Consider the following 57671-nt stretch of genomic DNA (forward strand, 5'->3'; position numbering starts at 1 on the left):
TTATGGGTTGAATTAAATCTGGCGTTGATTCTTTTATAGTAAGAAATATCACTCATTACAATACCTGTCTGATCAAAATACCCAAACGAAGTATAGTAGGTTGATTTTTCATTACCTCCGGTAATACTTACTTCATGAGAAGATTTTTCGCCGGTTCCGAAGATGGCATCCTGCCAGTTTGTTCCTTTTCCAAAAGATGAAGGGTTGGCGTATCTTGGTGCTTGTCCGTCATTGATAAAACCTTCATTGATGATGTTCGCATACTGAGTAGCATCTAAAAGATCTAGTTTTTTGGAAGTGTTTGAAAATCCATAAAACCCATTATAGGAAAGACTGAGTTTTCCTTTTTTTCCTTTTTTTGTTGTCACCAGAATTACCCCTTTTGCGGCAGAAACCCCATAGATAGCTGATGATGCTCCATCCTTCAGTACTTCCATACTTTCTATATCCGACTGGTTCAGCCATCCGATGTTATCTACCACAATACCATCCACTACCCATAAAGGGCTGTTACTCCCTGCTCCAAAACTTGTAATCCCACGCACCCTTACTGTAGCAGCAGCACCGGGCTGCCCGGAATTTGTCACAACGGAAACACCTGCAGCTCTACCCTGCAACACCTGCTCAGGCTTCCCTGCCGGAATGTTTTCGATATCGCTTGCTTTAATACTTGCAATAGCTCCGGTCACATTACTCTTTTTCTGGGTTCCGTAACCGATCACGATAACTTCTTCTATCTTATTCTCTTTCGGAACAGTGTCCTTCACGCTGGTCTGTGCATTAAAATTGGCTGTAAAATACAGCACGGCAACCAATCCCAGACTTCTTGATATTCTTCGATTCATATACAGTTAGTTTTTTAATTCTCAAATTGAGACAATAAAAATATATTTTTTTTTAAATAATTAACATTGTATTCACAATTATTTTAATTTTTCGTTTATTTTTGGGAGCTGAACGCATCATTTTATCTTCATAATTCATAAAAAAATCATAAAAAAACAATAAAAAAATCCCCAAAATGACAGCCAAGCTTTCCAAGATCTCCCTTCCTTTAAAACTTACCTTCCTTATTTTTTCAATGGTCTTGAACTGCATGGGCATTGTCATTCTTCAACTTTCGGAAGCCAATATCACTTATGAAAAGCTGGGTTTTTTAGAATCGTTCAAGGATCTTCCAATTGCATTTATTTCCCTTTTTGCGGTGAATTTTATAAGCAAAACCGGAACTAAAAAGGCATTGATTTCAGCTTTGGTCATTGTGGGAATCTCATCATGCTTCCTCCCGTTTATAGAAGATTTTTGGTTTTATAAGGTATGGTTTGCCATTATCGGGACTTGTTTTGCCGTAGGAAAGATTTGTGTTTTCGGGATCATCCGTAATAATATTTCAGATGAAAAGTCTCTTGCCAAAATGATGAACAGTGTAGAGGCTTCTTTCATGGTTGGTATTTTTGTAGTGAATACCGGTTTCGGATGGCTGATCTCCAGCCGCTATTCAGAATACTGGAAATTTGGATTCCTGTCTATATCCGTACTTTGTGCAGTAACGATATTTTTATTTTCAAAGCTGAATATTTCTGAAACCCAAAAAACAGACAGTAAAAGTCTTATTTCCGAGCTGTCAGTATTTGCAAAGCCAGCAACGGTTATATTTCTCTTTGTCATCTTTTTCATTGTATTTGTGGAACAGGGGTTTAATTCGTGGCTGCCTTCATTTTACAAAAATCATCTGAACGTCAATTCATTTTTTGCTTTGCAGGCTACTTCATTTCTTGCCCTTTTTTCTTACGCGGGAAGAACGCTTACGGCCAACATCATTCAGAGGTTTTCTTTGTCAAGGTATTATATTTTGTGTCTCTTTTTAATTATTGCGGTTCTGATGATCATTTTAGGAATTCAGTATTTTGATTCTGTGAATTCCAGAATTATTTTGTTTTTATTTCCTGTCATCGGGCTTTTTCTGGCACCGCTCTACCCTGTTGTCAATTCAAAAATGATTGCACAGATTGATAAAGAAAAAATCAACCTGTTTACTTCACTTATTGTTATTTTTTCATCATTGGGAAGTTCTGTAAGCTCTATTATCATGGCAGTCCTGTTTGAGAAACGGCTGTTGAATTACTATCCCATGTACATTTTAATGGCTGTTTGTGTGCTTTTTACAGTGAGTTTGATATATTTTAGGTTGACAGCAAAGAAATTATAGAAAATAATTTTATTTTTATGCCATGAAAATCAAAGAAACCAAAAACAAAGAAACCCTTCAGCAACTTATTGATACAAAAGACTTTGTAGCACATGTATCTGTTGACTGTACGATATTTGGTTTTCACAATAATATTTTGAAGGTCCTTCTTTTGAAATATCATGATCTGGATTTGTGGTCTCTTCCCGGAGGTTTTGTTTTCAATGATGAAGATCTTCGTGAAGCAGCAGCTAGGGTTTTATACGAAAGAACACACCTTAAAGACCTTTTTCTGAAACAGTTTCATACGTTCGGGAGAATAGACCGTACAGAGAATAATGTACACCAGATTCTCCTCAACAACAAAGGAATTGAAGTTCCTAAAGACCACTGGATCTTCCAGAGATTCATTACGGTAGGTTACTGCAGCCTTATTGATTTTTCTATTGCCAACACTTTTCCGGATGCCTTTAACGAAAGCTGTGAATGGTTTGAAGTAAACAATCTTCCCAAAATGGCGTTTGACCACGACAGGATTATAGAAACCGGCCTGGAATACCTGCGTATGAATATCAATACCGAGGTGGCAGCCAGCAATCTTCTTCCTGAAAAATTCACCATGAAAGACCTGCAGTCTTTGTATGAGACTATTTTGGGGGAAAAATTCAGGAGAAACAATTTCCAGCGCAAAATTTTGAGCTTAAATATCCTGGACAGACTGGAAAAACTATACGATGGATCTGCAAACAAAGCTCCGTATCTGTATAAGTTCAAAAGTAAAATACACAATGCTGCCAACCAGTATCCTATCTCCAATGATGAGGAGGCCTAAAAATCCCTGTTTTTACTTAAAACCTGACTGTTTTCATTTATCTTACTGAAAATCAAAGGTAATAAAGATTTGCAAAAAAATTTTTCAAACCGGCGAAAAGTATTACTTTTAGGCAAATCAAAAAATCATGTCATATTATCCTCTTACAAGCATTCCAGACTATTACGGAATTGATGCTTTACTTACTGAAGAACACAAACTGATCCGTCAATCGGTAAGAGATTGGGTGGAAAGTTTTGTAATGCCGCAGATTGATCAGGCCGCACAAAATCATACAGATATTCCGGGCCTAATGAAAGAATTGGGAAAGATTGGGGCTTTAGGTCCATATATTCCTGTTGAATACGGTGGTTCAGGGTTAGATCAGATTTCTTACGGTTTGATTATGCAGGAACTGGAAAGAGGAGATTCGGCAGTACGCTCTGCTGCTTCGGTACAGAGTTCGCTGGTGATGTTCCCGATCAATGAATTCGGTTCTGAGGAGCAGAAGAGAAAATACCTTCCTCATCTTGCCGCAGGAGAAATGATTGGTTCTTTTGGACTGACTGAACCTAATCACGGTTCTGATCCGGGTTCTATGGAAACCTATTTTAAAGATATGGGTGACCACTACCTTCTGAACGGAGCCAAAATGTGGATCACCAATTCACCGCTTTGCGATATTGCTGTTGTTTGGGCAAAAAATGAAGAAGGAAAGGTACAGGGACTGATCGTTGAAAGAGGTATGGAAGGTTTTACTACCCCTGAAACGCATAATAAATGGAGTTTAAGAGCCTCCAAAACAGGAGAGCTGGTATTTAATGACGTAAAAGTTCCCAAAGAAAATTTACTTCCGGGAGTTACAGGATTGAAAGGACCATTATCCTGTTTAAATTCGGCGAGATATGGAATATCATGGGGTGTAATCGGTGCTGCAATCGACTGCTACTGTACAGCGGTTCAGTATTCCAAAGAAAGAAAGCAGTTCGGGAAACCAATCGGTTCTTACCAGCTTCAGCAAAAGAAACTGGCAGAATTCTTAACTGAAATTACAAAGGCGCAATTGCTTTGCCTGCAGTTAGGAAATCTTAAAAATGCCCATAAAGCAAGTCCTGCACAAATCTCAATGGCTAAGCGCAACAATGTGAAAATGGCTATTGATATTGCAAGAGAATCCAGACAGATCCTCGGCGGTATGGGAATCATGGGTGAATTCCCAATGATGAGACATGCTGCGAACCTTGAATCTGTAATCACCTATGAAGGTACTCATGATGTACATTTACTGATTACCGGTTTATATATCACAGGTATCAACGCTTTTTAAGTAAAAGCTTACAATATATTAAAGAGGAGTCCGGCCGAATGGCCGGACTCCTTATTTTACTCACTTTGCAGGGAACTTATATTCAGTGAATAATTATTGATGTATTAAAATTAATGACATTTTATTAAAAACATTTAATTTAAAGTCATTAAAAAATATTGATATGAAAAAACTATCCGTTCTTTTATTAAGTTGTACAGCTCCATTCTTTTTTGCCCAGCAGGCAGGAGATGTTGCCAGCTTTGAACAGAAATTAGATCTCACTCCGCAAGGGGTAGCCAATTTTATCTCCAATAATCTTGGTGACCAGAACGCCCCGGATTTCGTCAGTTATCTCAACGGATTCAATGTGGGACTTAAGGGATATAAAATTACCTATTATACTAAAAATGAAAAGAATGTTTTAGTAAAAGCCACCGGGCTTCTGATGTATCCTAATGTCAATTTTAAACTGTCTACAGTAGTATCTGATCACGGAACCACTGACAGCAGAGATAATGTTCCCTCTAACTTTAAAGGAACTTTAACGGCCGGATTTGTAGTGGAACTCTCCTATGTCCTCAACGGATACATTCTGATGGCTCCAGATTATGTAGGAATGGGAAGTGGAGACGGAGTTCATCCCTATGTAGATGCAGCTACGGAAGCAGGAGCAACAATAGATTTTGTAACGGCAGCTAATAAAGTCCTGGGGCAGTTAGGTATAAAAAGATATGATGAATATTTTCTGGCAGGCTACTCCCAGGGCGCCCATGCAGCCATGTCTACTTTAAAGTCCCTGAATAGCTTCAACCCTACCAATCTGAAATTCAAATATGCATATATGGGTGACGGCCCTTATGACTTTTCAGGAGTCACGTTGAATAAAGGGGTTCTGGAAAAGGATTTTTATCCGTTTACTTCTTTCCTTGCCAATGTTCTCCATACCTGCAACAATACGGGGTATAAAACCTATAACACCAGCATTTCAGAAGTAATTTCACCTGAATATCTGGATAAATATAATTATCATGTGGTCCAGGATAACGGAGGTCTTCTTTGGGGCCCAGTCATCTGGAGGAATCTTTTCACCCAGAATTTCGTGAATGATGTGACCAATAATCCGAACAACAACCTCAGAAGATGCTTGAAACCTAAAGATGTATACGACTGGTACAACAAAACACCGATGACCTTGGGGCATTCGACTGTAGATCTGGCTATTCCGCCGGAAAACACCTCCAAAACCATTGATGTACAGCGCGGATATTATTCGTGGTGGGACCTGAACAAGTACAAGCTTGAAGCTTTCTATTGGGGACCTTTGGGCCATGTAGGAGGAATCGTGCCGTTTGTTCTTGCATCCAATGCAAAATTTAATACACTTAGAAGCGGTGGACTTCTGAACCAATGGGCTGTACTGACTTCAAAACAGCAGGATAACGGCCAGCCAAAAGCTCATTCACTTTATTCCTCCCAGCTAAAACCGGATCTTGGCAATATGGAGCTTGTGGGAATCACAGATTTCAATCAGGAAAAAGCAACAGGCAGATCAGCTACGGAAAGCAGCTTATCTACCTTAAAAGATGGAGTTTACCTTTTAAAAGTACAGGAAAACAATGATCAAAAATTAATCCCTTATGTTAAGAATACCCCAATAGAAGTTCCTGAAAATGAGATCATACAGTCTGAAAACAATCATATCTTAAAACTGAAAATTCCTCAGGAAGAACTTCTGACCGTTAATATTTTTGATGAAAATAAAAACCTTCTTAAAGCAGTTTCCAACGAACAATACAGCAAAGACGGCGGAATTGATATAAAAGATATTGCCAGTCAAAACAATACCTTTGAAGTAGTCACTCAATTTTATAACCTGCAGTTCAAAAAGGCATTGACTGACGGACCATCAGCCAATAAAACTGAAGTATTTACCCAAAACCGCCAGATTATTGCAAAAGCAGATAACGGCATCAAAAATATCAGCATTTATAGTATTTCCGGTGCCCTGATCCTTCAGCAGGACATCAACAAACCGGAATTCAGATCAAATAATTTAGAATCAGGAGTGTATGTTGTTCAAATGGTTACCTCCGATGGAAAAATAGTCAATAAGAAAGTCAAATTATAACAAATCATCATAATATATTCTTCATTTCAAATTGATGGAATGCACTTCAGCAATGGAGTGCATTTTTAATTGGAATAAGGCTTTACGTTCTCAATAAAACTAAGATCCGGATTTAAAATTTCCAGGATAAGATTCTTCACAGACTGCATGGCATCATCAATATTCCCTTTTTCGAACTGCAGGGAAACCACTCCTTTTTTAGCTTCTGCAAAACTCCAGATGCCTGTTTCTATAGGAAGCCCCCAGAATTCCGGAAGGTTCTGAACCACATAATGATAAATACACAACTGGAGAGCCTGTTTCCTTTCACTGTTATGGAAATATTCGGCAACATTGTTTTCGTCTATTTTTACCGTGAGATTTTTAATCTTTGCGGTTTTATAATCGATAATTCTCAATGTTCCGTTGAGGCGGTCTATTCTGTCAATAAACCCAAAGAAGGAAATTTTATCATTGCCATCAAGATAGAAATCTACATTCTCAAATCTTTTTTCAATATCCAGGATTTCTAAAGTATTCCCTTTTTTGATCAGTTCAAGATCATGATTCAGGACATTTTCAATTACTTTTTTAGCAATAGCCCGGTGGATATAATTCATGCCTTTTTCGTAGAATTCAGGCTGGTGCTTTAGCTTTTCAATAGCAACGTTTATATATTGATCTATTCCTTTAATTGAATTTTGTAAATTATTTTCTTTTAAAACCTTACCTTTCAGTACTTCATATACTTCTTGAAGTGAATAATGAACTAAATTTCCGTAATTTTTTACCGATAATTCTTCTTCTATTTCATCTGTTTCTGAGGTCTTTAATATCTTCGAAAGGTAAAAATCAATAGGATTATAAAGGTAGCTGGTAAGATGTGAAGCCGATACTTTTTCTTTCCATTTCTGAAGCCTTTCCAGCACGATTGGAGTCTTAAGAATTTCTATCGGCTGAGAAACAATAGGCTCGGAAGAATTCTCAATAATAAGATGTTCTATCTGATGAGAACTCTCCATTTCGATCTGGGTAATGAACCTGCTTTTTTCCCCGGTATTCACTCCTGAACTGAGGGCATTGTACAAAAGATGGACATTTTTGGAATCCTGGATCAGCCTGTAAAAGTGATAGGCATAGATACTGTCGTTTTCCAGGAAAGTATGAAGGTCAAAATATCTTCTGATATCAAACGGAATGTACGTATTCTGAGAATTTCCCAAAGGAAGTTTCCCTTCATTCACAGAAAGCATAATGACATTTTCGAAGTTCAGAAGACGGGTTTCCAGAAGTCCCATAATCTGGAGCCCACGGAGCGGTTCTCCCTGAAAATCTATACTTTCCGAATTAACGTGCTGGTTGATCAGGATTTCCAGCGTCTCCATTTTGATCTCAAAATCATACGGACTGAGCTGGTTTTTAATGATCCTGAAAGCATTCTCAAAATGGGAAACATTTTCGTACTGGATATCGTCTATCTCCAGCCATTTAATCTGCCGGCAGAACTCAATAAGCATATCGAGATAAACACCTGTATGATCAGCTTTTTTAAGGAGTCCGTAATACGAAAGCCCGCTCAGAAGCTCTTCTAAAAGCTTTTTTGATATATAAACTATATTTCTTTCCTCTACTTTCGTCCTGAAATTACTGATAATCAGCTCATCTTCAGCAGATTTCGGAAGCTCTTCAAGGATCGGGAAAATATCTCTGTAATAATAGGAAGATTTATTTTTCTCCAGCTGTTTCTGAAGATAGAACAGCTGTTTTACCGCATTGGAAAAAGAAAGATTCTTCAGCGGAAAACCCATGGTAATATTCAGGTTTTCAACCCCATACATTACATCTAAGCTTGCAGGAAGAAGGTTTTCGTCCAATAAAACCACAGCGGTATTGGAATAGGTTTTATTTTCAATTTCCTTGAATATTTCAGGCAGCACCTTGGTCTGCGTCACATTACCGGAGACTTCATAGACTTTGATATTTTTAGGCTGGTTAAAGTCATCTTCTATCCACTGAAATGCCCTGTTATCATCAAATTCCTTCCACATTTTATGGTTCCTGAGGAATTTTCCTGCCTCCTGTCTTTCATCATCAAAATAATAATGATCCGCCTGAAAGAAACACTGCGCTTTATTCCACCGCAGCAGATTTCTTACCAGCTTCTCTTCTACCGGCGTAAAGGCATTGAAGCCACAGAATACAAAATGCTCGGAAGTAGCTTCAGCGAAACCAGCAATCTTCGCTTTAGCCGTTTCATGGATCATCCCGGAAGTCGCCCAGTTTTTCTCCTGCAGTTTTTTCTTTAAAGCTGGGAGAAAAATATTCATGTTCTGCCAGAAATTAAGGAATTTTTTGCGGGGAACGTCATCGTCTTCGCCTAAGTCCTGAGCCCATTCTTTGATCCTTTCTTCATCAAACATGTACTGCAGTACGGCCTCATCGCTTTCAGAGAACTTCAGGATGTCGTCCCAGTCTTTCTGCAGGGTCGGAAACCACTTTAAAAAGTCCGAAAAGTCATCTTTAGGGATAAGCCCAAGGCTCCGGTAAACATCAAAGGCAAAAAGCCACAAAGAAATTCCCTGGACAGGTTGTTTTTCCGCAATCCTGTCGATCAGTTCTTCTATGGTAAAAAAATTGGGAAGAAACCCTGAGTAATGGTTTTCTTCAAGGATCTGCCTGATGAACACGATAGGACGTTTTCCGGGCAGAACAATATTGAACTCCGAAAGATCCTGGTTTTGGGCCAGAAGTTCCTGGATGATTTTATTGAGAAATTTCAAGAGGCTTTATAGCTTTTTAATTGATCCAGTTCTTCAGCAATGAGGGCATTGTATTCTGCCTGTTTTTCTTTATTCATGCCATGTTCTGTGATTTTATCATAGGACATCTGAAATTTTTTGTAATCATTGGATATCCTGCTGTAAACTGCATTGAAGTTTTTGTTGTAATCAGCGGAAGTTTTGATCTTTTCCGCTATTTCTTTCCTGAATTTTCTGACGAACAGTTCTGCAATATCAAAATGCTTCTGCTCATGAAGGAGGATATAATCATTAATCCTTTTCGCATCTTTCCAGGACATATCTTCATTGAAGATAGCGGCAATTTCAATTTTAACCGGAGATTTAGGGTTTGTAGATTTTACAACAGAATACTCCCACCCGCAATGGGTATAGGCAATTACATCCGTATTGTTTTTTCTGCTTACTGCACTTTTAAAATTATCCCAGACCAGTTTACGATCTTCCTTCCAGATAATTTTTTGTCCGAAAAGTATATTCGTAAAGAGAAATAGGCCAAGCGAAATCCATTTCATTATTATTTGACTACAATTGTTTTGGTGATCCAGCTGTTGCTGCCGTTCCAGAATCTGAAGGTATAGGTTCCTGTCTGGCGCGGATTGAATTTGATCTGGCTGCTTCCTACATGGGTTTCCTGTGTACAAGGTCCTTCTGTAATATATTTATAAGCGGTAACAGATCTTTGCAAACTGCTGTCGTGAATATAATCATATCCGTAAAACCCCTCACATTGGGACGAATATGTAGAATACGTCTTAATGCTCTGTATTGAATACACATCCATCGTATCCTTCATGATCTTTACACTGTCGATCCTGATTCGTCCTATGGACTGCACGGTCTGGTAGTCATCATCTTCACAGGAGATAAAAGCCAGCCCTAAAAACAATACAGAAAATCCAATATTTAAAAGTTTTTTCATAACCTTAAATTTACTGATTATCAATAATAATTCAGCAAAAATTACAACTTAATTTTAAAAAATCAAGAGTTAAAATTGCCTTTTGATACATAAATCACTTTTTTAGTATCAAAAAATTCTTCATCAAAATAGTTTTTAAGGTTGAAGATTTCACATTTAATTCCGGCCAGCTCTTCAGCAAGGTCGCCGCCTTTTAAATATAAAACTCCGTTATGTTTGGGATTAATTTGTTCTTTTTCAAATTTTCCTTTCAGCCATTTCAGGAATTCAGGCATTTGGGTTACTGCCCTGCTGACTACAAAATGGAATTTTTCTTTCACTTTTTCAGCTCTTCCATGAATAGCCGTTAAATTCGTCAGCCCGATGCCTTCTGCCACTGCTTTCACTACAGTAATTTTCTTTCCGATAGAATCAACTAAAGTAAATTCTGTTTCCGGAAATAAAATGGCAAGTGGAATTCCCGGGAAACCTCCTCCGGTTCCAATATCCAGAACTTTTGTACCCGGCGCAAATTCCATTATTTTCGCAATTCCCAAAGAATGCAGAACATGTTTCTCATACAGCGAATCCATATCTTTTCTTGAGATCACATTGATTTTTTCATTCCATTCATTATACAGTTTCTCCAGTTGGGAAAACTGCTCGATCTGCTTCTCTGTAAGATCAGGAAAATATTTTAATAGTAACGATGCTGCCATATGAATTATTATAATCTGCAAAAATAAGTTTTATTTCCGTTGTATTCAAATGAAGTTGCTTCGGGGAAACTTTAACAATAAAGTGACATTATCTTGCAATAGCCGGAATAACAGGAACGCTTAAGTTTCCACTTTGGTTAACGGCCTGTACTGCAAAAATATAATTATCCTTTGAAAGCGGAATTTTAATGGTGAGTTCTTTAGTAAAGAGCTTTTTCTGCCACAAGGGACTATCCGTTTCTCTTACCAGGACATAATATCCAATCGGGAAACCGGATTTCGGCCTTTCCCATTGCAGTACAGTAGAATTGGTAAGTTCTTTCACGTTTACTTCTACCTGTTCAGGTTTAGAGGGAGCTTTTGCGAGACTGGCCAGAACTGCAATATTCGCAGCCACATTCCTTTTCAGGTAATTGTAATCTATATACTGGGGAAGGTCTCCGTATTGTTTGTTATGCTCCGTTCTGATATCCTGATGCTGACGGTCATAATTCTCATAATATTCCGTGAGCCTTACCGAAGGAAATCCCTGGGTGACGAAACTTGAATGATCGCCTCCGCGCAGAAACCTGTCGTTTCTGTAAATCAGTTTTACCTCAAGCCCTTTCACATATTCTTCTGCAATTTCCTTAATATACCGGGCGAGCTGCCTGGAATCTCCATCGTTTTCAAGCCCCAGGTTTCTTATATTCATTGCTTTTTTATCCAGGTCCACATACGGCATCCCTTCACTGAAAACCCTCAGCGTACGGTTATTGATCTTCCCGGTTTCTCCTTCTTCAGCGTTTCCGATCATATCGTTATTAAGGACTGCTTCTATCTGTAGATTTTCTTTTTTTGCCTTGTCTGCAAGTAGTTTAGACCCTAGCAATGACTGTTCTTCACCGGAAAAAGTAACGAAAATAACAGATGCGGGAAAAGAAGACCTGCTCAGAATTCTCGCCGATTCTATCACAGCACTTACCCCACTCCCGTCATCATTAGCACCGGGAGCAAACGAGGTTCTGTTCATAACATCTGTGACCCGTGAATCCAGGTGCGCGGAAATCAGGAAAATCCTTTTATCATTTGGATCTGTTCCTTTCAGAAAAGCAATGGGATTTCCCAGACTGGTAATCTTGTCTACTCTTTTTCCATCAGGCTGAATATCCTCTTGCTGCAGGTACACCTCCATTCTTCCTCCTGAATTTTTGGCATAGTCTTTAAACTTTCCCAACACCCAGCTTCTTGCTGCTCCTATTCCCTGGTTTTTATCATCCACTGAGCTTAAAGTATGCCTGGTATGGAAGCCTACAAGGCTATTAATATAAGATTTTAAAGAATCTGAGCTCACTTCGGAAACGTATTTCTTTATTTCTTCATCTTTTGTTTTTATTTGGGAAAAACTTACAAAAGGAACCAACAATAAAAGGAGAGAATATTTCATACCCACTGAATATTTAGATAGCTAAATATACAAAAACATAATATTGGCTACAGCTTTTCATTTCCATGTTTTTAAGAACTGAGTATTTTGGAAGAAAAGTATAAAAGACTATACTTTAATGATTAAAATTTTAAAAAACCTGATAAAAATCTTTTTTCCTGTACCACTTTTATTTCCCGGAAATAACGTTTTTATTATATATTTGTTTAAATTCAAAAACATCATATGGATAAACTTTCAGATAGAGTAAAAAGATTAGGTTACTCACAGACTTTCGTAATGTCGAACAAAGCAAGAGAAATGAAAGCCGCCGGCATTGACGTGATTAGTCTTACTCTTGGCGAACCGGATTTTGATGTTCCGGATAATATCAAACAGGCCGCTTTTGATGCGATCAACCAGAATTACAGCCACTACTCTCCTGTTCCCGGGTTTCTTGAGCTTCGTGAAGCGGTAGCCTACAAATTAAAAAGAGACAACCACCTTGAATATAAACCTTCCCAGATCTGTGTTTCCAACGGAGCTAAACAAGCTATTTTAAATGTACTTGCCTCTGTGATCAATGATGGTGATGAAGTACTTCTTCCTGCACCTTACTGGGTAAGCTACGATGAGATGGTAAAAATGATGGGCGGAAATTCGGTAATGCTTCCAACCTCTTATGTTACAGATTTTAAAATTACAGCTGAACAGCTTGAAGAAGCTATAACAGATAAAACAAAAGCAATTCTTTTCAGCTCGCCGTGTAACCCGTCCGGTGGATATTACACCTATGATGAACTGAAATCCATGGCGAAAGTTATTGCCAAATATCCTCATGTGACGATCATTTCGGATGAAATCTATGAGTATATCAATTACGAAACGAAAACAACATCCATTGCCCAGTTTCCTGAAGTTTATGAACAGACTGCTGTAATCAACGGGATGTCTAAAGCATTTGCCATGACCGGATGGAGAATCGGTTATTCCGCCTGTCCTGAATGGCTGGCAAAAGCCTGTGAAAAAATTCAGGGACAGATGACCAGCGGAGCCAATACAATGGCGCAGAGAGCTTCTATTACCGCTTTAAAAACAGACCCTTCAGAATACAGATACATGATTGATGCGTTTCAGAAAAGAAGAGATCTGGTGTATGATCTGATGAAGGAAATCCCAGGATTTAAAGTACTGCTTCCAAAAGCCGCCTTTTATTTCTTCCCGGATATCTCCTATTATATCGGAAAAACACTGAACGGTACGGAAATCAAAGATTCCGATGACTTCGCGATGTTCTTATTGGAAAATGCCCATGTAGGATGTGTAGGCGGAGTTTCTTTCGGAAGCCCTGAATGCATCAGATTTTCCTATGCAGCTTCTGAGGAAGACCTGAGAGAAGCGATGAAACGAATCAAGGATGCACTGGCACCATTCAATTCATAAATTAGACTGCATAAAACCAGTATAAAGTAAACAAAAAGCTCTGATTTCAGGGCTTTTTTCCTATAATTTGATTAAAAACAATTATAGATTTTATTTATCAATATTGATTTGTTCGATAGATGAAATATTTATATCTTTGCACAAGAAAATTTAATATAAAAACAGAAAATTATGTCTTTAGTAGGAAAAAAATTCCCAAATGTAACCATTGATGCCATGTCTGAAATGGGTGATGATCTTAGAATCAACATTCTTGAAGAAGCAACTTCCAACCAGCAAAAAGTACTCTTATTCTGGTATCCTAAAGATTTCACTTTCGTATGTCCTACAGAGCTTCACGCTTTCCAGGATGCTTTAGGTGAATTCGAAAAAAGAAACACAAAAGTAATCGGTGCTTCTTGCGATACTAATGAAGTACACTTTGCATGGCTGAACACTGCAAAAGATAATGGTGGTATCGAAGGGGTAACTTACCCGCTTTTAGCTGATACTCACAGACAGCTGGCTAACATTTTAGGAATTGTAGATCAGGATTTTGAATACAATGAAGAAGGTGAAGAAACTTTCACAGGTTCTAACGTAACTTACAGAGCAACTTATCTTATTGACGAAACGGGAAAAATCTTCCATGAGTCTGTAAACGATATGCCGTTAGGAAGAAACGTAAAAGAATATTTAAGACTAATCGACGCTTACACCCACGTTCAGAAGCACGGTGAAGTATGTCCTGCGAACTGGGAAGAAGGAAAAGATGCAATGAAAGCAGACAGAAATTCTACAGCAGAATATTTAGCAAAGAACTAAAATAATGTGTTAATTTGAAAATGAGATAATTTGAAAATTGATCTCAGGATTATATAAAATTATCTCATTTTCTATTTATTTTTCACACAAAATTGCAAGGAAACAATTTGTGCCTTTGCCAATTAACACATTTTTAAATTAATAATTTTTCAAATTATCATTATGTACACAGAATTAACAGAAGATACCTTACAGAATATCGTAAACGACAATGAAAAAGTAGTTGTTCAGTACGGGGCAACATGGTGCGGAAACTGCAGAATCATGAAGCCGAAATTTAAAAAACTAGCATCAGAAAACGAGGATATCCCTTTTTTATATGTAGATGCTGAAAAACTTCCTGAAAGCAGAAAACTGGCAACCGTTGACAACCTTCCTACCTTTGCAGTTTTTAAAAACGGTGAATTGGTAAACCAGGTACAGAGCAACCAGGCCGAAAGTTTAATTAATCTTTTTAAAGAAATACAGTAATGAAATTACCAGTAATCAGACAGTTTTACCAGAACCAGACTCCGGAAAACCTTGAAAAAACACTGGAGGTTTTAGAAAGTTTCTGCGAATTCAGAGGAACCAGTGAAGAGGACCTGAATGTAGCAGGAGAACTGATCACCAATATCTGCGGCGCTTTGGAAGTACACGCCAGCGTTCAGAACGGTATGAGCGAAAAAGATGCTCTGAATTCTTTTGCACAGAAGGTCTTAGGATCTATTGATAAGTAATTTTTATTGAATCATAGATTTAATCATTAAAGATTACTAACCACAATACTACTGAGGTTTTCCTCGACACTATATTTTCTCAATTCTTTAATTTTATTTTAAACATTTGTACAAAGCTTCTGTAATATGCCATTGCTGATGCTGTTGACGTTGTTTCTATAATTAAAGAATCCAATTAAAATCCCGGTAAATATTACCAGGATTTTTTTTGTTTAATAACTTAATTAAAACACTAATAGCACGAATCCTTTCACTAATCACACAAATAATTTGTGGCATTTGTGTTTAAAGAAAATAAAAAATCCCGATGAATTATCACCGGGATTAATTATTATTGATAGATCAGAATTACAACTCTTCACTTTTTATTTAAATCTAACTTCTTCTGCTCATTAAGATTCTCAGGATATACCAGAACAACAGCATAATGGATGCAAAAAGCTGTAAGGAAGCCCCTACATACTGCCCGGTAGTATATACATTTTTAAGCTTGCTTGTTTCGTAAAGAATGCTTGCAGAAGCCAAAAGAACCATTCCCACAGAAAACCAAAGCCCTAAATTGAATCCGAAAATAGCCCCGGCTACAATGAGTCCTATCGAAAGAAAGCCTCCGATAATAATGATATTTCTTAAGAATGAAAAATCTCTTTTAGAAGTAAATGCCACTGCAGAAAGTCCCGCAAACATAGCAATCGTAAGCATGGCAGCCTGGAAAATAATATTTCCGCCACCCTGCATATTGGCCGCAATATAAATCATCGGCATAAAGATTACAGCTTCCAGAACGATATAAAATCCTAATCCGAAATATTGCGTAGTTCTGCTCTGTGAAAGCGACCATTTGGAAGCCAGCATAGAAGCCAGCCAGAAAACCCCGATAATCAGCAGCCAAGTATATTTCTGCCCGAACATCATCGCAATAACCTCTACAGGAACCGTTTTCAGTAAAACAGTTTCAACCCCGATAAATGCAAGGATAGATAAAGCAACATGTAAGTAAGTTTTTCTGTAAAAAGCTGCTTTTTCCACTTCTGAGGAATGAGCAACCAGGACATCTGTCATCATAGTTAGTATTTTTTAATTTTTGTTTGAATATTCATTATTTTGTTTTTTTGGCCGGCATCACGCCAAGGATCTTTCCATCCTCTTCAAATACAGCCATAATCACTTCTTTTGACTCCCCTGCATATTTGTAATGAATGCTTGGAAGATTGGAACCGTCCATGAGCTTATGATATCCTGTGCTTAAGATTTCCAGCTTTTTATTGACATCAAAGCCTTCTCTTACTTTTTGCAGAACATCATCTGTAACGATTGCCTTCACTTTATCCGATAAAAGCGCGTCTACTGCTGTACGGTCCGGAGATTTAAGCGCCTCAACGAACTTCAGGAAATTCTCATTATATAAGGCCACTTTTTCCTTGTCCAGCTGTGCCGGAACCTCTTTCTGAACTCTTTCAACCTTTACTCCCGTCACTTTCTGAGCAAACATCAGCTGCGCGGCAAGCACTGTAAGTCCTAAAAATATTTTTTTCATAATCTTTTTGGTATTTGGTAAAATAAAGTGAGTTAAGATACGAAAATCAGACCACTTCCAAAAATCTCATCGTATCTACATTATCCGCATACGTATCCAAAGCAGGATGCTGTGCTTCTCCAAAAGGAATAGAGTTCAGGCCAAGCTCATCTTTAGCCACAATACACTGAATATTTTCTTCGTTTTCAGCAATGAATTTCTTTACATCATCCAATGATGAGTATCTGCTGAAATTGATTACCGATAGCGGACTGAAAAGCTTCTCATCCTCTTTCAGCATTACAAAATTATTATCCCAGAATTTATCCTGGTTCAGAAGGTAAACCGCCCTGTTGTAATCATAATTATTAGCATATTTATTATGATTGATAATATCCTGGAAGCCTATGAAGCTTTCAAAAAGTCTGTCGATCACAAAATTTTCCGGAATAAAAATCCTGGTCACATTTCTGCATCCAAGACCGAAATACCTGAAAATATCTTCGGCAAGAAGCTGAAGTTCTTCGGGAGTCTCATTACCCTCCAGTACGGCAACAGAAGTTCTGTTTTTACGGATAATATTCAAATGGTCTTTGAAATAATATTCTAGGTAACGTGCTGTATTATTGCTTCCTGTGGCAATTACAGCATCAAAATTCTCCAGTCTTTCAACAAATTCGAATCGAACAACTCCGCCAGAAAACTCATTCCATTTTTTAAGCAGAAAAGGAACCATCTGCTTATCCTTTGAAGATAGCTTGATCAACGGAATGTGGCCGCTTAAAACAACCGATATCACATCGTGAAGTCCGACAAGAGGAATATTTCCGGCAAGAATCAGTCCTACCCTTTTAGGGGTCCTGGAAACAGAATAGTTTCTGATCCAGTTGTTTATATTTTCCTGCGTAAGCAGATTCGTCCACTCTGTCAGAGCAAATTTCTGATTCTCAATGGTAAACCAAGGATTCTCTATTTCAGATCTTTTAAGCAAAAACTCAAATTCATGATCTGCATCATTATACTCCTTCTGATCCTTTGCCAAAAACTCTTTTATATACTCACTTAACTTAATAAGTCCTAAAACTTGATTTTCGATATTCATAATTACTTTTAAATTGGGGAATATTTTGTAATTTTGTGCAAATTTAAAAAAAATTAGCGATGGCTATTAAAATAACTGATGAATGCATTAATTGCGGGGCCTGTGAGCCGGAATGCCCAAATAATGCAATATATGAAGGGGCCGTAGATTGGAAAGCTTCTGAAGGTACCGCTCTTACAGGTACCGTAACTATGCCGTCAGGACTTACTGTAGATGCAGATTCGCCACAGGAACCGGTAAGCGACGATGTATATTTCATTGTAACAGATAAATGTACTGAATGTAAAGGATTCCATGAAGAGCCTCAGTGTGCGGCTGTTTGCCCGGTAGACTGTTGTGTCCCTGATGAAGATCATGTAGAATCTGAAGAAACCCTGCTTAACAAAAAAGCATTCTTACACGGTGAATAATAAAAGCTCCGTCTCAGGATAATGAGGCGGTTTTTTTAACTATAAAATTTGAAATAATCTAGTAAAATATCAAAAATAAACGGCAAGTCTTTACCATTCTTGCACAACCAAAAAAGTAAAAATATGAGCAAAAAACACAACTTCAGCGCAGGGCCATGTATCTTACCTCAGGAGGTATTTGAAAAATCAGCAGAAGCTATTTTAGATTTTAACGGAATTGGATTATCCCTTCTTGAAATTTCACATAGAAGCAAAGACTTTGTTGCCGTAATGGACGAAGCCCGAGCTATTGTAAAAAGGCTGATGAATCTTGGCGATGATTATGAAGTACTTTATTTAGGAGGAGGTGCAAGCCTGCAGTTTGCAATGGTTCCTTACAATCTTTTGAAAGTAGGTGGTAAAGCAGCTTATCTGGATACGGGAACCTGGGCGGCAGGAGCAATCAAAGAAGCAAAAAAATTAGGAAATGTAGATGTAGTAGGTTCTTCCAAAGAAGAAAATTACTCATTTATTCCAAAAAATTATACGGTAGGTTCGGAATATGATTATTTCCACTGCACATCCAACAACACGATCTACGGAACTCAGATGAAATCTTTCCCGGATGTGGATACTTTGATGGTTTGTGATATGAGCTCAGATATTTTTTCAAGACAGCTGGATTTTTCCAAGTTCGACCTGATCTATGCCGGCGCTCAGAAAAATATGGGACCTGCAGGAGTTACCTTAGTGGTTATCAAAAAAGAAATCCTTGGAAAAACAGGAAGAGAAAATATGCTTTCTATTCTGGATTATTCCCAACATATCTCCAAAGAATCCATGTACAATACCCCTCCGGTTTTCCCTGTATACGCATCTCTTCTTACTCTGCAGTACCTTGAAAGAAACGGAGGAATTGCAGCTGCTGAAGTAAGAAATGAAGCTAAAGCAAAACTTTTATATGAAGAAATCGACAGCAATCCTCTTTTCGAAACCTTCTGTGTAAAAGAAGACCGTTCTTTAATGAATGTTTCCTTCAAACTGACAGACGAGAGCAAAAAAGAAGCATTTGACAATGCGTGGAAAGCAGCGGGAATCAGCGGACTGAACGGCCACAGAAGCCTTGGTGGTTACAGAGCAAGTTTATACAATGCCTTACCTATTGAGAGTGTGCAGGTTCTGGTAGATGTAATGAGATCCATTAAATAATTTTAGCATTAAAAAATTCAAAGATTGAAAGATTAGAGCAGTTAATTAAAATTTATTAATTTGCGACCCGATTTAAAATTTTTAAATATCAGAATTTTTCAGTCTTTAAATCTAAAATAAGAAATGAAAGTTTTAGCAAACGACGGAATCTCAAAAACAGGAGAACTTGCCCTTAAAGAAGCAGGATATGAAGTCCTGCCAAACAGGGTGGCACAGGATCATGTTATTAATTTCATTAATGAAAATAACGTCGATATTCTCCTTGTAAGAAGTGCTACGAAAGTAAGACAGGATATGATCGATGCCTGTCCCAGCCTGAAAATTATAGGACGCGGCGGTATCGGAATGGATAATATTGACGTAGACTATGCTAAAAGTAAAGGCATAAAAGTGATCAATACTCCTAATGCATCGTCTAAATCGGTTGCTGAACTTGTTTTCGGACATTTTTTCGCACTGGCAAGATTCCTTCACGAATCCAACCGCCTGATGCCATTGGAGGGGGAAACCCACTTTGATGCCATGAAAAAATCATTCAGCAAAGCCTATGAACTTTCAGGAAAAACACTTGGAGTAATCGGTTTCGGAAGCATAGGTCAGGAAGTTGTGAAAATGGGGATCGCATTGGGAATGAAAATCAAGGTATTGACAAAAACCCCGAAAACAAAAGTTCTTACCCTGGACTTTTTCGATGGTCAGACGTTGAACTTTGAAATCACTTCCACCAATGATATGGATGCTTTTCTTAAAGACACAGACTTTATCAGCATCAATACACCCAAAACCAATGAATATATTATAGACACGCCCCAGTTTGAAAAAATGAAGGACGGAGTCTACATAGTAAATACTGCAAGAGGCGGTGTGATCAATGAGGTAACCCTTATAGATTTCATTGAATCTGAAAAAGTAGCAGGAGCAGCACTGGACGTTTTCGAGAACGAACCGAAACCTGAGCTACCTTTACTGATGAACCCTGCGCTATCTCTTTCTCCTCATGTGGGTGGAAATACCATAGATGCACAGGAGAAAATCGGTGCAGAACTTGCAGAACAAATTATTAAGCTACAAAAAGAAACTATAAGATAAACTATGCCTGTTTTTAAACCTTTCCGTGGAATAAGACCTCATAAAGACTTTGAGAGCACTTTCCCTACCCATCCGCTGGACAATTTCACTCAAGAGGAAATTGCAGAGAAAGCTCAAGTTGAAAATACTTACATCAACATGATTAAACCCTATGTTGTAAGTAAATCTAAAGATATTGACCGGAATTTAAGAAAGATCCGTTCTACATTTGAAGAACTTCTTGAAGAGAAAAAACTCATCCAGGACAGTTCAGCATATTATCTTTATGAGCAGATCTATCCCAACAAACAGGTTTTCAGAGGATTGCTTGGATTGGCAAGTATTGAAGACTTCTGGAACGGAAAGATTAAAAGACATGAAAGTACCATTCCTCAGAAAAAGGAAAAACTGGCCCATTATCTGGACAAGGTAAACCTGCAGGCTGAACCGGTACTTCTTACCTACCCTTCCAATTCCAAGATTGAGCTTCTGATGAACCATGAGGAAAAAAATGTTCCTATTTTCAACCATGTTGATTCTATCGGGATCAGACACAAAATCTGGAGAATAGACAACCGTCTGAAGCTTCAGCAGTTCAAGGAAGTGATTGATCAGATCGACTCTTTCTACATTGCCGACGGTCACCACAGGATCGGTTCCACAGCATTGAATGCAAAATACCACAAAGAAAAAAACAAAAGGCATAACGGTACTGAAGCTTATAACTTTGTATACAGCTTTATCGTATCCAACCAATCCATCAAGATCCACGATTACAACAGAATATTATCTGATCTTAACGGGCTTTCCAGCGAAGAATTTTTGAAAGAACTGGACCAGTATTTCCTGATCCATGAAAAAGGTGAAACACCTTATTTTCCTTCCCAGAAATTCCACATTTCAATGTATCTGGATGGTAAGTTTTACTCCCTTCACGTGAAACACGACCTTCGTTCTACAGAAATGTCCCTTGATAATCTTGACCACCATCTTTTAGATAAATACATTTTCAAGAATATCCTGAAAATAGAAAATTCCGACAGCTCTGAGAAAATCTCCTATGTAAAAGGAACATCCAACATCCAGGGTATTAACTTTTTAAAGGAAAAAATAGACAATGGCGAAGGCAAAGTAGGCTTTGGGATTTACCCCGTGAGTTTCAATGATATGATCAAAATTTCGGATCTTAAGCTCAGTATGCCTCCAAAATGTACATTCATTGAACCGAAACTGGTTACAGCCCTGTTAATGTACGATATGAAACCTTAATAAATTCCTAAATTTTCCCTACTTTTATCTTCGGAAAAAGAAAGGTAAATAAAAAATGAAAAAAATCTTCATTATACTTCCACTCTTTTTGAGTGGATTTTTATTTTCTCAAAAAAAGCCACTCAAAAAGCCGGTAAAAAAGACCACAGTGGCCAAGTTCAACTACCATGACGAATTCAAAAGAATCTCAGATGAGATAATGACTAATGGTACCGCCTATGAGAATCTTGGCGAACTTACCAAAGGAATCGGGCCCCGTTTCAGTGCAACCCCAGGTTATATGAAAGCAGTGGAATGGACAGAAAAAAAACTCAAATCTATCGGCATTGATATGATCTGGAGAATGGAAGCCAAGGCTCCGGTCTGGATAAGGGGAAGAGAATCTCTGCAGATAAAAGCAGCGAATGGAGACTGGAAAAATATCAGAATGTTATCTTTCGGGAATTCCGAAGGAACAGGCGGGAAAGATCTTACAGGAGAAATTGTTTTAATCAATTCAACTTCTGAGCTTAACGCAATGTCGATCAAACAATTAAAAGATAAAATTGTTTTCGTCAATGTTCCGATGGACCCGAAAATCATCAATACAAGTGATTCTTATCTAATTACCGCAAAATCCAAATTAATTTCCGCTTCCATAATTGCCAAAACAGGAGCAAAAGCTTTAATTATAAGATCTTTAACAACAGCTACAGACGATACACCTCATGCAAAAATGGTGTATTACGAGCCTGATGATAAAATAAGGATTCCTGCCCTGTCCATTGGAGTAAGATCCGCTGATGAACTGGAACAATTATTAAAAAATCAGAAAGTTACCGCCAAACTAAATATGACCGCACAATCAAAAGGCGATACTACCAATCCGAACATTATTGCTGAAATTCAGGGTAAAAAAGATTCCAAAGTGATTGTTTTGGGAGCTCAATTAGATTCGTGGGATTTCGGTGAAGGAGCCATTGATGACGGAACCGGTGTTGCCCAGTGTATTGAGGTTTTAAGAACATTCAAAGCGCTTGGTATTGAAAATAATCACACAATAAGGGTTGTTTTATATGCGAACAGCGAAAACGGAGGTCAGGGACGCGAAATGTATGCAGCTTATGTAAAAAAGAAAGATGAAAAGCATGTTTTTGCTTTAGGGACGGATGCAGGAGGATACTCTCCGAGAGGATTTTCTTTAGATATGCCTCCGCAAAGACGAAGACAGATTTTCGAATGGAAAAACTATTTTCTTCCTTATGGTATTTACGATTTCGACCAGACTGAAGCTATTCAGGATATTTCTCCGCTGAAAAAGCTGGATATTCCCTTAGCTGAACTGGTGGTAGATACCCAAAGATACTTCGATTACCACCACTCCGAACAGGACACGTTCGATAAAGTAAACAAAAGAGAGCTTCTTTTGGGAGCGGTTGCCATGACACAACTTATTTTCATGATCGACAAAAACTGGTAAAATGAAAAAAAACTTCACCCTTTCACTTTTAATGCTAGGCATGGCTGTTTTCGGACAGTCTAAAGAAGATTCAATACAGTTCAGTAAAATTTCTACGGAAATACTGAATAATGGAAAAGGCTATACAGACCTTAAAGATTTAACTAAAAATATCGGCCACCGCTTAAGCGGCTCTCCGGCTTATGAAAAATCTGTGAAATGGGCCGAACAGAAGCTTCGGGAAGCCGGTGCTGATAAAGTATGGCTGCAGGAAGTAATGATTCCGGTCTGGGTAAGAGGAAAAGAATCCCTGCAGATTAAAACCGCAGACGGACAGTGGAAGAAACTGAAAATGCTTTCTCTGGGAAATTCTGAAGGAACAGGTGGAAAAGATGTCACCGGCGAGATCATTATGGTAAGATCATTAGAAGAATATGACAGGCTTCCGGCAGATCAGGTAAAGGATAAGATCGTATTCTTTAACTATCCTTTTAATCAGTCACATGTACAGACTTTCATTGCCTACCGGGAAGCCGGAGCATACAGGCGCTCGGCAGCTAATCTGACAGCTCAGAAAGGAGGAAAATTTGCCATCATCAGATCATTATCTTCTGCTTTTGATGATGTTCCTCACACAGGTAATATGCGGTATGATGACAACGTTTCCAAAGTACCTGCAGTGACCATCGGAAATACAACTGCTGATGAGCTGGAAACCATGTTAAAAAATAAAAAAGTTACAGCAAAGCTCAATTCCAACTGTGGAATGAAAGGTGAAAAGCTCTCCCATTCAGTGATCGGTGAGATTACCGGAAAAAAGGACCAGAGCGTGATCGTTGCCGGAGGACATCTGGATTCATGGGACATAGGCGAAGGTGCCCATGATGATGGTGCGGGGATTGTGCAAAGTATTGAGGTTTTAAGAACATTTAAAAACCTTGGAATTAAAAATAACCATACCATCAGGGTTGTTTGTTTTGCCAATGAAGAAAACGGGGCCAAAGGCGGTAAGCAATATGGAAAAACAGCAAAAGAAAGCAATGAAAAACATCTTTTTGCGATAGAAACAGATGCAGGAGGCTTCTCTCCAAGAGGAATTTCCCTGGAAATGGATGACAAAAACAGAAACCAGATCAAAAGCTGGGTAAACCTGTTTCTGCCTTACGGAGTATATAATTTTGAGGGTAAATATTCCGGGTCGGATATCGCTCCACTGCATGAAATGGGCGTTCCCACTGCAGAGCTGGTTCCGGATCCGCAGCGTTATTTCGACATTCATCATACAGAAGAAGATACTTTTGAAAAAGTCAACCGCAGAGAACTGCTTCTCGGTGCTGCGATAATGACACAGCTTATTTACATGATCGATAAAAATTGGTAAACTATGAAAAAGATAATTGGAACTTCATTATTATTCCTCGGAATGGCTGCTTTTGGCCAGTCCAAAGAAGATTCTGTCCAGTTCAGCAAAATTTCCACAGAAATCCTGAACAACGGAAAAGGCTATACAGACCTTAAAGATTTAACTAAAAATATCGGCCACCGCTTAAGCGGCTCTCCGGCTTATGAAAAGTCCGTAAAATGGGCAGAACAGAAACTTCGTGAAGCCGGCGCCGATAAAGTATGGCTTCAGGAAGTAATGGTTCCTGTCTGGACCCGCGGAAAAGAATCCCTGCAGATCAAAACCACTGACGGCAAATGGAAAAACCTGAAAATGCTTTCTCTCGGAAATTCTGAAGGTACCGGCGGAAAAGATGTTTCCGGCGAGATCATCATCGTGAAATCTATGGAAGAATATGATAAACTTCCGGCAGATCAAGTAAAGGATAAGATCGTGTTCTTTAACTACCCTTTCAGTCAGTCTTTTGTAGAAACATTCAGAGGCTACAGCGATGCTGCAAAATACAGGGTAACGGCTGCTGCTTTAACGGCTAAAAAAGGAGGTAAATTTGCCATTATCAGATCCCTTTCTTCTGCCTTTGACGATGTTCCACATACCGGAGCTATGCGTTATGAAGATAAAATTTCAAAAATTCCTGCTGTAGCCATCGGAGCTACAACTGCGGATGAACTGGAAGCGCTTTTAAAGACCCAGAAAGTCACAGCAAAGCTTAATTCCAACTGTGGAATGAAGGGTGAAAAACTCTCCCACTCTGTGATTGGTGAGATCACCGGCAAAAAGGACCAGAGCGTGATTGTAGTTGGCGGCCATCTGGATTCATGGGACGTAGGAGAAGGCGCTCATGATGACGGAGCCGGAATTGTGCAAAGTATTGAGGTTTTAAGAACATTCAAAAAACTGGGGATTAAAAATAATCATACAATCAGGGTTGTTTGCTTTGCCAATGAAGAAAATGGTGTGAAAGGAGGCATACAATATGGAAAAACAGCCAAGGAAAAGAACGAGAAGCATCTTTTTGCCATAGAATCCGATGCCGGCGGCTTTGCTCCGAGAGGAATTTCATTGGAAATGGATGATGAAAAAAGAAACCGGATTAAAAGCTGGGCCGGCTTGTTTTTACCATACGGAGTTTATAATTTTGAAGGAAAATATTCCGGAACGGACATTTACCCGCTTCATGACATGGGTGTTCCTACGGCAGAGCTGGTGCCGGATTCCCAGAGATATTTTGATATCCACCACACAGAAGAAGATACTTTTGAAAAGGTAAACAGAAGGGAGCTTCTTTTAGGAGCCACCGCTATGACCCAGCTTATTTATATGATTGATAAGAACTGGTAGAATACTGTTTTGAAGACCTTTTGATTAAGGCAAAAGATTTTGTCAACAAGTTAACTCTGATGAAGCTATATACAGCTGTACGCTTCCGGAATTAACTTGTTGATTTTTTTGTTTGATGGATAGATAAGTTAATTGCTCTTGGTATTGAAACCACCCCGTCAAATCTTCGATTTGCCACCCCTCCGGAGGAGGGGAATACTGAGGCCGAAAACTGAAAATGGCTTGGCTCAGTAAGTTTTTAATTTTTCCTTTTATATATTTTAAGCAAGTTTTCCTATCGCAATAAAAGTTTGAGAAGCCGCTGAAACCTGAACTTAAAATTACTTAGCAGAAAAATATATTGAAAAAGTCACTTTGGCATGAAATTCGCAAGCTAAATCATTGAAAAAAAATTATTTAAAACACAGACGATGAGAAAAGGTGACTGCGGAAACTTCAGTTTCTGTTGAGCCGGACAAGGATTTGTATATTTATTTTATATGATCCTTTTTCTTTAGATACCGTATGCAACGGAAAAGATAATCCTCTTATCAATTCCATTTACGATGATGATTGTGTACGGTGTCCTAAAGCTCATGAATCCCTTTCCCGGATTCAATACTGTTTTTTAATTAAAACTTTGTGGGCAGCTTAAAGCATACCCTAATGTAAGACAATCAAACGGCCATAAGATCATAACCTTAGCCAAGTTCAACTATGATCTTTTTGCTACTGAATGATAACGGAAAATGATTCCGGACCGTTCTATGGAAGAACGGAAAACAGATGTATAACCCTTAAAAAGTGATTAATGATGAGAGCCTTTTTTGAAATGATTTTTAAGAGAAATGAAGATGCCGCAAAAATGAATATCTGGAGCCTGATGCTTCTGATAAGTTTTGCTGTTTTTTCCGTACTGGTATATTTTGCATATGCCTCAAAACCTGATTTTAACAGCTTAATAGTATATCTGACCGCATTTGCGGCATATATCGGTTTTGGAATTGTATTTATCAGTTCCCTTACCGGAAGAATGAATTCTTCTTATATGAGCAAGAAATCAAGAAACATATAACTTTAATTTCTACTTTACTAGAAAGCCGTTCAAGTTTATTGAACGGCTTTTTATGTATCTTATGGTTAATACATCTTTAAAAAATTCTCCTCAGACAATCAAACACTTAGGAATTCCTTCTTTTCAAGCCTCACCTGCATTTCCTTTCCTTCTCTCCTGATCTTAAGGTCAATTGTTTTCTGTCCGTTTTCCACTCTATTGATAAAGTAATGGCAGGCACCGTCTTTGTCGAGGTTATTTAGATTCACGTTATTAATGCTGATAATAGTATCTCCTACCCTTAACGGAAAGTTTTCTTCCTGAAATACAAAGGCTACTGTTGGTTTTGAATCTATAAAACGGTAACCGAAACCGAATGATTCCAGTTTGGCAGGTTCATTTTTAATCTGTTTCATGTAAATTTTGTTTCCGGACCAATCAAGGATGAAAACAAAGTTTTTAAAGAAATCATTTCCGACCAGGCTTGCATTTCCAGTGGCAATTATTTCATTCGGGAAGATTTTGTTTCCTAATGGCAGAGCTGCCGTTCTGAAAATATATCCCGGTGCCGGTTTTGCCGCCCCATAAGCACCTACAGAATTGGTTCCGTAGACTTCTATACTCTTTAGTGCCTTTTGAACGTCATACGCACCATCTATTATCTTCAGCCTTCCGGAAAATCCGGTATCGAAAGTAAGATCTATTTTTTTGCCCTGCAGATCGGTTTCTACAACGGGCGTTTTCTGTGGTCTAGGACTGAAAGGAATAACAATATCATAATCTGCAGGATTAAATTGGGTCAGGTCTTCTGAAGCCTCAAGTGAATTCTCTGCATAATTGATTTTCCAGAAAAGTTTTGCCATTTGATTAGCTCCCAGGATGCCATCAATTTTAAAGCAGCTTAGCTCAGAAACACTGAAGTCCATTACTATTGCTCCTACATTTTTAAAAACAGCTTTATCAACAACCATTTCCGGCAGAATAGTAAAAATCTGCTCCTGCTTGTTTTTCTGGGAATCCTTAACTTTAGCTGTATGTTTTTTTTCCAGTCCCAGCTCAGTGTATACAGCTGTAGAAATTACGGTAGGCGCTCCGGTATCAAATAAAAAATTATAAGGTTTGCCATTAATATTAACCTGCACAAAAGGCAGATCATTGGCATATCTGAGGTTGATCTTTTCTACAGGATTCTGAAGCTTTACTTCCCCGCTTTTAAAGAACTTCTTTCCCTGGGCGGAAATAGTTGTTGTGGATAGAATGAGAAGGGTGTAGAGGACTTTTTTCACTTAAAATATTTTATGCTAAAATAATAGTTTTTTTGTTAAACCATCACTAAAGCTTGGGTTTTCCCTCAATCATGTTAGGTTTTCTTTCCTTTTCTAATCTACTACACCATATTTTAGCTCTTTCTTCAAAATTACCCAAAACCCTAAAATCATCATTTGCCTTTAGTCTTTCAGTTTTAATATATTCGATCCCCCAATTATAATATGCAGTATACATCCAACCTAAATAGTCATAGCAAATGTCTTCATCAATCGAATTATTTTTAATATTTATTGCAATAAACTCAAACAAATTAAATATGCTTTTAGTTGCATTAATAATTTCTTCTTTTTTATCGTCTGCAATAGCGTCTAGTGAATTACTGTAAGTTTCAGTTTTTAAAAACACCTTAATACCATTATCAAGAAGTACTTTTGAATATTTTGGATAATCTCCTAATACTAAATCTCTCAATACTTCTTGTGTTGATTTTCGTCTATTCCATTCATGGCTTTTTTTTAAAGTATTATAAGCAATGCGAGCACTAATAATTACTACAATCAATGTTATTAATTTAAAACCTAAGTCAATAATTTGTAACCAATCTTTTGAATCCATACGTTTAATATTATTTATACACTTCTTTGCAATTCTATTTCAGGCATTTCGTCATAAGTCCTACCATTTAATAATCTCCCCGCTGCTTTTTTATTTTTTCCACCCCATTGTTTAAAGAAAAATGCAACATCACTTTTTTTACATTGCTCTTGAATATCTATAACCCAATCTGCATTCATAGGTCTTGGCTTATGACCACTTTCACCTCCTAGAATAACCCAATCTATATTTTCTAAATTTAAATTCGGCAATGGTCCTATTAAAGGCTCAAGAGATAAAAATTTTACTTTAGCATTTGTACTCCTGAGGAAATCAATTCTATCTTTAACTTTTTCATTTTCGACTGAAACTCCCATCCAAATGTTATGTGTCCACTTAAGTTCAGCGTGTAATTCTAAAAGTCTTTCAGCTCTTTTAGTCAAAACTTGAAAAACATGTTGAGGATTGTTATTCATAACTTTAAAAACTTTTTTAATAAAGTCTAGTGGTATATCTTTATGAAATAAATCACTCATTGAATTAACGAAGACAACCTTAGAGTTTTTCCAAGTGTAAGGAGCATCTAAAGCATCTTCATGAATTCTTACTTCAAAATTATCCTTATACTTTTCTAATCCCATGGCTTGTAATCTTTTAGACATTATTTCTGCATAACAGAATTTACATCCCGCAGAAATTTTATCGCAACCTGTAGTTGGATTCCATGTCATCTCAGTCCATTCTATATTAGATTGTGCCATTGTTGAATTTTTTTGTTATAGAATTTGCAATATTTATAGCAACCCTTGTATCAGATGCCATAAAAAAGTGAAACATTATAGAATTATTTTTATTTTTTAAAATATAGGGCTTCGATACGAATTTAAAAAGATTTTTTAATCTTTCTTCATAAAGTTTTGCAGCTTTTTCGACTGCGTTTTGCTCTTTAGTTATTTTTATTTCTTCTCCAAATAATGTATGAATAGTAGATTCTTGATAAAAATATGGTAATATCTCATCTTTTGTCATACCTAAGAACATTTCTAATTTAGCTATCCAAGCTTCCGAAATATTTCCATCTTTCTTTAATAAACGATTTAATCCTATGCCAGTAGGAACTAAAATCCAAACATCAACTGAATGTTGTTTTAATGTTTGTAAGGATTTCCAATTGACTTGCATACCATAAGGATCGATATAAGCTAATGATTTATATCTTTTCTTCTTTTCAGAGAGAAATCTGCTCATTGACTCTATTTTTTCATTGCAATCGTTGTTAGCAACATGTATACATTTCTTTTTATTTGGAAATGTTTCATGTAAAGTTTTCTTAAGATTTTCTGCAAATTCTTTTTCTTTTTCAACAAAATAGTATAAATCAAAGCCTCTTGGGTGGTCAATTTCCAAAATTCTTTTTGCTGCACCTACAATATTATTTTTATCTTCGCCTTTAATTTCTCCAGAACCTGCAAAGCCATCAAAATAAAGTAATTGCCAATTATATTCTTCTGCTTTCTTTTTCATTATGGTTAGATATGCCCTAGCATATTCAACCAAAATTTCAATCTTATTTTCGGTCCAATTTCCTCCAAATTCATTCATGTTTTACTTTTAGTATACTAATCTATAAAAATGCAAAAAAATACGATTACGGAAATCCGTATTTTCCCGGTATTTTTTCAAAATAAAAAAGCCGTACTTTACAGACGGCTTCAATATATTTTAAATTCAATTATTGTACTTTCACAAGCTCAACATCGAAAACTAACCACGCGTTTGGCGGGATAACACCTCCTGCTCCTCTTTCTCCATAAGCCATTGCAGGCGGGATCAGTAATGTAGCAGTTTCTCCTTCTTTTAGCAACAGGATACCTTCATCCCATCCTTTGATCACTCTTCCCATTCCGATTGGAATTTCGATAGGCTCGTTTCTTTTGAATGAAGAATCGAATTCTGTTCCGTCGATTAACTTACCTGCATAGTGTACAGATACATTATCTCCTGCTTTAGGAACTTTTCCTCCTGCAACTGTTTTAGTGATTTTGTAATATAATCCGGATTCAGTTTTCTGCATTCCAGCTTTAAGGTTTTCCACCATTTTCTCCTGGTTAGCTTTGAATTCTTCTTCTTTTTTCTTTCTCTCAGCTTCTTCTTTAGCGATATAAGCTTTGTTGTTTTCTGCGATTTTAGCTTTTCCTTCGTTGAAAGTTTTTGCTGGATCGTAGTTTTTGTATTCGTCCCCTTTACTGAAAACTGATACTTTCTCTAAAACAACATCTGTTTTAGGTTTGTCCTGAGCTCCTTTTTCTACGTTAGCGATCGCGTCGATCACATCGTTACCTTTTACTACTTTTCCGAAGATCGTGTGTCTTCCATCTAACCACGGAGTAGCCACTTCAGTGATGAAGAACTGAGAACCGTTGGTATTAGGTCCAGAGTTGGCCATAGAAAGGATTCCTTTACCTGTGTGCTTAAGGTCGTTTTTCTCGTCCTCGAATTTATATCCCGGATCTCCCATTCCTGTTCCCTGAGGATCACCTCCCTGGATCATGAAATCTTTGATCACTCTGTGGAAAATAGTTCCGTCATAATAAGGAACTCCTTTAGCTTTTGCTTTGTTATCTATTTTTCCTTCTGCAAGACCAATAAAATTGGCTACAGTTACCGGTGCTTTTTTGTCTTCGAACTGCACGATCAGGTTTCCTTTAGAAGTCTGAAGGTTTGCATAAAGTCCGTCATGAAGACCTTCGTAAGTTTCTTTGTCTACGTTCATTTTTTTATAGATTGGGGTACAACTCATCAGCGAAATACTTGCCGCTGCCAGAATTATATGCTTGTTAAACAATTTCATTATTTATAGCGCTTTTAATTTTATGATTAGTGGGATATCGTTGTCTATATTCTTTTCATCTCCAAAGGTTCCGTAGGCCAGTGATGAAGGGACCAAAAGCGTTACTTCTTCTCCATCATGCATAAAACGCAAAGCATTCTCTACCGCTTTCAGTTCATCAAAATGCCCGAATCTGGCATCTCTTCTCTCAAAAGGCTTGTCGTAGATCTTGGTTTCATCAAAATCATACAGGTCATAAGAATAAGAAATCGGGGTATTATCCGCTCTTCTTTCTCTCTGATCAAAACCTTCAACACTTACCCAGTAATTAAGCTGTGTAGGATAATACTTTACAGGCTGGCCGCTGATCCAGTTCTGAATCTGTCCCCGCTCTAAAGTATTCAGATTTCTCATCCTTTCCTTGGAAACATCCAGATCTTTCTGACTCAGCACTCCGCCTACAGGAGGATGTGCTACAGGAGCTTTCCGGTTGCAGCTTAAGAGGGTTATTGCTGATATGAAGAGTAATTTTTTCATAAACTTTTGCGAAAATACGCATTTCGGAGAAATATTGTTCCATCGGTTGAAAAAAAAGACTGAAAAAATGGAAGATCAAAAAATTTAAAAGTGAATGATTCGACGGCTGATAAATTTCAGACATTCTAGACTTTAATTTTTACTGTGTAAATCAGAGAAACCTATAGACAGAAATAAAAATATCACCTCGTTATGAAGTGATATCTTTATTTCTATATTAAATGTATTCTTATTGAATGGTCACTTTAATCATTTGCGGAAGTGAAGGAAGTGTATTGAACTGGTTAGGGTTGGCAAGCTGCTGTACCGGCTGGCTTTCAGCCTGCGCCGGCCCCGTTCCTATGTGTGCGCCGGGAAAAGAACTTTCCAGGGTTCCGCTGTCAAAAAGCCCCATAATGGAAGAAATATCACCTCTGGTAGAACCATCTACCCCATTATTGGTAGCTGCGATAAACCAGTCATTGGATTGTGCATACATTGTTGCCAAAGCAATACGGTCTCCTTTTTGGGCAGATATTACCTGTGAGGCTTTACCGCCATTGTTACCGTTTATTCTGGGCTGTAAAATACTTGTTGCCGGATCTTTAAGGACGAATACCTGTTTTACACCGGGCTTTGTTTTCAGAAAAGCTGCCAGAACATCAGCATTACCTTGCTGGGAAAGTTCTTTTAAGCCTTGGCCTCTATCGTTTTCACCTGTTTTAAAGATAGGATTATCATTACCGCTGTATACCACGACCAATACAGGTGAAAAAGCTGAATTTGGGCCTGTAATGCCGGTAAGATATTGTTCTAATGGTGTTGTTTTTCCGGTTTCAGCAAGATCCGTCAAGCCATTGGCTGAAGGTTTCCCCGGAGAAAAAATAGGGTCCTGTTTCAGAAGTGTTGTTCCTGAAATATGGGAAACAGCCCAGGCTCCGGCACTGATTGGGGTTGCATTGGCGGTGCCACCTGATGTATTGGTTAATTTCAACGTGAATTTTGTTCCTCCCTCATGGGTTATTTCTGCTTTTAATAACTGTGAAGCAGGCAGGTAAGCATGCCCCTGGTCATCGGTTCCTGCAACTTCGGCAACATTTTTCACATTGGTTTCTGCTGTACCCGGATGAGTAACTGTAGATCCCGGAGCTTCATTAACACGTGTTCCGTTGTCCCAGAGTTTGATTTGTGAAGATACATCTCCCGTTACTGGATCGCCGTTATTCTGATAAAGCAATATTCCCGGATTGGCCGGTGCAAAAAACAGGTCATTGCTGTTTCCGTACATTGCTGCAAAACTCACCGCTTGTCCTTTTCCTGCATAAAAAGTAAAAGAAGCCGATTCTCCAGGATTAATAACAGGTGATGAACCGGTGTTCTGAAATGTTCCGTATTGTGTCAGTGCTTTACCTTCAATTACATTCTCCACGGTTATGGTGGCTGTATCACTGACCAGCATTTCTCCGTCGTCATCACTGCTGCATGAGGAGACCGCCAGGACACTTAGCATAGAAAGCAGACCAAGAGGTAATTTGAACTTCACGAATTGCATATATTCTAAATTTTCTGAAAAATTACCAATATTTAGCGAGAAAATAAAAAAACCGGCAGAAATTTATTCCGCCGGTTCTATTATTGAATCAAATAATGTTAAATTAAACAGTTTCCAGAACGTCTTTTTCAACCACAACTCTCCATCCGAAAGGATCTTCGCTTAGGTTGTTCTGAAGGTCTGTAAGATCTTTTTTAAGCATTGCTGCAAAGCTTTCCTCATCTGATAGCTTCGGAAGCTCAAGCTTCTCTCCCTGATATCCTAAAGCCTGGAATACGGTAGTTACAACAGCTGTACCTACTCCCCAAACTTCTTTAAGGGTTCCGTTCTTTTGAGCTTCTATAACAGTTTTTACTGCTACAGGTTCTATTTTTACTTCAATTCCTCTCTTTTTAGCAAGCTGGATGAAGCTGTCTCTTGTTACCCCGTCAAGGATTTTCTCAGAAGTAGGTGGTGTATAAATGGTATCGTTAATTCTTACAAATACGTTCATTGTTCCACTTTCTTCAAAATATTCGTGAGTAGCATCATCTGTCCAGATAATTTGCTCGTATCCTTCTTCAATAGCAAGCTGTGTAGGATAGAAAGAAGCAGCATAGTTACCCGCTGCTTTAGCAGAACCTACCCCTCCGTTAGCTGCTCTTGAGTAATGGTCTGAAATTTTTACAGAAACAGGTTCTGAATAATAGCTTTTTGCTGGTGTCGCAACGATGGCAAACATGTATTTATTGGCAACTCTTGCCTTCAGAGCTTCCTCTGTAGCAAAAATCAATGGTCTGATATATAATGACATTCCCTCTCCCTGCGGGATCCAGTTTCTGTCGATATCCACTAATGCCTTTAATCCGTCCAGAAACATTTCTTCAGTTACTTCCGGCATCGCCAGACGTTTCGCTGATTTGTTGATACGTTCAAAATTCTTTTCCGGCCTGAAAAGGAAAACCTGCCCGTCTTTGTCTTTATAAGCTTTCATACCTTCAAAACAAGCTTGTCCATAGTTTACACCCATCATGGCTGGCGTAAATGGTATTGGGCCGTAAGGAACCAATTTTACATCACCCCACTTTCCATTCTCATACTCACATATCACCATATGGTCGATAAAAGTATTTCCAAATGAAAAATTGTTCGGATCGAAGTCCGGAAGTCTGGAGTTCTCGGTTTTTTGAATTATCATTTTTTAAAATTTTTACGATGTTCTACAAATTTAACATAATTTTCTAAATATAAAAATTTTAGAGTAAATTTGACAAAAAAATAGCTTGAAAAGAGAAATTAAGACCACAAACGACGGCAGTAAAACATTGTTTATCAATGATTTAAATGAAAACTACCATTCTCATCACGGAGCACTTCAGGAAGCAGAACACGTGTTTATAAAAAATGGACTAAATCAGTTAAATGATTACGAAATTAATATTTTAGAACTCGGTTTTGGAACAGGTTTGAATGTTTTGGTGACAATTAATGAATATTTAAAAACTGACAAAAATCATGTCATTAATTACTTTTCCCTTGAAAAATACCCGATAAATGAATCCGAAATTAATGATCTTGCCTATTTTGAGCATTTTGATAACCCGGAATTCAAAAATATTTATCAAAAAATTCATCAGGCGGACTGGGGAAAACTGACGGAAATTACTACAGGTTTTAATCTAAAAAAAATAGAATGTGACTTCTTTGACCTGAAAGACATAGACTTACCTAAAATCAACCTTGTTTATTATGACTGCTTCGGGGCGAGGGTACAGCCGGACCTATGGGAAAAGCCACTGTTTGAAATGGTTTCCGACAAAATGTCCGTTAACGGATTATTAACAACCTATTCTTCTAAAGGAAGCGTAAGAAGAATTCTCCAGGAACTGAATTTCAAGGTGGAGAAAAAACAGGGGCCACCGGGAAAACGGGAAATGATTAATGCGGTGAAGCAGTAATTGGAGCAAAAAGGTTAAAACGCGAAACTGCCGATAGAAGTGAAAAAGCCTGGAAGATAAATAAGGCTGGAGCGTGAGATATAAAAACATATACAGTAAAGCCATCTTTGCTTCTATCCCTTTTCACCATTTAATTATCATTCCCTTTGCCCTTTCCTCACATTTACTTATTTTAGCTATACAAAATATTTTATATGATTGATAAGATCAACATTCGAGTATATGCATGTGCAGTAAAAGATAAAAAAGTACTGACCCTGTTTGAAGAATATGCCGGGGAACCTTTAATGAAATTTCCGGGGGGTGGCCTGGAATTCGGGGAAGGACTTTTGGAATGCCTTCACCGGGAATTCGACGAAGAGCTGAATGTAAAAATAGAAATTGTAGAGCATTTTTATACGCAGGAAGATTTTCTGGTTTCGCGTTTCAGAGAAAACGAGCAGCTGCTTACCATATATTATATAGTAAACATTACTAATGAAGAAGATTTCCTGATCCTTGATCCCTGCATTGAAAAAACGGAATGGATTGACATTGACAGACCGGACAATCCTTTTCCTCTGCCAATAGATAAAATTGTGTTCGATAAATTAAAAGAAAAATTCCTGTAAGCCGGCTTACAGGAATTTTATATTATTTTCTGACTTTAAAATCGGAAGCTCCGGGATATGGCTGAAGGTAGCCTGAATTCCAGTTGGACTGAAGAAGGGATTCTATAAACTCATCCGTTCTGTTCGTGTGGGGATTATATTGGTCTTTCAGGTCAATGTCTGCCATTTTACCTTTTACATTCCACCAGAATGCGCTCCACCCGCCTCTCATTTCTTTTATGATTTCATAAACATTTTTTCCGGTTGCTCTGTTCATCAGTTTGGCAAAAACCTGGCCTTCTGTGGTTGTAAGATCTCTGAGTTGTTTTTCATATTGGTCGGCAAGCATACTTTGTCTGTCTTTTACAAATTTCCTTTTAGCCTTACTGTCCATGTCGGTCATATCAGCCTGGATATCTCTGTATTGCTGAAGTGCAGTGACAAATAAAGGATATACCCTGTTCAGCTTTTTATTAAGGAAATAATAGTAGTTTTTGTCCAGCTGATTATTGAACCGCGGTTTATTCACCAGAACCAGTTCATCCAGTACGACTACGGGTTCTCCGTTAATTTCATAAACCTTCATCTTCTGACGTTCATCGTAATAGTACCTATTACCGAACTCATCTGTTTTTAAAGATTCAGCGGGATATTGATTGAGAGGTTTTGCAATGATAGAATCCTTCTGACCAAAAACACTGACTCCAAAAAAGAAGATAAAAAGACAGACAATCTTACTAAAATTCATTATTTTTACACTCATAATAACAAAAATTACCCGCAAAAATCATTCCTTTTTATGAAATTTGAAAAGAAATCTTTGAAATTTTTAGAAAAATACTTAAATACCTCTTCCCCAACAGGTTACGAACATAAAGGTCAGGAAATCTGGATGGATTACATCAGGCCGTATGTAGATAAAATAGAAGTAGATCATTATGGAACATGCTATGGCATAGTGAATCCCGATGCTGAATTTAAAGTTGTGATTGAAGCTCATGCAGACGAAATCTCATGGTACGTAAACTATATTACCGATGACGGATTAATCTATGTAATCAGAAACGGAGGGTCGGATCAGACGATTGCTCCTTCAAAAGTAGTTCATATTCATGGAGAAAAAGGAATTGTAAAAGGAGTATTCGGATGGCCAGCCATTCATACAAGAACCAACCAGAATGAACCGACTCCGAAAATTGAAAATATCTTCATCGACTGCGGGGCAATTTCCAAGAAAGAAGTTGAAGAAATGGGAATTTATGTAGGATGCATGATCACCTACCCTGATGAATTCTTTGAAATGAATGACAGATATTTTGTCTGCAGAGCCTTAGACAACAGAATCGGCGGTTTTATGATCGCAGAAGTAGCGAGGCTTTTAAAGGAGAACAAAAAAACAATTCCATTCGGGCTCTACATCACTAATTCCGTGCAGGAAGAAGTGGGACTATATGGTGCAGATATGATCGCAGATACCATTAAACCCAATATCGCCATTGTGACCGATGTTACCCACGATACAACCACTCCGATGATCGAAAAGAAAAAAGAGGGCGACCAGAAATGTGGTGACGGACCGGTAGTTTTCTTTGCGCCAAGCATCCACCATACCATCAGGGAACTCATCATCGATACTGCAAAAAACAAAAAAATTCCGTTTCAAAGAGCTGCGGCAAGCAGGGCTACAGGAACGGACACAGACGCTTTTGCCCACTCCAACGGCGGGGTTCCAAGTGCTTTAATTTCCTTACCTTTGCGCTACATGCACACAACGGTAGAAATGGTATCTAAGGAAGATGTGGGTAATGTGATCCAGCTGATCTATGAAACCCTTCTGAAGATCAAGCCGGAAATGAAGCTGAAGTATCATTAAATGAAGAACATCTTTTATCATTTAATCCGAAAGCCCACTTTTATATCAATTTTAACAGCTCTTTTTTTTATTTATATAGCTTTTTTAATTGTATATAAAATGTTTGATCCTCCCAAAACAGGCTCAGCATATAATATGATTCTTGAAATGTTATTGATTTTTAGTATTGTACCTTTAGGATTATTTATAATTGACAGGCTGCTAGTTATTAAATTTAATTATATCAAATTAACAATCATAGAAACAATTGTATTTGGAAGTATCTTCCTATATTATTTTTTGGTTGTTAATCCATTTTAAAGGATTGAAATCTAAGTATAAGTATAAAAAGTAAAAATGAAAACGAAGCTTATTGCTCCATCCCTATTATCCGCAGACTTCGGGAATCTGCAAAGAGACATTGAAATGCTGAACAACTCCCAGGCAGACTGGTTCCACATTGATGTGATGGACGGGAGGTTTGTACCCAACATTTCATTTGGTTTTCCAGTCATGAAAACGGTACAGAAGCATGCTAAAAAATTTGTTGATGTCCATCTGATGATTGTAGAGCCTGAAAAATACGTGGATGAATTTATCGATCACGGTGCAGATCTTATTTCTGTACATTATGAGGCTTGTACACATCTTCACAGAACTATTCACCATATTCAGAGCAAAGGAGCAAAAGCAGGTGTTGTTTTAAACCCTTCCACTCCGGTGCTGATGCTTGAAGATATTATTGCGGATGTGGATCTTGTTCTTTTAATGAGTGTAAATCCAGGATTCGGAGGCCAGAAATTCATCGAAAATACATACAAAAAGATTGCTGAAACCAAGGACCTTATTTTAAGTAATAATTCTACAGCACTTATTGAAATCGATGGTGGGGTTAATCTTGATAACGCTTCTAAACTTTTCGAAGCCGGAGCAGATGTTCTTGTGGCAGGAAATGCAGTTTTCTCTGCGGAGAGCCCGGAAAGAACGATAGAATTGCTTAAGATTTAAAAATTTTAAATATCTATAGAAAAAGGCAGCCAAAGGCTGCCTTTTTCTATTTAAAAATATATCAGTTTAGTCAGTCTGTTGAGAACCAAAAACAATTTTATCAGAAAAAACTTTTCAAAGTGAGTTTTCAAACGATGATAAAGAAAAAGGCAGCCCTTGGGAGACTACCTTTCTTCTTGCGGAATTTGAGCTTATGTGGTTATTAGTTTTTTGTCGTAAGACTTTAAATGCTTAAGATTCCATTGTGCAATTACTGATGTAAATTTCCAAATAAAATCCTATATGACGCATCCGTATAAATACTGAATTTCCGATTAAGTATTTCTACGCATTCAGACAGATTATTCCGGAAAATATTTGTTCCAGATGCACGCACAGATCACCAGGACAATACTTATTACCGAAAATACTGTTCTGATATTATTTAAAAGGTTCCACCGGTTTTCAAAATTGCCGCGCATCTGACTGATTGCATCTGCTGTCGAACTATTGATATCAAACTTATCAAGCATGTCATTCAGAGGAACATTTCCTGCAACCGTTACTCCGAAAACTCCTATGAGATAAGCGGCAGAAGCAAGCAGAAGAAAAAGAAAGGCAGGCTGCTCTCCCCGAAACAGAAAGGTAGTAACCGGAAGCAGTATTGCGGTTCCCATAAAGCTCATAAAAAATACAGGGTTAAGAATTTCCCGGTTAATGCTCTGCATCGATTTCAGGTATTCCATATCGGAAAGCTTACCCAATCCCAGAACTACAGAACACGAATAGGCATAAAAAAGCCCGGCAATTAATGCCGTAAGCACAGCCGTAATTAACAAAAATACAGTTGTCATTTTCATATATTTTGATTTGTGATGTATAGTGAGAAAATCCTAATAAGGATTCCATTTTTTGATAATTTGCTGGGCAGTAGTAATCATTTCCTTATCCCAGTTTTCAGGATTGAAATAATGAAACGCTTCATTTTTAACAGATTGAACCGTATTGCCTTCGAACAGGATTTTTGTGAGTTTTGTCTGCTCTTCATACAGCAGCAGATCTTCCACCGGCTCTGAAGATTCTCCCTTTCTTTTATTCCATGCTTTTGTTATTCCAGCGGGGAAATCTGAAACTTCAATAATCTCTTTCACTTTGTTAAAATCATCAAAAAAAAGCTGTTTTTTCACCTCAGTATCCAGTGTATGCCCCAGCCTTTCAATAATAATATATTCAAGATTAGGGCATTGAGAGAAAACCTCCGGAAGAACATCTATTATTTCTACAGGAATGTTATCATCATGGGTATCTCTTCTTACAGGTTTGTTTCCGTAAGCACTTTCCTGCCAGCTTCCTCCTGAAAGATGAATTTCCTTGACCCTTTCCAAAGGGTACATCCGTATAATTTCCTGCATATCGATTTCAAAATTACACGACTGGCAGTAGATATTGTGAAGATCAAGGATAAGAAACCCGTCAATACCTTCTACAAGCTTTTCCAAAAATTCACCCTGCTCTTTTACATCATCCATAGAAAACGAAAAAGCAAGATTCTCCACTCCCACAGGAACTTCTACTGTATCCTGAAGTCTTTTAAGCCTGTCTTTTCCTATCTGAAGAGTTTTGGCGTGCAATGGAACAGGCAGCGGAACGCCTTGATGGAAATTTTCGGTATTCATAAACCCGAAGTGCTCGGTAATATGATTGTATTTTCTGCGTTTGGTTTCTTCTTTTAATTTTTTAAGCCAGTCTTTTTGGCGGCTGGTCCATTGGGCATCAAAAAGGGAATAATAAACGCCATGACCAAGAAGCCGGTCGTTTTCTGCATAAAAGTCAAGAAGCCCGGAAAGCCATTCCGGTTCTTCCACATCATAAAAGGTATCGAAAGACCATTCCAATACATCCACAGAATTATTTTGCAGGGCAGGAAGTATGGCGGAAACAAAATCTGCCTCCGGCATCATAGCCAATCCTAACAACGGTTTATTCATATCTTATCCCATTCCGCAGGCAGGACATGCACCACCACCTCTAAGAATGGTATCTTTCTTGGGTACAAATCTTGTTTCTGCAGTTTTTATAGTCTTTGGAGACTCTGCCTTTTTTATTTTGGCAACCGGCTTTTTCACTTTTTTAACAGGTTTTGTCGTCTGCCCTGATACACTTACAGCCAACAGGCTGGCCATTACTAATGCTGGAACTTTCATAATACATTTTTTAATGAAACTTACAATAAGTATTCCATTATGATGATGATAAAAATACAACAATTTATTCAGGAACGTTTTTAAATTTATGATTTAGCTCTTTATTTTCACGAAAAATACAAGATTTAAAGGGATAATCCGGAAAGTAGAACTTCTTTATTTATATTTAAGCTTTAATTTAAAGGAAAATAACCAACATGATGATGAAAGCTTTTTTCCTGGGATTGGTGGCCGTATCATGCCATATTAACGCCCAGACAAAACCTTCTGAAAATAAAAAAATGATATGGTTTAAAGATGCCAAACTAGGCATTTTTATCCACTGGGGCATCTACTCTGTGGACGGAATCTCTGAATCCTGGTCATTTTTTAACAACTATATCAGTCACGAAAATTATATGAAGCAGCTGAACGGATTCTCTGCTTCAAAATACAAACCTGAAGAGTGGGTTGAGCTGATTAAAAAATCCGGGGCCCAATATGCAGTTATCACTACCAAACACCATGACGGTGTCGCTCTTTGGAATTCAAAAGCTGAAAAAGCGACCACCATTCCGGAACATTCTTCTGCCAAAAAGGATGTTCTTTCTCCTTTTGTTAACAGTCTTAAAAAGTCCGGCCTGAAAACAGGGCTGTATTTCTCCCTCCCGGACTGGAGCCATCCTTATTATGATGTCAGCACCCGTACCAAGAAGCGGTATGAAATTAAAGAAAACCCAGAACGCTGGAAGCAATTCATTACTTATTACCAAACCCAACTGAATGAACTTTCATTGCAATACCACCCTGATCTGTTATGGTTTGATGGTGACTGGGAGCATACTTCTGCAGAATGGCGGGCTCCCCATGCTTTAGAGATTCTAAAAAAGTATAACCAGGATATTATCATCAATTCAAGACTCAATAACCACGGTGATTATGATACCCCTGAACAGGGAATTCCTGTGGTAAAGCCCCAAAGCCAATATTGGGAACTGTGCTACACCATGAATGATTCCTGGGGATACCAGCCTTATGACAACCATTACAAGACCCCAAATATGATCGTAAGAACACTGGCGGATGTGATCAGTATGGGCGGCAATCTTCTTCTTGACATTGGGCCAAAGTCTGACGGAACTATTCCTGAAAAACAGGCTGAGATTTTAAGAAACCTGGGAAGATGGACTTCCAAAAACAAAGTAGCAGTCTATAAAACCTCCCATGGCATCCCTTTTGAAAATTTTAAAGGAAAATCTTCTGTTTCAGAGAACAAAAAATCAATTTTTCTTTATCTTGAAGAAGCCAAGGATTTTGTAAAAGTATATGGTCTGGGAAGTAAACCGGCCGCAGTAAAGATTGTAGGTGATGAAAATGCCAGAGTAAACTTTAATTTCAGCAATGAAACTACAATGACTCTTGATCTGTCTCAAATTAAATTTGATCAGGATGTTACTACGGTAGAACTTACCTTTAAAGACCCACCCGTTCTTCTTAAGAATTTTAGCCCTGACCTGCACCCTCTTACCGATATTCTCCAGAATACACATACAAAAACAGCAGTTTATGACATAGCAAATGCTATTCACAGCGGGAAAAATATCCTGGATGGTTCAGGTCTTACCAGTGACGGCGAGGATATGAAAATACCGGAATCAGAAAAAACAAACCCGGAAACACTTCAGTGGATCAGTAAACATGCCGAAGCACTTTATGGTACAGGTAAAGGTCTTCCCGAAGGCCATTATTCCGGAATGAGTGCACTTTCCAAAGACAGGCAAACGGTTTACCTTTTTGTAGAAGGTACACCTACCGGCCCGGTAGCTTTGAAGGGGATCAAAAATAATATTGCAAGGGTAAGAATTGTTGGGGAAGGATCCATCATCAGTCACGAAATATACAATAAGCTTTACTGGAGTGATACTCCCGGAATTATATACATTGACATTCCGAAGGACAGGCTCGACAAAAACCTGACAGTGATTGCCCTATTGCTGGACAAGCCTTTGGAACTGTACCGGGAAAAAGTTACCGCAATTGAAAGCAATTTATAATCTATCGGTTAAAAGGCATAAAAACAAAAAAGCCAGAGAAGATTCTCTGGCTTTATATTTTTGAGTGGTTTTCTTAGAAAATTTCTCTTCCTGAAAAATGGAACTGAGCTTCGATAAGAGCGTTCTCGTCAGAATCTGAACCGTGAACTGCATTTTCACCGATGCTTCTTGCAAACATTTTTCTGATTGTACCTTCTGCAGCTTCTGCAGGATTTGTAGAACCAATCAATGTTCTGAAGTCTTCTACTGCATTGTCTTTTTCTAAAACAGCAGCTACGATAGGACCTGAACTCATGAATTCTACCAACTCACCATAAAATGGTCTTTCAGCATGTACTTTGTAGAATTTTTTGGCATCAGCAACAGTAAGCTGAGTTAATTTTAATGCTTTGATCTTAAAACCTCCTTCTGCGATCTTCCCTAATATAGCCCCGATATGTCCATCTGCTACTGCATCAGGCTTAATCATAGTGAATGTAATGTTAGACATAAATGTATATTTTTTTAATGCCGCAAAATTACAAAAAATATCTTTGATTTTTATTTTAATTTTTTTTTAACATAAAAATAACTTTTATTAAGAAACACTCCAAAACTTTGGCACAGTAATTGTTAATTCTATTACGATTCTCATGTTTAATTTGAGTTTTCATGGTTATTAGTTTTTACCCAGCTTCGGCTGGGTTTTTTATTGATAAAAAACAAAGGCTTTTATTGCGGATTTAATAATTTTAAAAAGCCATTAAAACCATATTAACACATTATTGCTTCATTTTCAATCAATGAAATAATATTAATTTTTTGATATTTTTTTATTTCATAGATCTGAATTCCAAAATTCGGACATATCTGGCAGAATTTTCAAGACAAAAAGTAGACTTATTGTGAAATCAGGAAGAACATTATCCAGAAAAAAATTTAGAATGACGGAATTTTTTTCTGTATCTATAAAAGATCAGATTTAAAACTGAAAAATGCAGCCCATCTGCAATCGGTTTTCCCAAGAGCGAAGTGTTTCAAAAGGTATATAAATATTGTCTGAAGATTAAGGAATCTATTTCTGGGATTCTTCTGCTTCTTCCATCAGCTTTACATACGTTGAATAACGGGAATGTTGGATCTCTCCGGTTTCAAGGGAATCCAGAACAGCGCATTTAGGCTCATTGATGTGAAGACAGTTGTGGAATTTACACTCTTCCCTTTTTTTGAAAATTTCAGGGAAATAATGCTGTACTTCTTCTTTTTCAATGTCGATCATTGCAAATTCGCGAACCCCCGGTGTATCGATAACATTGCCGCCAAAATCCCAGAAATGCATTTGAGCAAAAGTGGTCGTATGTTTTCCCTTCAGATGGGAATCTGAAATTTCAGAAGTTTTTAAATTCAATCCCGGCTGCAATGCATTAACCAAAGTAGATTTCCCGCAACCCGAATGTCCGAAGAATACGGAAGTTTTATCTTTAAGAAGTTCCTGAAGCTGATCAAAATTCAGTTTGGAATAAGAGGAAATTTCCAGAGTGTCATAACCTATTTCCTGATATAGGAATTCTATATCTTTTACCAGCTCTATTTCTTCATCGTTCAGAACGTCAATTTTATTGAACAGGATTAAAGGGGTAATATTATAGGCCTCGCAGCATGCCAGAAAACGATCGAGAAAACCAAGTGAAGTTTCAGGATGTTTCAGGGTGAAGATAAAACATGCCAGATCTATATTGGAAGCAATAATATGGGCTTCTTTTGAAAGGTTGACAGATTTCCTGATCAGATAGTTGGTACGGGGCTCAATTTTGGTGATCCACGCAATACCGTCTGATTCTAACTGAAATTCTACAAAATCTCCTACAGCGAGCGGATTGGTAAGCCTTGTCTTAATCAGTTTGAATTTGCCTCTGATCCTGGCTTCGAAAATTTTATCCGTTTCGAATTCCATGACCTGATACCAGCTGCCTGTAGATTTAATGATTTTTCCTTTCATAAATAATGTGATGCAAATATAAGGAATTAGGGCTTAGGGTTCAGGATATAGTTGAAAACAAAAATCATTTCTCCTATAATCCAAGTACCCTAAGCCCTATTATCAGTTTACAGAAATTCAGAAAGATCATTCCTTATTCCTAACTTCTGATTCCTAACTCCTTACTTTTCAATCATAATACTGTTCTGTACCTCAATAGATTCTTCGTGAATAGCTTTGAAAACCTTCTCAATAAATTCCTGAGACATTCCGGTTTCTTTTGCTTTCTGTGTAGCGTATTCTGTAATCACTTTCCATCTTTCAGGCTGGAAGATGGCTATATCATTTTCTTTTTTAAGCTTTCCGATCTTTTCGGAGATCTTCATTCTTTGAGAAAGCAGCTCGATCAACTGGAAGTCAAGGTCAGAGATCAGGGTTCTGTGTCTTCCCATTTCGTTATCAAAACCTGCAAGACCGGAATTTCTTACTTTCAGGTTTCCGATCAGTTCTGCCAGCACTTCAGGCGTAATCTGCTGGGAAGCATCACTCCATGCTTCATCAGGATTACAGTGTGTTTCAATAATGGCCCCCTGGTATCCTACGTTTAAGGCTTCCTGCGTAACATCTGCAAGACCTGTCCTGTTTCCGCAGATGTGGGAAGGGTCTATCAGCATTGGAATATTAGGGAACTGGCTTTTGAAATCAAGGGCAATCTGCCAGTTAGGGTTATTTCTGTATTTTGTTTTCTGGTAAGTTGAGAATCCTCTGTGAATAACTCCGAGGTTTTTAATGTCCTGCCCTAAAAGTCTTTCCAAAGCACCAATCCACAAAGCAAGATCGGGATTGACAGGGTTTTTAACGAATACCGGCTTATTGGTTCCTCTTAAAGCCATTGCAATTTCCTGAACTGTAAAAGGGTTTACGGTAGATCTCGCTCCGATCCAAAGAACATCTACATCAGCTTCCAGGGCGGCAAATACGTGGTGGGCGTTCGCTACTTCCGTAGCTGTTTTGAAACCGTATTCTTCTTTTACTTTTTTCAGCCAGTTCAGTCCGATCACTCCTACTCCTTCAAAACCATTTGGTTTCGTACGGGGTTTCCATATCCCGGCACGGAAAATAGGCACCTGAGCATTGGTTTCTTTTATTCTTTTGGCGGTTTCAAGCATTTGTGCTTCACTTTCAGCGCTGCATGGCCCGGCGATCATTAATGGCTGTGAAAGCTCGTTGATCCACTCGTTTTTTACATCTTTTAAATTCATATTTTTAAATTTATTGTTTTTTTATTTTCTAAGTTAACAGCAATAGCCCTTTCATTATAAAATTCATTTTATAATTCTTTTCAAAAAATGCCGTTCAAAATTGTTTAAAGGAATCAGGAAAATGTAAGGACTTTACTTCTCCTGTATTTTTTGGAAAGAAATTCAGTTAGCAGTACCAATAAAATCGATAATACGTTCTGAAATTTCTATAATAGAAAGCAGAAAAACTAAAATAACCGCTAAAGAAATCAGCGGGTACAAAATGAGACAGAGATGGGATTAACGATTTTTCCACTGGATTCTGAAACTTCTGTTGTTTAGTTTTAATCTTATTTGTTTTTGTCAAAAACTTAATTTTTGCAAAAATCTTTGACAAAGATATAAAAAAACTTATTCTGACAAAAAAAAATTGTGATAAATACAATAAGCTACGTTAAATCGAATTTCATCAGATCATCCAGATCTTTTAAAAGAGGATTTTTTTCGATAAATTTTTCGAATACTTTTCTTTTGGTAAGCACTTCAATTTTAAGGTTATCGAAATCACGCTGGTAATCTATCTCAATAGCATGATTGTGAACTTTTGTTTTGAAATGATTGAAAAATTCGCCTGCAATTTTATCGAATTCGGCTTTAGCAGAATCGGAAGGATATAATACTTTGATCGTATTTTCTCCTGCTTTTATCAGCTTAAATGTTTTTACGGCATTAAAGATAAAGCTGTTTCTGGTCTGGAGCTGCTTGAGCATAAGGTTCCATTCCATCTGGAGATCTGTTTCTGTAAAATGGTTCTGAGGAAGATTTTCCGTTTTTACAGCTACGATTTCTTCTTTTACTTCTTTCTCTTCTTTATTTAGTAAGGAATTGATGCTGAAGCCGGAAGAAATTCCCTGTCTGGACAAGGGTTTTGTAGTTTTTACAGATGTTACCTGAACGGTTTCTGCCTGTACAGGCTGTACTTCTGCTACTATCTCTTTTTTCTCCGGAGTTTTTTCGGGGATTTTTACTTCCTGTTTCTCACTGAGAAACGGAGCCAGTATTAAGAACTTTTTTTTTTAGTATCGCCTAAATTAGCTGTCAGGGAAGACAGCTGCATCAGTGCAATTTCTACTGTAAGTCTTGGATTCTTGGAGTTTTTGTAATTGATATCCGCATGATTGCAGATCTCTATGCCATCGATCAGTTGCTGAGGGCTCCATTTCTGGCTTTGCTCTACAAATTTCACTTTGGTCCTTTCCCCCACTTCAATAAGTTCGATTGTCCTGGCATTCTGCGCCATCATCAGGTCTCTGAAATGATTTCCCAGGCCGGCAATAAAAATATGGGGATCGAAGCCTTTTTTCACAATTTCATTAAAAGCAAAAAGTACTTCAGGAATTTTATTTTCTTTAGCGAGATCCACTATATTGAGATACTGGTCATAATCAAGAATATTGAGTACTTCAGCGGCTTTGACCAATGTAATATTCTTCTGGGAAAATGTGGAAAGCCTGTCAAAAATAGAAAGCGCATCTCTTAAGGCACCATCCGCCTTCTGGGCAATAAGATACAGGGCATCATCCTCATACTGGATATTTTCCTTCTGAGCAATGTTGCGCAGATGTCCCTGGATATCTTCAATGGTAATTCTCTTGAAGTCGTAGATCTGACATCTGGATAATATGGTAGGAATTATTTTGTGCTTCTCAGTAGTTGCCAAAATAAAGATCGCATGTGCAGGCGGTTCCTCAAGGGTTTTAAGGAATGCATTAAAGGCTGCGGAAGACAGCATGTGCACCTCATCGATAATATAAACCTTATACTTACCTACCTGAGGCGCAAAGCGGACCTGGTCTATCAGTTCCCTGATATCATCTACGGAGTTGTTGGACGCCGCATCCAGTTCATAGATGTTGTAGGCGAAGCCGTCTTCTGAAACAGAACCGTCCTTTTCATTGATCTTACGGGCCAGGATTCTGGCACAAGTAGTTTTACCCACACCCCTAGGACCGCAGAAAAGTAAGGCCTGAGCCAATTGATTTTCTCCAATAGCATGTTCTAAGGTATCTGTAATATGAGATTGCCCTACTACAGTGTCAAACTGCTGAGGACGGTATTTTCTTGCAGATACGATAAAATTTTCCATTGGTCAAAAATAAGAAATATAGTTTTAATCTGAAAATTAAAAGTTTTCAAATTATCAACAAAAAATTATTTTTCGGTCAAATTGGAAAACTTTTAATGATTAATCTTTTGCTTTTTTTGTTTTATAGTAATGGTCTATAATCTCAACGATTACTTTTTGAACTTCAGCTCTTCCTTCTTCCGTTCTCATATCAATACCACAGAATTCGGTTCCGTTGTATGCCGGGAACAGATTCAGGTAGTAAACTCCTGCTGCTATTAATGCCAGCATCGCTCTAACGTTTGTGGCATTCTCTCCAAAGTAAGGATCCGTAACATTTTCAAACAGATTAGCCGCTACATCTTCTCTTTGCTTTAATATGTTTTTAAGTATCGGCTTGCTTTCCGAAAGTTCCCAAAGAATAATTTTTTGTAATTCTTTATTTTTCTTAAGGCTTTCAAACTGCATAAGAATTCCCTGGGTTAAATCTTCCTTACCTTTACCTACCTGTATTTCTTCTTCAATATCCGGACTGAATTTGCTCCAGTAATCCTGAGATTTTATATACTCGTCAATAAGTTTGTCTGTACTTCCAAAATACTCATAGATAAGCTTTTTGTCGAAACCGGCTACTGCTGCAATCTTACTTACTTTAAGACCGGAGTATCCTTTAACTCTCAAAATTTTACCAACTGCTGCAAGCAGCTTCTGCTTTGTTTTTTCTTTGTCCCTGATGGGGCCTTGCACTACTTTTCTGGGCATAATTTATTATTTTTTTGCAATATGCAATTTTTTATTTATATCATCAAAAACATTAAGTGTTTTATCAAGATGTTCTTTCTCGTGTCGGGCTGTTACTGTCATTCTTATACGTGCATCTTTTCTCGCTACGGCGGGATACATAATAGGATTTGTATACACTCCTGCCTCAAGCAATATCCTTCCGATATCCCACATCTTGTTCTGGTCTCCTATTTTCACCGGAATGATCGCTGAGCAGGTAATTCCTGTATCCAAACCTAAATCATTAAGGCCTTTTTTGAAATAATTGATATTATCCCATAGCTTATCTTTCCAGAATGGCTCTTCATCAATAAGATCAATTGCTTTTAGAATTCCGAAGGAAGAAGGTGGTGGTGTTACTGAGAAAATATGCTGCCTGGACTGGAACTTAAGGAATGATGCTATTTTTTTGTTCGCAATCGTATATCCTCCCAGGTTGCCAAAAGTCTTGCTGGATGTTCCTGTTATAAAATCTACCTTATCCAATAAACCATCGTCCTCAAGGGCACCTCTCCCGGTTTTTCCTATAACTCCAACGCCATGGGCATCATCTACCATAAGATAGGCATTATATTTTTTTACAAGAGCATATATTTCTTTAGCACGTGAAGTATCCCCTTCCTGAGAGTATACTCCGTCTACAATAACAAGCTTTGTACGGTACGTATCTTCACATACTTTCAAAATGTGTTCCAAAGCTTCCAAATTATTGTGCGGAAATGTTTTTTTATTGGTAAAAGCACATCCTTCATGTACGCTGGCATGTACTCCCATGTCTAAAATAGCAATATCTTCTTTCTGCATTAATATCTGCAAAGTGGCACTGTTAGCTGAATATCCGGTAGTAAACAAAACAACTTCATCTTCATTTCTTCCAAAAAAATCAGCAATCTTTTTTTCTATGGCACTATGATAATCAAAATATCCACCGATCAGAGGTGATGCACCGGTACCGGTTCCATATTTTTCGATTCCTTCAATAGCTGCCTGTTTTACTTTTGGATGCTGTGTAAATCCTAAATAATCACTTGAAACAAAGCTTATATATTCATTATTTTGATTAGCTATATCTATATTGAGTGTTGCATTGCTACCTGAAGTATTTTTCAGTCTGTAATTCATATGTCCTCTGGACTTCATATGATCCAGAAATTCGTAAAAGTAATCTGCTCTCTGAGCAATATCATAATCCGGGATATTCTCAAAATCTTTAAATGTTGCTGTTGTAAAATCAATGGTCATCCTTAATGTTGTTAGTTGTTAAATGTTAGTTGTTTAAGTAACAAATATATGATTATTAGAGTCTGTAAAATCTACCCGATATATTAAATATCATATTATAGTTTTATTTAGATACCACATTATGATCTGATAATCAAATAGCTTTACTGGTCCTATATCCGTTATATTTTTGTTCTATTTATCTGAATCTAAATTTAACAAAAAAGCAACAACAATAAACCACTATTAATAAATAAATCACAAAAAAAAGACAAATGTTCCACAATTGCCTCATTTCTAAAATATTATTCTCTTTTACTGTATCCGGATACGAAAATATTTGAAAGGATTAGTGCATTGAAAGTGCTTTAAGATTATATTTTTTAAACAGTCAGAGAGATTTCTTATGGTTATGCCTGCTGTTTTTCCTGAACTGTCCCGGAGTAATTCCTGTCATTTTTTTAAAGAATTTTGAAAAATTGGAGGGGTCATAGGTAAACATTCTTGCAATCTCCGCAATGGAAGTTTCGGAATGAGCGATCATCTCTTTTGCTTTATCAATAATTTTCCCGTCATAAAAATAACACGGGTGCTGCCCTGCTTCTTTTTTTACAGTATCTGTAAGGTGTTTATGGGAAACAGCAAGATGTCCGGCAATTTCGTTAAGCTCCATAAATTCAGGAACAGTTCCAGCCATTACATCCTGAATATGTTTTTCAAGAAAATTAAAATACTGCATGGTGATTTCTTCACTTCTTTTCATTTTTTCATCGTATTTATAGAAAGATTTTAATCTATAAAATTAAAGATAAGAATAAATAAAATATGGTGAACTTTTCGGCATACCAGGAAATAACTAATAAAAACTATCTTTAAACGCCTGAACAGAATTTTTAACTTTCAGTTTTTCAAGAATATTCTGACGGTGCCTGCTTACTGTGTTGATGCTTATTGATAGAAAACCTGCTATTTCCTTACTGGCATATCCTTCACCTATGTATTTCAAAATTTCCAGTTCTCTTTTTGAAAGGATATTCTGGTAATTCAGTTTATCTTTTAACATAATTTCCCCTTTAGCCATATTCACAATCATAAAATCGGAATCCGGAGATAATGTCCCATCCAATGCCAACTGATAAAGACAAAATGCAAATCTCAGCTTTCCGTTATCGGGTGAATAAATGTAAAACATACGGTGCTTTACAAGTCTATATTCGCCATTCTGATCTTTCATCCTTATTGTTGAAAGAACAGAATAATCTGCTCTTAATTCCGGGTCCATAGCATCCATCAGTTCATAAAACCTCAGTTCATGGACGTATTTTTTGACTCTGTCATCAGGATGGATCTTTTTAATAATCTCCTCTTCCCATATGGAATTGATTTCTGATGGGTTTTCCGTCATACTCAAACCCAATGCAATGGCTGCTTTAGATTTATACACATAACTCTTGTCGGCCTGCATATCGCTTAAAACGGAGATTGCCCCTTCCATTTGTGCATACACCGATGCCCTCTTCCTGTACACTTCAGTATCAAGCTTACATTCTCGGGATGATTTATCTAAAAGTCTGCTGTTCAGTTTTTCTATGATCTCCATAAATGGTTATTTATCAGTATTGATGCAGTATGGGTTTAATTATACTTTTGCTAAAATAATAATTTACCACCATTAAAGAGGATGAAGAGACTGATTTTAAGCTTATGTGCAGTTTTTATGGTTCAGAAAACCTTTGCACAGACTTTGGAAAAAATGAGCTGGTTTAATGAACCGGAGCAATGGGAAATCAAAAACAACAAACTGTCGATGACGGTAACTCCCCAAAGTGATTACTGGAGAATTTCCCACTATGGATTTACGGTAGATGATGCCCCTTTTTATTATACAACCTATGGCGGGGAATTTGAGGCAAAGGTAAAGATCAGCGGGAATTACAAAGCCAGATTTGACCAGATGGGACTTATGCTGAGAACAGATAAAGAGAACTACATCAAGGCAGGCATAGAATTCGTAGATGGAAAGTATAATCTCAGCACCGTGGTTACCCATGGAACGAGTGACTGGAGCGTCATTGCACTGGACAAAACCCCTGCCGCAGTATGGATTAAAGCAGTGAGAAGGCTTGATGCCGTGGAAATATTTTATTCTTTTGATGATCAGAATTATATCATGATGCGTAATGCTTATCTACAGGACAATACTCCTGTAATGGTAGGCTTAATGGCTGCCTGTCCGGACGGGAACGGCTTTACAGCAGTTTTTGATGGCTTCAAGGTAAAACACCTCCCCGACCAGCGCAGGTTAAAATGGCTTGAAAACAATAAATAACGATTGAATTTACATTCGATATACAGTCAATTTTTATTCGCCTCCCTTTTCAGGGAGGTTTTTTTATGAGAAATTCCTTCTGGTATTGAAAATTAGTTCGCCCGGTATTCTAAAGGTATGGAAGAAAGAGAGAGCAAACTATTGTCATTTTGTTGAGGAGAAAATTCGCAATTCCTGATGCAGCTTCAGCTTTTAAAGAATAAATTTCATATCAAAATCCACCTTATTATAATGATTAATGCGTATAAAATCACTAAATTTACAGCTTAAACTAAATTTGTTTAATTACAAAGACACAAAACACAAAAATGTTGAATGAAAAATGTATTCAGTTATTCCCCACTTAAAAAACTTCGGCTTGTATAATAATTATATTAATAATTTTCCGTACTAATCAAACGGAAAGCATAGATCATTGATGTATTTATGAAAGCCCGGACATTGTTTTTTGTAATTTTGTTTTCGAACATTTACAAACAGCGTCATTTTTTTACGTTTTATATTATTAGCAGCGGACTTCTACAAGCAAGGGTAAGAACCGTTGTTAAGATATGCCATGATCTTCTGACAGGCCTCGCCGGAACTGAAACATTTAATGGTAACATTTCATTTTGCATTATTAAAAAAAAACTAACTACAATAACCGCCGATACGGGAAAAGAAACATCTGTTGAAAAGATAAATAACTATATCAGCCTGCCTAACCATCCAGAGTTTGAAAATCCTGATTTTAAAAGGAAAAACCCGGGAACAGGCTATTCATTATTTCATTTTCAAACCCGGACACAACCCTCCCGAAAAAACTATCGCTGAAACAACTCTTATTAAAACCTATTTATATGAATGAAAGAATCTTAATTGCTGATGATCACTATGTAGTAAGAGCAGGAACTGCTTTGGTACTAGAGTCTGTTTATCCAAAAACCAATATAGATTTTGCAGAGAATTATGACCAGGTAAAAGAACATATATCCAACCATGATTATGACCTTCTTCTTCTTGATACTGATATGCCCGGAACACAATACAAAAAAATGGTCTCTGAACTTAAAGGTATTCAGAAAAACCTGAAAATCCTTGTTTTTTCCGGACACGGCAAAGATGTAGCCATACAATATATCCGGGAAGGTGCCGAGGGTTATCTTAACAAGCAGAGCAGCAAAGAAGAGATCAGGGAAGCAGTAAAATCCGTCATTCAGAAAGGCTACTACTACCCCAGTGAACTGATCGGGCTTATCGTTCAGAATAAAAAAGGCAATCCTGTAGAAAAGCTATCTACCAGGGAGTATGAAATTTTTCAACTGCTGGCCAAAGGATCGGGAAACCTGGAAATCGGCAATAAGCTGGACATCCAGATGTCTACCGTAAGCACCTATAAAAAAAGGATCTTTAAAAAACTTAATGTTTCCAATATTGCCGAACTGATCAAGGTGTATGAAACCATGCATTAGGAAAGGCTGCTGGTTGAAATGGGCAAAATGGCCATGATCTTATGAGAATTGATTAAGGTATTTTCCCAATTAAAAAATATAAGGTAATTTGCCGGACCAAAGTTTTGACAAAAAAACGTTTACTGTAAGCATACAACATGAATTCAACTGAAAAAGCGAATAAAGGAAGCCGGCGTTTCCGGTACATAAAGCTTTGTATTTTCTTTTCAGGGCTTTCCGTTTTCGCCCAGCTTTATCTTTTTCAGCCTATACTTCCTACCGTTTCTGAATATTTCAAAACAACTGCCGGCGACAGCTCTCTTCTTGTATCCTCTTCCACGATCGGAATGGCCATCGGTCTGCTGTTTTTTGCCTTTAAAGCGGACAGTTATTCCAGGAAGGGCCTGATGACTTTTTCGCTGGTTTCTTCTGCAATACTTACTATTATTTCAGCATGGATGCCAAGCCTCAGCCTGCTTATCGTAACCGGTATTTTAAAAGGGTTCGTGGTATCCGGTGTTTCCGCAATAGCTCTCGCCTATCTGACTGAAGAAGTGCACGTTTCTGTAGTGGGATTTGCCATCAGCATGTATCTTAGCGGCAATACCATCGGCGGAATGAGCGGAAGAATAATGGCAACAATCCTGGCGGGTGAACTGGGCTGGCGGAATGCTGTTCTTATCATAGGTATAGAAAGCCTGATACTGGGGCTTGTTTTCTGGAAACTGTTTCCGGAATCCAGATTTTTTGATCCTCAGCAAACGGATTATTCCCTGAAGATAAAGCAGATGAAAAAATTCCTTACGGATCCTTACCTGCTTCGGTTGTATTTTATTGCTGCGCTCCTGATGGGTTCATTCGTCAGTGTTTACAATTATTTATCTTTCAGGCTGGAAGCTGCACCGTTTTCTTTAAGTCATTTTGTCATTGCCTTTATATTTTTAATGTACATTTTCGGGATGTTTGGAACCATGATAACAAGCAGGCTTTCCAAAAGATTCAGCAGCCGTCATATATTGAATGCTTCCGTTCTTTTCATGCTTGCGGGCACTGCACTTTTGCTGTCGGACAATATTTATATGATTATTTTCGGGCTTGGATTGTTCACCCTTTCTTTTTTTGCGGCACATACTATGGCCAGCCAGATGACTGCACTTCATGCCAGGCAGGGTAAGTCATCGGCAACGTCTATTTACTGGCTTTTTTATTACTTCGGATCCAGCATTCTCGGAACCGGTACAGGATACATTCTCCATGCAGGTTCATGGAATGTGTTTATCATGCTGCTCATTTTTTCTGTTGGGATTTCTTTTTTACTTGCTGTAAGGAACAAAGAGTAGAATGTTAAATGTCTTTAACAAAAAAAGATACCACATAGATACCACGCTGAATTCTTTCAAATTCATGAATTTAACAAAATAGATGGATAATTTTAACATAAATTTAATTATTAATGCTAAAAATCATCAAAACCCTCAAAAATAATAAATATCACCAGGATAGAGGGCATAGTATTTGCAGTTTATTTTAGAACTATCACACCTTTCTAAACTCACAATATTATGAATGCAGCAGATCTTAAAATCAAAAACTTAGTTGAATACAAAAACCAAATTTACACCATCACTGAAATATTTCAGGGTGCAAGTCAAGATTACTTTGTAAAAATTGAAAATGATGTCCAAAGGATTTCGGTACCGGCGGATGCTATCAAACCGATCCAGATAACTGAAGAATGGCTTGAAAAACTTGGCTTTTTACGGACGTACAGTTCAGAACAAAGAATCCGATATGAAAGACCTGAAACATTTATTAAATACGACATTGATTTGAGTTCAAAAAAGATCCTGGAGGGGCTGAAAATATATGGTAACTCCATCAGATGCAAATATATTCATGAGTTTCAGAATATTTTTTCGTGTCTTTTCGGAAAAGAACCCTCAACATCTAATTTTGGACTATTGAAAACCGAGTCTTAGTTATTATTCTTGTTTATTATTTATAAGGGAAACCGCTGTTTTTTTTGCAGCGGTTTCGTTTTTTTATATAGCACGTGTTTTTTCCGTATCCGTCTTCTGCACCTGTTGCTCCGATTGTTTTTGAAGCCGCTTAATCTTGGCATTTTCACGCTGCTGTTTGCGGAAATCCCACGGGGAAATAGCCTTTTTATCCTGCCACAGGCCCAGTCTTTTAATTTTTGCTGCTTCCTGCATTTTTCCTAAATCGGTATTTTCAGAATAGGAATAATACCACCAACCGTATCCGGCTTTTATAATCTCTGCCGAAAGATATTTACCATTGTCGTAATACACTTTCGCCACCGAACGTCCGTAACGGTCCTTATCTGTTTCTGTAAAGGTGATCTGCCTGGCAAAAACCTGATCGGATGTAAACTTTTTGGCATTCTTGCCGAAAGGCTGTCTGTTTTCGGGACAATCCACTTCTGCCAGCCGGAGTTTCTTCTGTACATTTCCGTCCAATAAAACAGTAATGGTATCTCCGTCCGAAATTCCAACTACTTTAGCCGTTGTCTGTGAGAAAAATAAAAAGGGAAAGCATAATAATGCGGGAAGAAGTATTCTCATGACGCGAAATTATGTATTTATTTCGAAAACCCGCAGTCAGTATAGATTTTTCTTCAATTCTCTTCACAGAACAAGGACGTGATTCCTGAAATGAAAGAGGAGGCTACTGCCTCCTCTTTCTGTATAAAATGATCCGATGACTTCTTTATATTGATTTGTGTTTTTTTAATAATTTTTTTTCAAGAAGTTTTTAAGATCATATATACACTTATATTAATTTCATCATTTGTATTTTGTAAAATTCATCATTTGCAATAAATCTGGAAATATTTTCAATGAATACCCTTCTTTTATTTAATTAATTTCACTGAGACAAAGTAACAACATTATAAGATAAAGACTCGTATAAACCACATCGATATATGTCGATACTGACTCAGATATTTATCCCATAAATATTTAGAAGAATAACTGTTATCGAGAAACAGCCCGATAAGGTTACCTAATAAAAAAGGAGGCTAATGCCTCCCTTTTTATTGTACAAATGATCTACAAAGATCAAGTTAACTTCTCTATATTAATTTGTGTTTTTTTAATAATTTTCTTTCAAGAAGCCACTTTAAGATCATGCATACACTTATATTTATCTCATCATTATGTGTGTTATAAAACTAACCATCTGAAATAAAACCAAAAAATATTTCCCATGAATATAACTCTTTCAA

The 57671-nt window shown here is 37.5% G+C and carries 56 protein-coding genes (1 of these 56 cut by a window edge); 25 read left to right on the plus strand and 31 right to left on the minus strand.

The features are described 5' to 3' along the window. On the minus strand, positions 1-845 hold the beginning of the coding sequence (locus BUB03_RS12455) for a SusC/RagA family TonB-linked outer membrane protein (protein ID WP_073063518.1). Its footprint begins 2074 nt before the window's first position; only the first 845 of its 2919 coding nucleotides appear in the window; the start codon lies at positions 843-845; its stop codon lies beyond the left edge, outside the window. A gap of 176 nt (positions 846-1021) precedes the next feature. Between BUB03_RS12455 and BUB03_RS12460 the strand changes: the two genes are divergently transcribed. The 4 genes from BUB03_RS12460 to BUB03_RS12475 all read left to right on the plus strand — a co-directional run bounded on the left by BUB03_RS12460 (position 1022) and on the right by BUB03_RS12475 (position 6436). Then, the gene (locus tag BUB03_RS12460; RefSeq protein WP_073063519.1) at positions 1022-2209 is read left to right on the plus strand and encodes an MFS transporter; all 1188 of its coding nucleotides are present in this window, start codon (positions 1022-1024) and stop codon (positions 2207-2209) included. A 22-nt stretch (positions 2210-2231) separates the two neighbouring features. Beyond that, positions 2232-3020, plus strand: coding sequence for an NUDIX hydrolase (locus BUB03_RS12465; protein ID WP_040999063.1), 789 nt, complete (start codon positions 2232-2234; stop codon positions 3018-3020). Between the two features lie 127 nt (positions 3021-3147). Continuing rightward, complete coding sequence (locus BUB03_RS12470) at positions 3148-4326, plus strand: acyl-CoA dehydrogenase family protein (protein ID WP_073063520.1); 1179 nt, start codon at positions 3148-3150, stop codon at positions 4324-4326. A gap of 163 nt (positions 4327-4489) precedes the next feature. Continuing rightward, a complete protein-coding gene (locus BUB03_RS12475) occupies positions 4490-6436 on the plus strand; it encodes a T9SS type A sorting domain-containing protein (protein WP_073063521.1) in 1947 nt (648 codons plus the stop codon). 65 nt (positions 6437-6501) lie between these two features. Here BUB03_RS12475 and BUB03_RS12480 read toward each other — a convergent pair whose 3' ends face one another. The 5 genes from BUB03_RS12480 to BUB03_RS12500 form a co-directional block, all read right to left on the minus strand. Continuing rightward, entirely contained in the window at positions 6502-9195 is a 2694-nt protein-coding gene (locus BUB03_RS12480; protein ID WP_073063522.1) for a PD-(D/E)XK nuclease family protein, read from the minus strand. Continuing rightward, positions 9192-9728, minus strand: coding sequence for a DUF922 domain-containing protein (locus BUB03_RS12485; RefSeq protein ID WP_073063523.1), 537 nt, complete (start codon positions 9726-9728; stop codon positions 9192-9194). Before BUB03_RS12485 ends, BUB03_RS12480 begins: the two co-directional genes overlap by 4 nt. A gap of 2 nt (positions 9729-9730) precedes the next feature. Beyond that, positions 9731-10135 carry a hypothetical protein gene (locus tag BUB03_RS12490; RefSeq protein WP_040999053.1) on the minus strand — a complete coding sequence of 135 codons (405 nt, stop codon included), beginning with the start codon at positions 10133-10135 and terminating at the stop codon, positions 9731-9733. A 62-nt stretch (positions 10136-10197) separates the two neighbouring features. Continuing rightward, positions 10198-10833 carry a 16S rRNA (guanine(527)-N(7))-methyltransferase RsmG gene (rsmG, locus tag BUB03_RS12495; protein WP_073063524.1) on the minus strand — a complete coding sequence of 212 codons (636 nt, stop codon included), beginning with the start codon at positions 10831-10833 and terminating at the stop codon, positions 10198-10200. Between the two features lie 88 nt (positions 10834-10921). Then, positions 10922-12259 (minus strand): M28 family metallopeptidase, encoded by a 1338-nt coding sequence (locus BUB03_RS12500; RefSeq protein ID WP_073063525.1) that lies wholly within the window; start codon positions 12257-12259, stop codon positions 10922-10924. A 225-nt stretch (positions 12260-12484) separates the two neighbouring features. On the opposite strand from BUB03_RS12500, the gene BUB03_RS12505 reads away from it, so the two are divergent. The 4 genes from BUB03_RS12505 to BUB03_RS12520 all read left to right on the plus strand — a co-directional run bounded on the left by BUB03_RS12505 (position 12485) and on the right by BUB03_RS12520 (position 15204). Further along, positions 12485-13681, plus strand: a complete 1197-nt coding sequence (locus tag BUB03_RS12505; protein ID WP_073063527.1) for a pyridoxal phosphate-dependent aminotransferase — start codon at positions 12485-12487, stop codon at positions 13679-13681. Positions 13682-13852: 171 nt separating this feature from the next. Further along, positions 13853-14485 carry a peroxiredoxin gene (locus BUB03_RS12510; protein ID WP_040999047.1) on the plus strand — a complete coding sequence of 211 codons (633 nt, stop codon included), beginning with the start codon at positions 13853-13855 and terminating at the stop codon, positions 14483-14485. A gap of 162 nt (positions 14486-14647) precedes the next feature. After that, positions 14648-14956: a thioredoxin family protein gene (locus BUB03_RS12515; protein WP_040999045.1), complete on the plus strand. Its 309-nt coding sequence runs from the start codon at positions 14648-14650 to the stop codon at positions 14954-14956. Then, the gene (locus BUB03_RS12520) at positions 14956-15204 is read left to right on the plus strand and encodes a DUF6952 family protein (RefSeq protein WP_034727575.1); all 249 of its coding nucleotides are present in this window, start codon (positions 14956-14958) and stop codon (positions 15202-15204) included. The genes BUB03_RS12515 and BUB03_RS12520 overlap by 1 nt, the downstream gene beginning before the upstream one ends. 375 nt (positions 15205-15579) lie before the next feature. Here the strand turns inward: BUB03_RS12520 and BUB03_RS12525 are convergent, their stop codons facing one another. Genes BUB03_RS12525 through BUB03_RS12535 form a run of 3 tightly spaced genes read right to left on the minus strand, consistent with a single transcriptional unit; the run spans position 15580 to position 17822 of the window. Then, positions 15580-16269 (minus strand): Bax inhibitor-1/YccA family protein, encoded by a 690-nt coding sequence (locus BUB03_RS12525; RefSeq protein ID WP_040999040.1) that lies wholly within the window; start codon positions 16267-16269, stop codon positions 15580-15582. A gap of 34 nt (positions 16270-16303) precedes the next feature. Beyond that, the gene (locus BUB03_RS12530) at positions 16304-16741 is read right to left on the minus strand and encodes a hypothetical protein (RefSeq protein ID WP_040999038.1); all 438 of its coding nucleotides are present in this window, start codon (positions 16739-16741) and stop codon (positions 16304-16306) included. A 46-nt stretch (positions 16742-16787) separates the two neighbouring features. Next, entirely contained in the window at positions 16788-17822 is a 1035-nt protein-coding gene (locus tag BUB03_RS12535) for an acyl-CoA reductase (protein ID WP_073063529.1), read from the minus strand. 59 nt (positions 17823-17881) lie between these two features. On the opposite strand from BUB03_RS12535, the gene BUB03_RS12540 reads away from it, so the two are divergent. The 8 genes from BUB03_RS12540 (at position 17882) to BUB03_RS12575 (ending at position 26992) form a co-directional block, all read left to right on the plus strand. Then, on the plus strand, positions 17882-18232 hold the full coding sequence (locus BUB03_RS12540) for a 4Fe-4S binding protein (RefSeq protein WP_040999034.1): 351 nt from the start codon (positions 17882-17884) through the stop codon (positions 18230-18232). A 123-nt stretch (positions 18233-18355) separates the two neighbouring features. Then, positions 18356-19420, plus strand: coding sequence for a 3-phosphoserine/phosphohydroxythreonine transaminase (serC, locus tag BUB03_RS12545; protein WP_073063531.1), 1065 nt, complete (start codon positions 18356-18358; stop codon positions 19418-19420). 123 nt (positions 19421-19543) lie between these two features. Next, positions 19544-20509, plus strand: coding sequence for a D-2-hydroxyacid dehydrogenase (locus BUB03_RS12550; RefSeq protein ID WP_040999030.1), 966 nt, complete (start codon positions 19544-19546; stop codon positions 20507-20509). A gap of 3 nt (positions 20510-20512) precedes the next feature. Beyond that, on the plus strand, positions 20513-21757 hold the full coding sequence (locus BUB03_RS12555) for a DUF1015 domain-containing protein (RefSeq protein ID WP_040999029.1): 1245 nt from the start codon (positions 20513-20515) through the stop codon (positions 21755-21757). 55 nt (positions 21758-21812) lie between these two features. Further along, positions 21813-23216, plus strand: coding sequence for a M28 family peptidase (locus BUB03_RS12560; RefSeq protein ID WP_083538910.1), 1404 nt, complete (start codon positions 21813-21815; stop codon positions 23214-23216). Position 23217: 1 nt separating this feature from the next. Beyond that, positions 23218-24576 carry a M20/M25/M40 family metallo-hydrolase gene (locus tag BUB03_RS12565; protein WP_073063533.1) on the plus strand — a complete coding sequence of 453 codons (1359 nt, stop codon included), beginning with the start codon at positions 23218-23220 and terminating at the stop codon, positions 24574-24576. A gap of 3 nt (positions 24577-24579) precedes the next feature. After that, on the plus strand, positions 24580-25938 hold the full coding sequence (locus BUB03_RS12570) for a M20/M25/M40 family metallo-hydrolase (RefSeq protein ID WP_073063535.1): 1359 nt from the start codon (positions 24580-24582) through the stop codon (positions 25936-25938). Positions 25939-26728: 790 nt separating this feature from the next. Further along, positions 26729-26992: a hypothetical protein gene (locus tag BUB03_RS12575; protein WP_139258837.1), complete on the plus strand. Its 264-nt coding sequence runs from the start codon at positions 26729-26731 to the stop codon at positions 26990-26992. 98 nt (positions 26993-27090) lie between these two features. Here BUB03_RS12575 and BUB03_RS12580 read toward each other — a convergent pair whose 3' ends face one another. From BUB03_RS12580 to BUB03_RS12615, 8 genes are all read right to left on the minus strand, one after another. Beyond that, positions 27091-28257: an aspartyl protease family protein gene (locus BUB03_RS12580; protein ID WP_073063537.1), complete on the minus strand. Its 1167-nt coding sequence runs from the start codon at positions 28255-28257 to the stop codon at positions 27091-27093. 46 nt (positions 28258-28303) lie between these two features. Then, positions 28304-28855, minus strand: a complete 552-nt coding sequence (locus BUB03_RS12585) for a DUF4760 domain-containing protein (RefSeq protein ID WP_073063540.1) — start codon at positions 28853-28855, stop codon at positions 28304-28306. A 14-nt stretch (positions 28856-28869) separates the two neighbouring features. Continuing rightward, complete coding sequence (locus tag BUB03_RS12590; protein WP_073063541.1) at positions 28870-29595, minus strand: DUF5131 family protein; 726 nt, start codon at positions 29593-29595, stop codon at positions 28870-28872. Next, positions 29582-30436, minus strand: a complete 855-nt coding sequence (tcmP, locus tag BUB03_RS12595; RefSeq protein ID WP_073063544.1) for a three-Cys-motif partner protein TcmP — start codon at positions 30434-30436, stop codon at positions 29582-29584. Before tcmP ends, BUB03_RS12590 begins: the two co-directional genes overlap by 14 nt. 130 nt (positions 30437-30566) lie before the next feature. Continuing rightward, a complete protein-coding gene (locus BUB03_RS12600; protein ID WP_228417866.1) occupies positions 30567-31607 on the minus strand; it encodes a peptidylprolyl isomerase in 1041 nt (346 codons plus the stop codon). An 81-nt stretch (positions 31608-31688) separates the two neighbouring features. Next, the gene (locus BUB03_RS12605; RefSeq protein ID WP_040999019.1) at positions 31689-32201 is read right to left on the minus strand and encodes an FKBP-type peptidyl-prolyl cis-trans isomerase; all 513 of its coding nucleotides are present in this window, start codon (positions 32199-32201) and stop codon (positions 31689-31691) included. A gap of 229 nt (positions 32202-32430) precedes the next feature. Next, the gene (locus tag BUB03_RS12610) at positions 32431-33732 is read right to left on the minus strand and encodes a spondin domain-containing protein (RefSeq protein WP_073063550.1); all 1302 of its coding nucleotides are present in this window, start codon (positions 33730-33732) and stop codon (positions 32431-32433) included. A 103-nt stretch (positions 33733-33835) separates the two neighbouring features. Further along, the gene (locus BUB03_RS12615) at positions 33836-34909 is read right to left on the minus strand and encodes a branched-chain amino acid aminotransferase (RefSeq protein ID WP_040999015.1); all 1074 of its coding nucleotides are present in this window, start codon (positions 34907-34909) and stop codon (positions 33836-33838) included. Positions 34910-34994: 85 nt separating this feature from the next. Here BUB03_RS12615 and mnmD point away from each other — a divergent pair, with 85 nt between their 5' ends. Together mnmD and BUB03_RS12625 are read left to right on the plus strand one after the other, a co-directional pair. Continuing rightward, positions 34995-35669, plus strand: a complete 675-nt coding sequence (gene mnmD / locus BUB03_RS12620; RefSeq protein WP_040999014.1) for a tRNA (5-methylaminomethyl-2-thiouridine)(34)-methyltransferase MnmC2 — start codon at positions 34995-34997, stop codon at positions 35667-35669. Positions 35670-35863: 194 nt separating this feature from the next. After that, positions 35864-36280: an NUDIX domain-containing protein gene (locus tag BUB03_RS12625; protein WP_040999013.1), complete on the plus strand. Its 417-nt coding sequence runs from the start codon at positions 35864-35866 to the stop codon at positions 36278-36280. A gap of 22 nt (positions 36281-36302) precedes the next feature. Here the strand turns inward: BUB03_RS12625 and BUB03_RS12630 are convergent, their stop codons facing one another. Further along, positions 36303-37007 (minus strand): DUF4294 domain-containing protein, encoded by a 705-nt coding sequence (locus tag BUB03_RS12630; protein WP_040999249.1) that lies wholly within the window; start codon positions 37005-37007, stop codon positions 36303-36305. Between the two features lie 51 nt (positions 37008-37058). Here BUB03_RS12630 and chrP point away from each other — a divergent pair, with 51 nt between their 5' ends. Together chrP and rpe are read left to right on the plus strand one after the other, a co-directional pair. Then, positions 37059-38132, plus strand: coding sequence for a chryseobasin maturation metalloprotease ChrP (gene chrP, locus BUB03_RS12635; RefSeq protein ID WP_040999012.1), 1074 nt, complete (start codon positions 37059-37061; stop codon positions 38130-38132). Positions 38133-38468: 336 nt separating this feature from the next. Continuing rightward, entirely contained in the window at positions 38469-39119 is a 651-nt protein-coding gene (gene rpe, locus BUB03_RS12645) for a ribulose-phosphate 3-epimerase (RefSeq protein WP_040999008.1), read from the plus strand. A gap of 341 nt (positions 39120-39460) precedes the next feature. Here the strand turns inward: rpe and chrI are convergent, their stop codons facing one another. Genes chrI through chrA form a run of 3 tightly spaced genes read right to left on the minus strand, consistent with a single transcriptional unit; the run spans position 39461 to position 41302 of the window. After that, positions 39461-39952: a chryseobasin maturation helper ChrI gene (gene chrI, locus BUB03_RS12650; RefSeq protein ID WP_228417868.1), complete on the minus strand. Its 492-nt coding sequence runs from the start codon at positions 39950-39952 to the stop codon at positions 39461-39463. A 39-nt stretch (positions 39953-39991) separates the two neighbouring features. Continuing rightward, entirely contained in the window at positions 39992-41086 is a 1095-nt protein-coding gene (chrH, locus tag BUB03_RS12655) for an MNIO family chryseobactin maturase (protein WP_073063557.1), read from the minus strand. A gap of 3 nt (positions 41087-41089) precedes the next feature. Further along, complete coding sequence (chrA, locus tag BUB03_RS12660) at positions 41090-41302, minus strand: MNIO class RiPP chryseobasin precursor ChrA (protein WP_040999002.1); 213 nt, start codon at positions 41300-41302, stop codon at positions 41090-41092. 197 nt (positions 41303-41499) lie between these two features. On the opposite strand from chrA, the gene BUB03_RS12665 reads away from it, so the two are divergent. Continuing rightward, a complete protein-coding gene (locus tag BUB03_RS12665) occupies positions 41500-43335 on the plus strand; it encodes an alpha-L-fucosidase (protein WP_073063560.1) in 1836 nt (611 codons plus the stop codon). Between the two features lie 73 nt (positions 43336-43408). On the opposite strand, the gene BUB03_RS12670 is transcribed toward BUB03_RS12665, so the two are convergent. The 9 genes from BUB03_RS12670 to BUB03_RS12710 all read right to left on the minus strand — a co-directional run bounded on the left by BUB03_RS12670 (position 43409) and on the right by BUB03_RS12710 (position 52262). Next, positions 43409-43825 (minus strand): nucleoside-diphosphate kinase, encoded by a 417-nt coding sequence (locus tag BUB03_RS12670; RefSeq protein ID WP_073063562.1) that lies wholly within the window; start codon positions 43823-43825, stop codon positions 43409-43411. A 564-nt stretch (positions 43826-44389) separates the two neighbouring features. Beyond that, a complete protein-coding gene (gene rsgA, locus BUB03_RS12675) occupies positions 44390-45313 on the minus strand; it encodes a ribosome small subunit-dependent GTPase A (protein WP_073063565.1) in 924 nt (307 codons plus the stop codon). 161 nt (positions 45314-45474) lie between these two features. After that, positions 45475-46554 (minus strand): chorismate mutase, encoded by a 1080-nt coding sequence (locus BUB03_RS12680; protein WP_040998996.1) that lies wholly within the window; start codon positions 46552-46554, stop codon positions 45475-45477. A 428-nt stretch (positions 46555-46982) separates the two neighbouring features. Beyond that, a complete protein-coding gene (locus tag BUB03_RS12685; RefSeq protein ID WP_228374962.1) occupies positions 46983-47456 on the minus strand; it encodes a hypothetical protein in 474 nt (157 codons plus the stop codon). Positions 47457-47593: 137 nt separating this feature from the next. After that, on the minus strand, positions 47594-48679 hold the full coding sequence (gene dnaX, locus BUB03_RS12690; RefSeq protein ID WP_073063567.1) for a DNA polymerase III subunit gamma/tau: 1086 nt from the start codon (positions 48677-48679) through the stop codon (positions 47594-47596). 99 nt (positions 48680-48778) lie between these two features. Then, entirely contained in the window at positions 48779-49420 is a 642-nt protein-coding gene (locus BUB03_RS12695) for a TetR/AcrR family transcriptional regulator (protein ID WP_073063570.1), read from the minus strand. A 6-nt stretch (positions 49421-49426) separates the two neighbouring features. Beyond that, positions 49427-50683 (minus strand): aminotransferase class I/II-fold pyridoxal phosphate-dependent enzyme, encoded by a 1257-nt coding sequence (locus BUB03_RS12700; RefSeq protein WP_040998990.1) that lies wholly within the window; start codon positions 50681-50683, stop codon positions 49427-49429. A gap of 370 nt (positions 50684-51053) precedes the next feature. Then, on the minus strand, positions 51054-51425 hold the full coding sequence (locus BUB03_RS12705) for a helix-turn-helix domain-containing protein (protein WP_040999244.1): 372 nt from the start codon (positions 51423-51425) through the stop codon (positions 51054-51056). Between the two features lie 93 nt (positions 51426-51518). Further along, positions 51519-52262 (minus strand): response regulator transcription factor, encoded by a 744-nt coding sequence (locus tag BUB03_RS12710; RefSeq protein ID WP_073063573.1) that lies wholly within the window; start codon positions 52260-52262, stop codon positions 51519-51521. A gap of 81 nt (positions 52263-52343) precedes the next feature. On the opposite strand from BUB03_RS12710, the gene BUB03_RS12715 reads away from it, so the two are divergent. From BUB03_RS12715 to BUB03_RS12735, 4 genes are all read left to right on the plus strand, one after another. Further along, positions 52344-52991, plus strand: a complete 648-nt coding sequence (locus BUB03_RS12715; protein ID WP_073063576.1) for a DUF1349 domain-containing protein — start codon at positions 52344-52346, stop codon at positions 52989-52991. Between the two features lie 839 nt (positions 52992-53830). After that, positions 53831-54442, plus strand: a complete 612-nt coding sequence (locus BUB03_RS12725; RefSeq protein ID WP_073063582.1) for a response regulator transcription factor — start codon at positions 53831-53833, stop codon at positions 54440-54442. Positions 54443-54579: 137 nt separating this feature from the next. Beyond that, positions 54580-55761, plus strand: coding sequence for an MFS transporter (locus BUB03_RS12730; protein ID WP_073063584.1), 1182 nt, complete (start codon positions 54580-54582; stop codon positions 55759-55761). Between the two features lie 222 nt (positions 55762-55983). Continuing rightward, positions 55984-56400, plus strand: a complete 417-nt coding sequence (locus BUB03_RS12735) for a hypothetical protein (protein WP_040998981.1) — start codon at positions 55984-55986, stop codon at positions 56398-56400. Positions 56401-56463: 63 nt separating this feature from the next. Here the strand turns inward: BUB03_RS12735 and BUB03_RS12740 are convergent, their stop codons facing one another. After that, entirely contained in the window at positions 56464-57006 is a 543-nt protein-coding gene (locus BUB03_RS12740; RefSeq protein ID WP_073063587.1) for a thermonuclease family protein, read from the minus strand. Positions 57007-57671: the final 665 nt, after the last annotated feature.

The sequence above is a fragment of the Chryseobacterium oranimense genome (assembly GCF_900129755.1).
GTDB classification, from domain to species: Bacteria; Bacteroidota; Bacteroidia; order Flavobacteriales; family Weeksellaceae; genus Chryseobacterium; species Chryseobacterium oranimense.

What these genes read in the sequence shown, in the direction of transcription:
- BUB03_RS12560 (WP_083538910.1), top strand. Translation starts at nt 21,813, where the DNA reads ATGAAAAAAATCTTCATTATACTTCCACTCTTTTTGAGTGGATTTTTA.
- tcmP (WP_073063544.1), bottom strand. Translation starts at nt 30,436, where the DNA reads ATGAATGAATTTGGAGGAAATTGGACCGAAAATAAGATTGAAATTTTG.
- BUB03_RS12705 (WP_040999244.1), bottom strand. Translation starts at nt 51,425, where the DNA reads ATGAAAAGAAGTGAAGAAATCACCATGCAGTATTTTAATTTTCTTGAA.
- BUB03_RS12610 (WP_073063550.1), bottom strand. Translation starts at nt 33,732, where the DNA reads ATGCAATTCGTGAAGTTCAAATTACCTCTTGGTCTGCTTTCTATGCTA.
- rpe (WP_040999008.1), top strand. Translation starts at nt 38,469, where the DNA reads ATGAAAACGAAGCTTATTGCTCCATCCCTATTATCCGCAGACTTCGGG.
- BUB03_RS12710 (WP_073063573.1), bottom strand. Translation starts at nt 52,262, where the DNA reads ATGGAGATCATAGAAAAACTGAACAGCAGACTTTTAGATAAATCATCC.
- BUB03_RS12460 (WP_073063519.1), top strand. Translation starts at nt 1,022, where the DNA reads ATGACAGCCAAGCTTTCCAAGATCTCCCTTCCTTTAAAACTTACCTTC.
- BUB03_RS12730 (WP_073063584.1), top strand. Translation starts at nt 54,580, where the DNA reads ATGAATTCAACTGAAAAAGCGAATAAAGGAAGCCGGCGTTTCCGGTAC.
- BUB03_RS12505 (WP_073063527.1), top strand. Translation starts at nt 12,485, where the DNA reads ATGGATAAACTTTCAGATAGAGTAAAAAGATTAGGTTACTCACAGACT.
- BUB03_RS12590 (WP_073063541.1), bottom strand. Translation starts at nt 29,595, where the DNA reads ATGGCACAATCTAATATAGAATGGACTGAGATGACATGGAATCCAACT.
- BUB03_RS12570 (WP_073063535.1), top strand. Translation starts at nt 24,580, where the DNA reads ATGAAAAAGATAATTGGAACTTCATTATTATTCCTCGGAATGGCTGCT.
- BUB03_RS12500 (WP_073063525.1), bottom strand. Translation starts at nt 12,259, where the DNA reads ATGAAATATTCTCTCCTTTTATTGTTGGTTCCTTTTGTAAGTTTTTCC.
- BUB03_RS12510 (WP_040999047.1), top strand. Translation starts at nt 13,853, where the DNA reads ATGTCTTTAGTAGGAAAAAAATTCCCAAATGTAACCATTGATGCCATG.
- BUB03_RS12735 (WP_040998981.1), top strand. Translation starts at nt 55,984, where the DNA reads ATGAATGCAGCAGATCTTAAAATCAAAAACTTAGTTGAATACAAAAAC.
- BUB03_RS12520 (WP_034727575.1), top strand. Translation starts at nt 14,956, where the DNA reads ATGAAATTACCAGTAATCAGACAGTTTTACCAGAACCAGACTCCGGAA.
- BUB03_RS12695 (WP_073063570.1), bottom strand. Translation starts at nt 49,420, where the DNA reads ATGCCCAGAAAAGTAGTGCAAGGCCCCATCAGGGACAAAGAAAAAACA.
- BUB03_RS12715 (WP_073063576.1), top strand. Translation starts at nt 52,344, where the DNA reads ATGAAGAGACTGATTTTAAGCTTATGTGCAGTTTTTATGGTTCAGAAA.
- BUB03_RS12600 (WP_228417866.1), bottom strand. Translation starts at nt 31,607, where the DNA reads ATGAACGTAGACAAAGAAACTTACGAAGGTCTTCATGACGGACTTTAT.
- chrH (WP_073063557.1), bottom strand. Translation starts at nt 41,086, where the DNA reads ATGAATAAACCGTTGTTAGGATTGGCTATGATGCCGGAGGCAGATTTT.
- BUB03_RS12740 (WP_073063587.1), bottom strand. Translation starts at nt 57,006, where the DNA reads ATGAGAATACTTCTTCCCGCATTATTATGCTTTCCCTTTTTATTTTTC.
- BUB03_RS12465 (WP_040999063.1), top strand. Translation starts at nt 2,232, where the DNA reads ATGAAAATCAAAGAAACCAAAAACAAAGAAACCCTTCAGCAACTTATT.
- BUB03_RS12555 (WP_040999029.1), top strand. Translation starts at nt 20,513, where the DNA reads ATGCCTGTTTTTAAACCTTTCCGTGGAATAAGACCTCATAAAGACTTT.
- chrA (WP_040999002.1), bottom strand. Translation starts at nt 41,302, where the DNA reads ATGAAAGTTCCAGCATTAGTAATGGCCAGCCTGTTGGCTGTAAGTGTA.
- BUB03_RS12530 (WP_040999038.1), bottom strand. Translation starts at nt 16,741, where the DNA reads ATGAAAAAAATATTTTTAGGACTTACAGTGCTTGCCGCGCAGCTGATG.
- serC (WP_073063531.1), top strand. Translation starts at nt 18,356, where the DNA reads ATGAGCAAAAAACACAACTTCAGCGCAGGGCCATGTATCTTACCTCAG.
- dnaX (WP_073063567.1), bottom strand. Translation starts at nt 48,679, where the DNA reads ATGGAAAATTTTATCGTATCTGCAAGAAAATACCGTCCTCAGCAGTTT.
- BUB03_RS12565 (WP_073063533.1), top strand. Translation starts at nt 23,218, where the DNA reads ATGAAAAAAAACTTCACCCTTTCACTTTTAATGCTAGGCATGGCTGTT.
- BUB03_RS12515 (WP_040999045.1), top strand. Translation starts at nt 14,648, where the DNA reads ATGTACACAGAATTAACAGAAGATACCTTACAGAATATCGTAAACGAC.
- BUB03_RS12550 (WP_040999030.1), top strand. Translation starts at nt 19,544, where the DNA reads ATGAAAGTTTTAGCAAACGACGGAATCTCAAAAACAGGAGAACTTGCC.
- BUB03_RS12665 (WP_073063560.1), top strand. Translation starts at nt 41,500, where the DNA reads ATGATGATGAAAGCTTTTTTCCTGGGATTGGTGGCCGTATCATGCCAT.
- BUB03_RS12625 (WP_040999013.1), top strand. Translation starts at nt 35,864, where the DNA reads ATGATTGATAAGATCAACATTCGAGTATATGCATGTGCAGTAAAAGAT.
- BUB03_RS12485 (WP_073063523.1), bottom strand. Translation starts at nt 9,728, where the DNA reads ATGAAATGGATTTCGCTTGGCCTATTTCTCTTTACGAATATACTTTTC.
- BUB03_RS12680 (WP_040998996.1), bottom strand. Translation starts at nt 46,554, where the DNA reads ATGAATTTAAAAGATGTAAAAAACGAGTGGATCAACGAGCTTTCACAG.
- BUB03_RS12475 (WP_073063521.1), top strand. Translation starts at nt 4,490, where the DNA reads ATGAAAAAACTATCCGTTCTTTTATTAAGTTGTACAGCTCCATTCTTT.
- BUB03_RS12470 (WP_073063520.1), top strand. Translation starts at nt 3,148, where the DNA reads ATGTCATATTATCCTCTTACAAGCATTCCAGACTATTACGGAATTGAT.
- rsgA (WP_073063565.1), bottom strand. Translation starts at nt 45,313, where the DNA reads ATGAAAGGAAAAATCATTAAATCTACAGGCAGCTGGTATCAGGTCATG.
- BUB03_RS12525 (WP_040999040.1), bottom strand. Translation starts at nt 16,269, where the DNA reads ATGATGACAGATGTCCTGGTTGCTCATTCCTCAGAAGTGGAAAAAGCA.
- BUB03_RS12540 (WP_040999034.1), top strand. Translation starts at nt 17,882, where the DNA reads ATGGCTATTAAAATAACTGATGAATGCATTAATTGCGGGGCCTGTGAG.
- BUB03_RS12615 (WP_040999015.1), bottom strand. Translation starts at nt 34,909, where the DNA reads ATGATAATTCAAAAAACCGAGAACTCCAGACTTCCGGACTTCGATCCG.
- BUB03_RS12490 (WP_040999053.1), bottom strand. Translation starts at nt 10,135, where the DNA reads ATGAAAAAACTTTTAAATATTGGATTTTCTGTATTGTTTTTAGGGCTG.
- rsmG (WP_073063524.1), bottom strand. Translation starts at nt 10,833, where the DNA reads ATGGCAGCATCGTTACTATTAAAATATTTTCCTGATCTTACAGAGAAG.
- BUB03_RS12575 (WP_139258837.1), top strand. Translation starts at nt 26,729, where the DNA reads ATGATGAGAGCCTTTTTTGAAATGATTTTTAAGAGAAATGAAGATGCC.
- chrP (WP_040999012.1), top strand. Translation starts at nt 37,059, where the DNA reads ATGAAATTTGAAAAGAAATCTTTGAAATTTTTAGAAAAATACTTAAAT.
- BUB03_RS12670 (WP_073063562.1), bottom strand. Translation starts at nt 43,825, where the DNA reads ATGTCTAACATTACATTCACTATGATTAAGCCTGATGCAGTAGCAGAT.
- BUB03_RS12700 (WP_040998990.1), bottom strand. Translation starts at nt 50,683, where the DNA reads ATGACCATTGATTTTACAACAGCAACATTTAAAGATTTTGAGAATATC.
- BUB03_RS12630 (WP_040999249.1), bottom strand. Translation starts at nt 37,007, where the DNA reads ATGAATTTTAGTAAGATTGTCTGTCTTTTTATCTTCTTTTTTGGAGTC.
- BUB03_RS12535 (WP_073063529.1), bottom strand. Translation starts at nt 17,822, where the DNA reads ATGAATATCGAAAATCAAGTTTTAGGACTTATTAAGTTAAGTGAGTAT.
- BUB03_RS12725 (WP_073063582.1), top strand. Translation starts at nt 53,831, where the DNA reads ATGAATGAAAGAATCTTAATTGCTGATGATCACTATGTAGTAAGAGCA.
- BUB03_RS12605 (WP_040999019.1), bottom strand. Translation starts at nt 32,201, where the DNA reads ATGAAAAAATTACTCTTCATATCAGCAATAACCCTCTTAAGCTGCAAC.
- BUB03_RS12585 (WP_073063540.1), bottom strand. Translation starts at nt 28,855, where the DNA reads ATGGATTCAAAAGATTGGTTACAAATTATTGACTTAGGTTTTAAATTA.
- chrI (WP_228417868.1), bottom strand. Translation starts at nt 39,952, where the DNA reads ATGACAACTGTATTTTTGTTAATTACGGCTGTGCTTACGGCATTAATT.